This window comes from Pseudoalteromonas sp. SCQQ13 (assembly GCF_015864415.1).
Taxonomy (GTDB): Bacteria; Pseudomonadota; Gammaproteobacteria; order Enterobacterales; family Alteromonadaceae; genus Pseudoalteromonas; species Pseudoalteromonas nigrifaciens.
Genome location: NZ_JADYXG010000002.1, coordinates 57,672 through 115,342, shown reverse-complemented (window position 1 = coordinate 115,342; position 57,671 = coordinate 57,672). Strand labels below are relative to the sequence as shown.

Annotated in this window: 55 protein-coding genes and 1 other RNA gene (1 of these 56 only partly in view); 32 read left to right on the top strand and 24 right to left on the bottom strand. The window is 40.7% G+C overall.

Annotated elements, in window-relative coordinates; genetic code table 11:
- The 6 genes from rpsI to I6F41_RS02200 all read left to right on the top strand — a co-directional run.
- A protein-coding gene (rpsI, locus tag I6F41_RS02225) for a 30S ribosomal protein S9 (protein ID WP_086995409.1) crosses the window boundary here: on the top strand, positions 1-170 show its 3' portion. The gene continues 223 nt to the left of window position 1, outside the view; 170 of the gene's 393 nt are visible here — the last part of the coding sequence; its start codon lies off the left edge, out of view; it ends in the stop codon at positions 168-170.
- 525 nt (positions 171-695) lie between these two features.
- Positions 696-1,286, top strand: coding sequence for a ubiquinol-cytochrome c reductase iron-sulfur subunit (petA, locus tag I6F41_RS02220; protein WP_011329178.1), 591 nt, complete (start codon positions 696-698; stop codon positions 1,284-1,286).
- Complete coding sequence (locus I6F41_RS02215) at positions 1,286-2,551, top strand: cytochrome b (RefSeq protein WP_011329177.1); 1,266 nt, start codon at positions 1,286-1,288, stop codon at positions 2,549-2,551. Before petA ends, I6F41_RS02215 begins: the two co-directional genes overlap by 1 nt.
- On the top strand, positions 2,548-3,291 hold the full coding sequence (locus tag I6F41_RS02210) for a cytochrome c1 (protein ID WP_011329176.1): 744 nt from the start codon (positions 2,548-2,550) through the stop codon (positions 3,289-3,291). Before I6F41_RS02215 ends, I6F41_RS02210 begins: the two co-directional genes overlap by 4 nt.
- 79 nt (positions 3,292-3,370) lie before the next feature.
- Entirely contained in the window at positions 3,371-3,997 is a 627-nt protein-coding gene (sspA, locus tag I6F41_RS02205; RefSeq protein ID WP_011329175.1) for a stringent starvation protein SspA, read from the top strand.
- The gene (locus tag I6F41_RS02200; RefSeq protein ID WP_011329174.1) at positions 3,997-4,434 is read left to right on the top strand and encodes a ClpXP protease specificity-enhancing factor; all 438 of its coding nucleotides are present in this window, start codon (positions 3,997-3,999) and stop codon (positions 4,432-4,434) included. The genes sspA and I6F41_RS02200 overlap by 1 nt, the downstream gene beginning before the upstream one ends.
- A gap of 265 nt (positions 4,435-4,699) precedes the next feature.
- Here I6F41_RS02200 and dolP read toward each other — a convergent pair whose 3' ends face one another.
- The 4 genes from dolP to I6F41_RS02180 are packed head-to-tail and all read right to left on the bottom strand — an operon-like array spanning position 4,700 to position 8,149.
- Positions 4,700-5,266 (bottom strand): division/outer membrane stress-associated lipid-binding lipoprotein, encoded by a 567-nt coding sequence (gene dolP / locus I6F41_RS02195; RefSeq protein ID WP_011329173.1) that lies wholly within the window; start codon positions 5,264-5,266, stop codon positions 4,700-4,702.
- Entirely contained in the window at positions 5,259-5,852 is a 594-nt protein-coding gene (locus I6F41_RS02190) for an SIS domain-containing protein (protein ID WP_011329172.1), read from the bottom strand. Before I6F41_RS02190 ends, dolP begins: the two co-directional genes overlap by 8 nt.
- Positions 5,853-5,886: 34 nt before the next feature.
- Positions 5,887-6,258: a YraN family protein gene (locus I6F41_RS02185; protein WP_011329171.1), complete on the bottom strand. Its 372-nt coding sequence runs from the start codon at positions 6,256-6,258 to the stop codon at positions 5,887-5,889.
- Between the two features lie 13 nt (positions 6,259-6,271).
- Entirely contained in the window at positions 6,272-8,149 is a 1,878-nt protein-coding gene (locus I6F41_RS02180) for a penicillin-binding protein activator (RefSeq protein ID WP_182683927.1), read from the bottom strand.
- Between the two features lie 61 nt (positions 8,150-8,210).
- Here I6F41_RS02180 and rsmI point away from each other — a divergent pair, with 61 nt between their 5' ends.
- A complete protein-coding gene (gene rsmI, locus I6F41_RS02175) occupies positions 8,211-9,068 on the top strand; it encodes a 16S rRNA (cytidine(1402)-2'-O)-methyltransferase (RefSeq protein WP_086995415.1) in 858 nt (285 codons plus the stop codon).
- Positions 9,069-9,111: 43 nt separating this feature from the next.
- Positions 9,112-9,490, top strand: an RNA gene (gene rnpB, locus I6F41_RS02170) — RNase P RNA component class A.
- A 109-nt stretch (positions 9,491-9,599) separates the two neighbouring features.
- On the opposite strand, the gene I6F41_RS02165 is transcribed toward rnpB, so the two are convergent.
- Positions 9,600-10,679, bottom strand: a complete 1,080-nt coding sequence (locus tag I6F41_RS02165; protein WP_011329168.1) for a mechanosensitive ion channel family protein — start codon at positions 10,677-10,679, stop codon at positions 9,600-9,602.
- Between the two features lie 114 nt (positions 10,680-10,793).
- On the opposite strand from I6F41_RS02165, the gene I6F41_RS02160 reads away from it, so the two are divergent.
- Entirely contained in the window at positions 10,794-11,753 is a 960-nt protein-coding gene (locus I6F41_RS02160; protein ID WP_182683928.1) for a YihY/virulence factor BrkB family protein, read from the top strand.
- 60 nt (positions 11,754-11,813) lie between these two features.
- On the opposite strand, the gene I6F41_RS02155 is transcribed toward I6F41_RS02160, so the two are convergent.
- A complete protein-coding gene (locus tag I6F41_RS02155) occupies positions 11,814-14,837 on the bottom strand; it encodes a bifunctional diguanylate cyclase/phosphodiesterase (RefSeq protein WP_310736335.1) in 3,024 nt (1,007 codons plus the stop codon).
- A gap of 348 nt (positions 14,838-15,185) precedes the next feature.
- Between I6F41_RS02155 and I6F41_RS02150 the strand changes: the two genes are divergently transcribed.
- A complete protein-coding gene (locus I6F41_RS02150) occupies positions 15,186-16,028 on the top strand; it encodes a pirin family protein (RefSeq protein ID WP_086993251.1) in 843 nt (280 codons plus the stop codon).
- Between the two features lie 103 nt (positions 16,029-16,131).
- Here the strand turns inward: I6F41_RS02150 and I6F41_RS02145 are convergent, their stop codons facing one another.
- The 3 genes from I6F41_RS02145 to I6F41_RS02135 all read right to left on the bottom strand — a co-directional run bounded on the left by I6F41_RS02145 (position 16,132) and on the right by I6F41_RS02135 (position 17,363).
- On the bottom strand, positions 16,132-16,374 hold the full coding sequence (locus I6F41_RS02145) for a hypothetical protein (RefSeq protein ID WP_011329164.1): 243 nt from the start codon (positions 16,372-16,374) through the stop codon (positions 16,132-16,134).
- A gap of 200 nt (positions 16,375-16,574) precedes the next feature.
- Positions 16,575-17,030, bottom strand: a complete 456-nt coding sequence (locus I6F41_RS02140) for a hypothetical protein (RefSeq protein ID WP_011329163.1) — start codon at positions 17,028-17,030, stop codon at positions 16,575-16,577.
- 6 nt (positions 17,031-17,036) lie between these two features.
- On the bottom strand, positions 17,037-17,363 hold the full coding sequence (locus I6F41_RS02135) for a hypothetical protein (RefSeq protein WP_011329162.1): 327 nt from the start codon (positions 17,361-17,363) through the stop codon (positions 17,037-17,039).
- A gap of 493 nt (positions 17,364-17,856) precedes the next feature.
- Here I6F41_RS02135 and mraZ point away from each other — a divergent pair, with 493 nt between their 5' ends.
- The 16 genes from mraZ to lpxC all read left to right on the top strand — a co-directional run bounded on the left by mraZ (position 17,857) and on the right by lpxC (position 35,603).
- On the top strand, positions 17,857-18,315 hold the full coding sequence (gene mraZ, locus I6F41_RS02130; protein WP_011329161.1) for a division/cell wall cluster transcriptional repressor MraZ: 459 nt from the start codon (positions 17,857-17,859) through the stop codon (positions 18,313-18,315).
- A gap of 28 nt (positions 18,316-18,343) precedes the next feature.
- Positions 18,344-19,282, top strand: coding sequence for a 16S rRNA (cytosine(1402)-N(4))-methyltransferase RsmH (gene rsmH / locus I6F41_RS02125; protein WP_089368734.1), 939 nt, complete (start codon positions 18,344-18,346; stop codon positions 19,280-19,282).
- Positions 19,279-19,605, top strand: a complete 327-nt coding sequence (ftsL, locus tag I6F41_RS02120; protein WP_086993255.1) for a cell division protein FtsL — start codon at positions 19,279-19,281, stop codon at positions 19,603-19,605. The genes rsmH and ftsL overlap by 4 nt, the downstream gene beginning before the upstream one ends.
- On the top strand, positions 19,602-21,419 hold the full coding sequence (locus I6F41_RS02115) for a penicillin-binding transpeptidase domain-containing protein (protein WP_182676487.1): 1,818 nt from the start codon (positions 19,602-19,604) through the stop codon (positions 21,417-21,419). Before ftsL ends, I6F41_RS02115 begins: the two co-directional genes overlap by 4 nt.
- A complete protein-coding gene (gene murE, locus I6F41_RS02110; protein WP_182683929.1) occupies positions 21,412-22,890 on the top strand; it encodes a UDP-N-acetylmuramoyl-L-alanyl-D-glutamate--2,6-diaminopimelate ligase in 1,479 nt (492 codons plus the stop codon). The genes I6F41_RS02115 and murE overlap by 8 nt, the downstream gene beginning before the upstream one ends.
- The gene (locus I6F41_RS02105) at positions 22,887-24,269 is read left to right on the top strand and encodes a UDP-N-acetylmuramoyl-tripeptide--D-alanyl-D-alanine ligase (protein WP_011329156.1); all 1,383 of its coding nucleotides are present in this window, start codon (positions 22,887-22,889) and stop codon (positions 24,267-24,269) included. Before murE ends, I6F41_RS02105 begins: the two co-directional genes overlap by 4 nt.
- Positions 24,269-25,351, top strand: coding sequence for a phospho-N-acetylmuramoyl-pentapeptide-transferase (gene mraY, locus I6F41_RS02100; protein ID WP_011329155.1), 1,083 nt, complete (start codon positions 24,269-24,271; stop codon positions 25,349-25,351). The genes I6F41_RS02105 and mraY overlap by 1 nt, the downstream gene beginning before the upstream one ends.
- Entirely contained in the window at positions 25,352-26,692 is a 1,341-nt protein-coding gene (gene murD, locus I6F41_RS02095; protein WP_182683930.1) for a UDP-N-acetylmuramoyl-L-alanine--D-glutamate ligase, read from the top strand.
- Positions 26,689-27,864, top strand: coding sequence for a cell division protein FtsW (gene ftsW, locus I6F41_RS02090; protein WP_041454565.1), 1,176 nt, complete (start codon positions 26,689-26,691; stop codon positions 27,862-27,864). The genes murD and ftsW overlap by 4 nt, the downstream gene beginning before the upstream one ends.
- Positions 27,861-28,937 carry an undecaprenyldiphospho-muramoylpentapeptide beta-N-acetylglucosaminyltransferase gene (murG, locus tag I6F41_RS02085; protein ID WP_086993258.1) on the top strand — a complete coding sequence of 359 codons (1,077 nt, stop codon included), beginning with the start codon at positions 27,861-27,863 and terminating at the stop codon, positions 28,935-28,937. Before ftsW ends, murG begins: the two co-directional genes overlap by 4 nt.
- Before the next feature lie 42 nt (positions 28,938-28,979).
- Positions 28,980-30,389 (top strand): UDP-N-acetylmuramate--L-alanine ligase, encoded by a 1,410-nt coding sequence (gene murC / locus I6F41_RS02080; RefSeq protein ID WP_220488968.1) that lies wholly within the window; start codon positions 28,980-28,982, stop codon positions 30,387-30,389.
- Positions 30,386-31,306: a D-alanine--D-alanine ligase gene (locus I6F41_RS02075; protein ID WP_089368729.1), complete on the top strand. Its 921-nt coding sequence runs from the start codon at positions 30,386-30,388 to the stop codon at positions 31,304-31,306. Before murC ends, I6F41_RS02075 begins: the two co-directional genes overlap by 4 nt.
- 1 nt (position 31,307) lies before the next feature.
- Entirely contained in the window at positions 31,308-32,087 is a 780-nt protein-coding gene (locus I6F41_RS02070; RefSeq protein ID WP_089368728.1) for a cell division protein FtsQ/DivIB, read from the top strand.
- A complete protein-coding gene (ftsA, locus tag I6F41_RS02065) occupies positions 32,084-33,316 on the top strand; it encodes a cell division protein FtsA (RefSeq protein WP_011329148.1) in 1,233 nt (410 codons plus the stop codon). The genes I6F41_RS02070 and ftsA overlap by 4 nt, the downstream gene beginning before the upstream one ends.
- Positions 33,317-33,337: 21 nt before the next feature.
- Positions 33,338-34,588, top strand: a complete 1,251-nt coding sequence (ftsZ, locus tag I6F41_RS02060) for a cell division protein FtsZ (protein ID WP_011329147.1) — start codon at positions 33,338-33,340, stop codon at positions 34,586-34,588.
- A 103-nt stretch (positions 34,589-34,691) separates the two neighbouring features.
- Entirely contained in the window at positions 34,692-35,603 is a 912-nt protein-coding gene (gene lpxC / locus I6F41_RS02055) for a UDP-3-O-acyl-N-acetylglucosamine deacetylase (RefSeq protein ID WP_011329146.1), read from the top strand.
- A gap of 84 nt (positions 35,604-35,687) precedes the next feature.
- Here the strand turns inward: lpxC and yjjG are convergent, their stop codons facing one another.
- The 3 genes from yjjG to I6F41_RS02040 all read right to left on the bottom strand — a co-directional run bounded on the left by yjjG (position 35,688) and on the right by I6F41_RS02040 (position 37,904).
- Complete coding sequence (gene yjjG, locus I6F41_RS02050) at positions 35,688-36,362, bottom strand: pyrimidine 5'-nucleotidase (protein ID WP_011329145.1); 675 nt, start codon at positions 36,360-36,362, stop codon at positions 35,688-35,690.
- Positions 36,363-36,376: 14 nt separating this feature from the next.
- The gene (gene yjjX / locus I6F41_RS02045; RefSeq protein WP_089368725.1) at positions 36,377-36,922 is read right to left on the bottom strand and encodes an inosine/xanthosine triphosphatase; all 546 of its coding nucleotides are present in this window, start codon (positions 36,920-36,922) and stop codon (positions 36,377-36,379) included.
- A gap of 76 nt (positions 36,923-36,998) precedes the next feature.
- On the bottom strand, positions 36,999-37,904 hold the full coding sequence (locus I6F41_RS02040) for a phosphoribulokinase (RefSeq protein WP_011329143.1): 906 nt from the start codon (positions 37,902-37,904) through the stop codon (positions 36,999-37,001).
- Between the two features lie 116 nt (positions 37,905-38,020).
- Here I6F41_RS02040 and I6F41_RS02035 point away from each other — a divergent pair, with 116 nt between their 5' ends.
- Positions 38,021-38,899 carry a TolB family protein gene (locus I6F41_RS02035; protein ID WP_086993260.1) on the top strand — a complete coding sequence of 293 codons (879 nt, stop codon included), beginning with the start codon at positions 38,021-38,023 and terminating at the stop codon, positions 38,897-38,899.
- Positions 38,900-38,973: 74 nt separating this feature from the next.
- Positions 38,974-39,339, top strand: coding sequence for a hypothetical protein (locus I6F41_RS02030; RefSeq protein ID WP_011329141.1), 366 nt, complete (start codon positions 38,974-38,976; stop codon positions 39,337-39,339).
- 246 nt (positions 39,340-39,585) lie between these two features.
- Here the strand turns inward: I6F41_RS02030 and I6F41_RS02025 are convergent, their stop codons facing one another.
- From I6F41_RS02025 to I6F41_RS02000, 6 genes are all read right to left on the bottom strand, one after another.
- Positions 39,586-42,159: a M1 family metallopeptidase gene (locus I6F41_RS02025; protein WP_089368724.1), complete on the bottom strand. Its 2,574-nt coding sequence runs from the start codon at positions 42,157-42,159 to the stop codon at positions 39,586-39,588.
- A gap of 158 nt (positions 42,160-42,317) precedes the next feature.
- On the bottom strand, positions 42,318-42,998 hold the full coding sequence (locus tag I6F41_RS02020; protein ID WP_011329139.1) for a hypothetical protein: 681 nt from the start codon (positions 42,996-42,998) through the stop codon (positions 42,318-42,320).
- A 167-nt stretch (positions 42,999-43,165) separates the two neighbouring features.
- Positions 43,166-43,516 (bottom strand): DUF2750 domain-containing protein, encoded by a 351-nt coding sequence (locus tag I6F41_RS02015; RefSeq protein ID WP_011329138.1) that lies wholly within the window; start codon positions 43,514-43,516, stop codon positions 43,166-43,168.
- 17 nt (positions 43,517-43,533) lie between these two features.
- Positions 43,534-44,112 carry a glutathione S-transferase family protein gene (locus I6F41_RS02010; RefSeq protein WP_011329137.1) on the bottom strand — a complete coding sequence of 193 codons (579 nt, stop codon included), beginning with the start codon at positions 44,110-44,112 and terminating at the stop codon, positions 43,534-43,536.
- Between the two features lie 60 nt (positions 44,113-44,172).
- On the bottom strand, positions 44,173-44,454 hold the full coding sequence (locus I6F41_RS02005) for a peptidylprolyl isomerase (RefSeq protein ID WP_011329136.1): 282 nt from the start codon (positions 44,452-44,454) through the stop codon (positions 44,173-44,175).
- Positions 44,455-44,540: 86 nt separating this feature from the next.
- Positions 44,541-45,116, bottom strand: coding sequence for a glutathione peroxidase (locus tag I6F41_RS02000; protein WP_197107646.1), 576 nt, complete (start codon positions 45,114-45,116; stop codon positions 44,541-44,543).
- A gap of 91 nt (positions 45,117-45,207) precedes the next feature.
- On the opposite strand from I6F41_RS02000, the gene I6F41_RS01995 reads away from it, so the two are divergent.
- On the top strand, positions 45,208-45,693 hold the full coding sequence (locus I6F41_RS01995) for a GNAT family N-acetyltransferase (protein ID WP_193038436.1): 486 nt from the start codon (positions 45,208-45,210) through the stop codon (positions 45,691-45,693).
- A gap of 42 nt (positions 45,694-45,735) precedes the next feature.
- Here I6F41_RS01995 and queG read toward each other — a convergent pair whose 3' ends face one another.
- The 4 genes from queG to I6F41_RS01975 form a co-directional block, all read right to left on the bottom strand.
- Positions 45,736-46,875, bottom strand: a complete 1,140-nt coding sequence (gene queG / locus I6F41_RS01990) for a tRNA epoxyqueuosine(34) reductase QueG (RefSeq protein ID WP_231613355.1) — start codon at positions 46,873-46,875, stop codon at positions 45,736-45,738.
- 109 nt (positions 46,876-46,984) lie between these two features.
- A complete protein-coding gene (locus I6F41_RS01985; protein ID WP_041454561.1) occupies positions 46,985-48,205 on the bottom strand; it encodes a methyl-accepting chemotaxis protein in 1,221 nt (406 codons plus the stop codon).
- A gap of 24 nt (positions 48,206-48,229) precedes the next feature.
- Positions 48,230-48,922, bottom strand: coding sequence for a glycerophosphodiester phosphodiesterase (locus I6F41_RS01980; protein ID WP_182683933.1), 693 nt, complete (start codon positions 48,920-48,922; stop codon positions 48,230-48,232).
- A complete protein-coding gene (locus I6F41_RS01975; RefSeq protein ID WP_179806989.1) occupies positions 48,919-49,785 on the bottom strand; it encodes a DMT family transporter in 867 nt (288 codons plus the stop codon). Before I6F41_RS01975 ends, I6F41_RS01980 begins: the two co-directional genes overlap by 4 nt.
- A gap of 311 nt (positions 49,786-50,096) precedes the next feature.
- Between I6F41_RS01975 and I6F41_RS01970 the strand changes: the two genes are divergently transcribed.
- The 3 genes from I6F41_RS01970 (at position 50,097) to rlmB (ending at position 54,308) form a co-directional block, all read left to right on the top strand.
- Entirely contained in the window at positions 50,097-50,831 is a 735-nt protein-coding gene (locus tag I6F41_RS01970) for an enoyl-CoA hydratase/isomerase family protein (protein WP_086993265.1), read from the top strand.
- Positions 50,832-51,075: 244 nt separating this feature from the next.
- On the top strand, positions 51,076-53,568 hold the full coding sequence (rnr, locus tag I6F41_RS01965) for a ribonuclease R (protein WP_011329128.1): 2,493 nt from the start codon (positions 51,076-51,078) through the stop codon (positions 53,566-53,568).
- Positions 53,565-54,308, top strand: a complete 744-nt coding sequence (rlmB, locus tag I6F41_RS01960; RefSeq protein WP_011329127.1) for a 23S rRNA (guanosine(2251)-2'-O)-methyltransferase RlmB — start codon at positions 53,565-53,567, stop codon at positions 54,306-54,308. The genes rnr and rlmB overlap by 4 nt, the downstream gene beginning before the upstream one ends.
- Before the next feature lie 180 nt (positions 54,309-54,488).
- Here rlmB and I6F41_RS01955 read toward each other — a convergent pair whose 3' ends face one another.
- Both I6F41_RS01955 and I6F41_RS01950 read right to left on the bottom strand, forming a co-directional pair.
- The gene (locus I6F41_RS01955; RefSeq protein ID WP_086993267.1) at positions 54,489-56,645 is read right to left on the bottom strand and encodes a TonB-dependent receptor family protein; all 2,157 of its coding nucleotides are present in this window, start codon (positions 56,643-56,645) and stop codon (positions 54,489-54,491) included.
- A gap of 173 nt (positions 56,646-56,818) precedes the next feature.
- Complete coding sequence (locus tag I6F41_RS01950) at positions 56,819-57,664, bottom strand: LysR family transcriptional regulator (RefSeq protein ID WP_011329125.1); 846 nt, start codon at positions 57,662-57,664, stop codon at positions 56,819-56,821.
- Positions 57,665-57,671: the final 7 nt, after the last annotated feature.

Here is a 57,671-nt window from a genome sequence, read left to right as displayed (position 1 = left end):
AAGCTGGTGCAATCCGTCACGGTATTACTCGTGCACTTATGGAGTTTGACGAGTCACTACGTCCACAACTTCGTAAAGCAGGTTTCGTAACTCGTGATGCACGTAAAGTTGAACGTAAGAAAGTGGGTCTTAAGAAAGCGCGTAAGCGTCCACAGTTCTCAAAACGTTAATATTTACGTTATCAAGAATTCAAAAACCCAGCTTATGCTGGGTTTTTTGTTTTTCGCGACATAATAAATGGTAACTTTGACGATAGGTAATTGATAAACTCAGCGTGTTTAATGAGCAAAAGTAAAAAAACACTCAGTGAATACTAAAAAAGTTAAATAATTATCGTAATTAGTTTAAATCCATCAGTTAATTGGTGAATTTTTTTGCTACAATTGGCTGGCAAATAATGTGAGCAGGTTTAGCCCTAGCAAATGCAGTTGTTACTGCTTGTTTTGGTGAGGTTGACCTGAGTCAGTATATTATTTTTACAGAAGCGATATGATAGTCATTCGGCTTCATACTCGAGCTAACTTAATCTATTTTTTGAGCAAGTCAGGATTATTCGAGCATGGGGCTGTGAGTAACCTTGTTTTAAACAAGGATTTAAATATGATCGTTTCTATTTTATAATTCAAAAAAATTAACCTGCTGTAACTGATGTTCTCAATATAGCAAGTGTTGAGAATCATAGTGGAGATAAGTGGATGAGCAATGCGCCTGTAGACAATGGCCGACGTCGCTTTTTAACCATAGCTACCTCTGTTGTTGGTGGTGTTGGTGCGGCTGGGGCTGCTGTTCCTTTTATTGCGTCTTGGAATCCAAGTGAGCGAGCTAAATCTGCGGGTGCGCCTGTAGAAGTAGACATAAGCAAACTTGAGCCAGGACAATTAATACGTGTCGAGTGGCGTGGTAAACCTGTATGGGTTGTATCACGGACCCCAAAAATGCTTGAGCAAATGAAAGGACATGAAGATCAACTTCGTGACCCGCATTCGCAAGAGCCACAACAATTAGAATCATCAACAAATGATTACCGTTCATTGCGTCCAGAAATATTTTTGGCTGTAGGTATTTGTACTCATTTAGGATGTTCACCTAGCTTTTTACAAGGTGGCTTTGGTGAAAAAGTGGAAGGGACTGACGACGGTTTTTACTGTCCATGTCATGGTTCTAAGTTTGATATGGCTGGCCGTGTATTCCAATCGGTACCTGCACCATTAAACCTAGAAATACCACCATACACTTTTCTTGATGAAACCACTATATTAGTGGGCGAAGAACAAGGAGTGGCCTAATGTTTGGTAAGATTATTGGTTGGCTAGACGACCGTATACCATTGACACGTGTCTGGAACATGCATATTGCACAGTACCCAGCACCTAAAAACTTTAACTTTTGGTACTTCTTTGGCTCACTAGCTATGTTAGTACTAGTTAACCAAATTCTTACAGGAATTTGGTTAACTATGAACTATGTACCTTCTGCTGAGGGGGCGTTTGCATCAGTTGAATACATCATGCGTGATGTTGATTATGGCTGGTTATTACGTTATTTACACTCAACCGGTGCATCAGCGTTTTTCATCGTTGTATATTTACATATGTTCCGTGGCATGATCTACGGTTCTTATCAAAAACCACGGGAATTACTGTGGGTATTTGGTATGTTTATTTTCTTAGCGCTAATGGCCGAAGCATTCATGGGGTACTTATTACCATGGGGGCAAATGTCATTTTGGGGTGCACAGGTAATCATTTCACTATTTGGAGCAATTCCGGTTATAGGTGATGATTTAACACTTTGGATCCGTGGTGATTACGTAATATCGGGTGCAACGCTTAACCGCTTCTTTGCATTGCATGTTATTGCTTTACCATTAGTTATCGTGATTTTAGTATTTTTACACATAGTTGCACTACATGAAGTAGGGTCAAATAACCCTGAAGGCGTAGATAACAAGCGTAAAAAAGGTACGGTAGCTGAAGAAGATAAACCTAAGTTTAAGTTCCATGAATATTATACTGATAAAAAAGATATTCTTGATGCGATCCCGTTCCACCCTTATTACACAGTAAAAGATATTGTGGGTGTGGTTGGTTTCTTAATATTGTTCTGTTGGGTGGTGTTCTTTATGCCAGCCATGGGTGGTTTCTTTTTAGAAGCGCCAAACTTTGAAGCGGCTAACCCGCTGAAAACACCAGAGCATATTTTTCCAGTTTGGTACTTTACGCCATTTTATGCAATCTTACGTGCGATCCCTGATAAGTTAATGGGTGTTGCAGCAATGGGTGCATCTATTGTAGTGCTTGCGTTATTACCTTGGATAGATCGTGGTTCAGTTCGCTCAGTTCGTTACCGTTGTGGTTTCCACAAATGGAACATTGCAGGCTTTGTTGTTACTTTTGTTCTTTTAGGTTGGGTTGGTGCAACACCACAAACTGACATGAAAACAATTGTTTCGCAGATATGTACTGTGACTTACTTTATGTTCTTCGTACTGTTATTTGTATACAGTAAGAATGAAAAAACTAAGCCATTGCCTGAGAGGTTACTGAAATGATGAAAAAGCTACTTATTGGTTTATTTGCTTTATCAATTAATGTGTTGCCGGCAATGGCTGCAGGTCCTTCAGTGGCATTATTAGATGCTGGTAATGACCTAACAGATCAGCCTTCGTTGCAACGCGGTGCTAAATTGTTCATGAACTATTGTGTTGCTTGTCATCAAATGCAATACCAGCGTTATGAACGTACTTTTCGTGATATCGGTATTCCAACGGAAATTGGCGCAGAACAGTTAATTTTTGACGGTTCAAAAGTAGGTAGCCATATTACCAATGCGATGGCGAAAGAAGATGCTGAAAAGTGGTTTGGTGCTGCGCCACCAGATTTAACTAACGTTGCACGTGTTCGTGGTTCTGATTGGATATATACGTATTTAAAATCGTTCTACAAAGATGAGTCACGTCCATTTGGCGTAAACAATACATTGTTTCCATCTGTAGGTATGCCGCATGTTCTGCAAGAACTACAAGGCTTACCAACAGCTATTACAGAAGAAGTAGAAGTGAATGGTCATACTGTGACCAGAATTATTGCTACTGAAACTGATGGCTCAGGTGAATTAAGTGTAGATGAATACGACCAAGCTGCTCGCGATTTAACCAACTTCCTTGAGTACGTGGGTGAACCTTCACGTCTTGAGTCAGAAGCAATAGGTATTAAGGTAATTGGATTTTTATTCATCCTATTTATCTTGGCATTTATGCTTAAGAAAGAATACTGGAGAGATGTTCATTAAGTTTGAACATGTTTAAAGGTAATTTTGCAATAGGGGCTTAAGCCCCTATTGCTGTTTTAGTTATTTAATGGAGGTAGGCATGGCCGTAGCTGCCAATAAGCGCCCTGTAATGACCCTTTTTTCTGGTGCTAACTGTATGTATAGCCACCAAGTACGCATTGTACTTGCTGAAAAAGGTGTAAGTGTAGATATTCATTTGGCTGAAAAAGATAACCTGCCAGAGGCACTTCACGAAATTAACCCTTACGGTACAGTGCCAACACTGATTGACCGTGAGCTTGGTTTATATCAGGCAAATATCATCATGGAATACCTTGATGAACGTTTCCCTCATCCTCCACTAATGCCTGTTTACCCGGTAATGCGTGGCCGTAGCCGTTTAATGATGCACCGTATTGATACTGATTGGTACAGCCTAGCTGACAAAATCACTAACAACGCACCAGATGCTGCTCAAGCTCGTAAAGAGCTAACAGAAGCATTGCTTGCGGTTGCAGCAATCTTTAGCGAAGCACCTTACTTTATGAGTGAAGAGTTTAGCTTAGTAGATTGTTATCTTGCTCCACTATTATGGCGTTTACCTGAATTTGGTATTGAGCTTAACGGTGCAGGTTCTAAAGAGCTTAAAGAGTATATGATCCGCTTATTTGAGCGTGAATCATTCCAAGCTTCTTTAACTGAAACTGAGCGTGAGATCCGTTTATAATGACGCCTAATCGTCCTTATTTATTACGCGCTTTTTTTGATTGGATTGTTGATAACGAATGCACGCCACATTTAGTGGTTGACGCTGATTACCCTGCAGTACAAGTGCCAACACAGTTTGTGCAAGATGGACAAATTGTATTAAACATAAGTCCTTCAGCGGTAACCCAGTTTTCGTTAGATAATGAGCAACTTAGCTTTAGCGCGCGGTTTGGTGGTCAGCCAATGCAAGTGTATGTGCCTTTAAGGGCTGTACTTGCAATATACGCGCGTGAAAATGGCGAGGGTACGGTCTTTACAGCAGATGAGTTTTTAGAGGACGAAGACGATTTTGCTCCAGATTTTGAAAGTGTTGATTCATCAGCAAATTATGTTGACGAAACACCACCAGAAAAGCCTGAAAAGAAAAAAGGTTCGCATTTACGTGTTATAAAATAATACATTTTATAATTTGTTAATGGTAAAAGAAAAACCGCTAATAAGCGGTTTTTTTATGTCTGTATAAAAGTAAAAGGTTTTAGGTATTAGGTAAAGATTAAGCCAAGCACAAAGTTTCGCTTAAGGCTTTATGCCTTAAAGTTTGCGGGAGTGGGCTGCGAGAAGTGGGTTAAGGTTGATTGTTGTAACGGCGGGTTTTCCCACCGGTATAAAAAACCTTGCAGTGTTAACTACAAGGCTTTTATATTCATCGAACCAGCTATCTTTACAAATATTCAAATACTTTAATTACGCGCTCAACACCCGATACATTACGCGCAATATTTACTGCTTGCTCTGCTTCTGCGTCAGAAACTAAACCCATCAAAAATACTTCGGCATTTTCAGTCACTACTTTAATATTATTACTACTAATATTTTTAGCGGTTAATAGCTGTGCTTTTACTTTTGAGGTTAACCAAGAGTCATGAGTTTGGGTAGTCACCCCAATATTTGAACCAATACGAATTTGGTTATGTATTTTTCGAATGCCAGCAACACTCTCAATGGCTCTATTAGCTTCGTTTTTCATTTCTTCATTGGCAACTTGGCCAACTAATAAAACAATGCCATTAACGCTTACAGCGCTAATATGAGCAAATTTATGCAAGCGATCTACTTCACTAATTGCAATGCTAGCTTTTATTTCAATATTGCTGTCATCGATCTGAGAGCCAATTGTGCGACGATCGTTTGCAGCTGTTATTGCACTAGCAGTACCAGCAACCACTGCGGCTGCACACCCTTGCAGTAATACAACCGTGCCTAAAATAATAAGGGAGCGTTTAAACATAATTTTCATCCTGCGGGAAAAGCGTTAAATCAACCAGTTCACTTAAACAATGTAAGTTAACTAAATGCGACTCAATAATACGGCTTGGGCGTTTAGAAGGCGTTCTAATCTCAACATCATTAGGGCCAAGTAAACCAACTAGCTCACCGCCGTCATCACCAACCATAACTATGACCTTCATATCCTTAGTTAGTGCCGCCTCTACCGCTGAAATAATTTGTTTTTCATTACCATTAATAGCCAGTGCCAGCAGTAAGTCACCTTGTTGAGCAAAGGCACGTACTTGACGAGCAAACGTGTCGTAATCGTCAACCTGAGTACTTTGCCCTAAGTTAATACTCTCTTGCGATAACGCAATAGCTGGCAGGCAAGGGCGCTCGGTTTCATAATGATTAACTAAAACACCTGCCATGTGTTGAGCAAGCATATGGCAGTTAGCTGTACCGCAACAAATAAGCTTATTGCCGTTGATCAGGCTTTGAGCAATGGTAAAAGCGGCTGACTCTAATGCACTGGGTAATACCTCACCCGCTGCTATTTGTACCTGAATGCTTTCTGTAAAAATTTCTTTAATTGTGTCTTGCATAGAATACCAACAATTTATACCTAGTTCTTTGTTTTTAAAATACGTTTTTGAGCCAGTTAATATGCATAGACGGCTCTCCAGTGATTGCTACATAATCGATTCTTAACGGCTGATTTGTTAGGTTTTTAGCGGCTAAGTAATGATAAATACTGCGTTTTAAGCGTGCTTGTTTTTGTATACTTAATGCGTAATTAGCGCCGCCGCGAGCGTGGTTTTTACGAAACTTAACTTCCACAAAAACCAAAGTGTTACCGTCTTTCATAATTACATCAAGTTCGCCAAAGGGGCAGTAATAGTTACGCTCAATTGCTGTTAACCCTTGAGAAACTAAATACTTTTGTGCCTGGAGCTCATAATACTGGCCTTTTTCACGACTGTTTTGCCACAGCTGTTTAAACCAAGACATGTCGCCCCCTTAGTTATTCGGTAATGTATAAGTCACTGGCTGATTGCATAAATAATGGCACTGGGCGTTGTGTTTTTAGTTGCACAGCCTTAATCCGACGATTGGTATATTGTGCCCAGTCTAATGTGCGTTCAATATGCCCGCTGGTATTAACCGAGAGCTTACCACTTAAACCGCTAAACTGATTCCCAGGGGAAAGACTTAGTTGTTTAATGTCATGCAATATAGTTACTGCATCGTAGGCCATAGCAAATAAACGCTGGCTTATATCGGCGTGCTCTGGCCACAATGTTTCGTATTGCTGGCGAAGATTATGCTGTTTAATTTGCGACTTTAACATCCAAGGAAGTTCGGTAAAGTATAAGCCATCTAAGTCGCCTTTATCGGTACGATCAATTTGGCTACTATGGCTTTTAGAACTAGCATAAAGCGGGATCCTATCAGCAAATGTACTTACATTAACGTCTAAATACGGCTTTATTAAACGGGTTTCTATTGCATCGCCTAAAATATAAATAGCGTCTATATCGCTGCGCGAGCGTGTTTCGTTTTCGACTTCTTGCTTAAATAAAGTTTTAACGGTTTTGATCCGCTCTTTACTTTTATCAACTTCAAGTAAGCTGGTAATCGTATCAGGCATGTCTTGATTACTGTTATAAAAGCCAATTTGTGGTTTGGTTTCGCTATAGCGTTGCCACTGCAGGTTAAAGTAATCAACCAAACGCTGCCCGTTTGCATTATTAGGCGCAAGTAACATAGGCTTTTGGTAGCCCTGAGCTAAAAAGTGCTCTAATGCTTGTTGTACTTCATGCTCGGGATTAAGGGCAAAAAAGTAGTGCTGTAACGAAAGCCGCTCACCATCAAAGGTATTTAAATGCATAGTAGGTATGTCTATAAGCACTTGCGCATTAGCAAGTTTATCTATATTCGCTTTTAACAGTGGACCAACAACAAAGTCGGGTTTTATTTGCGCTATTTTAGCCGTAATTTCATCAACATCACTGTTTTCATCAATAAAAATGGTTTCATTAATGCTTTGCTGATCAAGTGCTGCGAGCACGCCGGCTTTAAGTGCATCACCTAAGCGTTCATTAGCACCAGATTGCGGCAGTAGTACAACTAAACGCTCTATTATTACAGGCGTTAAGTCATTCACTAACTCATCTTGTTTAGATAAAACTACTTTAGCAGGGTGCCCGGGGTAGCGTCTCAACCAATTATTAATAGCTTGGTCAAGTTCAACGGCACTGCCAGCATAAACTTGATGGTACAAAGCAAGGTTAACCCAACCTTGTTGAATAACCGACCCTCTGTTAAAGCGTTCAAGTGTATAAGAGGAAAGCTTTTTTAAGTTATCCCATAAGTTTTGGTTTAGCTGTGCAATATCAATATTGTTTTTAGTAGCAGACTCAGACGCTGCAAAAAAGTAAGGGGCTGCGCGTTTCGCAAAGTCTTGCGATGCATACACACTGGCGGTTAAAAATTGATGCCAGGCAAAATGTTCAGGCTGTTTAAGTTGACCATCTAAAGACTGCAAAATAACTAACGCTTGAGCGTTTTTATTTTGCTGCTTTTGCGCAAACGCAATATAAAGACGATTTTGAATCTGATCAACACTTGGGGTTAATTCTAACTCACCGCATACCTTTTCTAATAACGACCAACTTTGCTCATTCACTGCAGCATCGCGGGCACTATAAAGTAGCTGTATTTTATCGGCACCTTGGCGGTTTTGCGCCAATTGGTAGATAGATAACGCACTATTAGCTTGGTTTTTTAGTGCATTGGCACTGTTACTGAAGTTATCACTGTTTTTAGTTGGTTTTTCGGTTGTGCTACACGCCGATAACCCTGACAATATAATTAATAGACTAACTAGTTTAAGTCGCACAATGATTTCCCAATACGTTAACGCGATTTGCTTATATTACTGACTGACGCAGGAGACCTCAATGTTAAATGAGGAGAATTCACAGAAAATTGGCACTCTTTACATTGTAGCCACCCCAATTGGCAATTATGACGACTTAAGTCAGCGTGCAATCGCGACATTATCGCAAGTTGACTTAATCGCTGCTGAAGACACACGCCATACTGGCAAGCTACTTAGCCACTTTGGTATCAAGGCTAAAACCTTTGCTTTACACGATCATAACGAAAAGCAAAAAGCACAACAAATTATCGACCAACTCAATCAAGGCTTAAATATAGCCTTAGTATCAGACGCAGGCACACCTTTGATCAGCGATCCTGGCTATGCGGTGGTTAATTTATGCCGCGAGCAAGGCGCACATGTTACACCCATTCCTGGAGCATGCGCTGCAATAACCGCTGTATGCTGTTCTGGCTTACCAACTGATCGCTTTCAATTTGTTGGTTTTACACCAGCAAAAAGTAAAGCACGCCAAGAATTTTTTATTGATGCAGTTAATTCTGGCATTACTAGCATAATGTATGAAAGTACCCATCGTATTATGGCAAGCCTTGATGACTTAGCCGAGGCACTTGGCGATGATCAGCAAGTGGTGTTTGCTAAAGAGCTGACTAAAACCTTTGAAACATTTTTTAATGGCAGTGTGAGTGAGTTAAAAGCATTTTTAACTAACGATCCTACCAAGCAGCGCGGCGAAATAGTACTCATGTTGCCGGGTAAACCTAAGCTAATAGACGACGTACCGCCTGAAGCGCGTAAAATGCTAGCGCTGCTTGAAAGCGAAATGCCAATGAAAAAAGCCTGCGGTATTGTAGCCGATTACTTTGGTATGAAAAAAAATGCGCTGTATAAAACAATAATTGACGAAAAAGGGTAAATCTTTACTGCGCTTGGCATTATCCTCAGGTATAATCCGCGCCGAGTTAGCCAAGATAATCGCTGCCTGTGACGAAAATGATCAGGGGGAGGAAAGTCCGGGCTCCATAGGGCAGAGTGCCAGTTAACGGCTGGGGGGCGCGAGCCCACGACAAGTGCAGCAGAGAGAAGACCGCCAATCTTCGGATTGGTAAGGGTGAAAGGGTGCGGTAAGAGCGCACCGGGCCGCTAGTAATAGTCGGTTGCAAGGTAAACTCCACTCGGAGCAAGACCAAATAGGGTTCTATCATTTTAAATAATGAACGCGTGGCCCACGTCAGAACCGGGTAGGTTGCTTGAGCCATAGAGCGATTTATGGCCTAGACGAATGATTATCACTTTCTTCGGAAAGGACAGAACCCGGCTTATACGGCTAACTCACTCATTCAATAAAAAGCCCGCAGTGCAAACTGCGGGCTTTTTTGTGTCTAAAATAAAAGTAGGCTCGATATAACCTGATACGACCTTATAAAACTAGCTCCCTGATTTTTAACTAGATAATATTTTTACCTTGCTCGGGATCGCGGGATTGATCTGCTTGCTCGCGTATTTCATCGGTGTCGCTACTTACGTCATCTAAGTTTTTGGCTTGAGCTTGTGTTTCTGATACTTTTTTAGTTGGCGCTATAGGCTCACTTTTTTCTGGGGTTACAGCTTCAAGGTTAGGATCGCTAAGTATAATGCGTTCTCTGGCATCGTCTGGCATGCTGATGTTATGACTAGTAAATTCGTTTACTAATTCTCGCATTAGCTGTGAGGCCACTTTAGCGGTACTGAACTGCTCGCTATTAACCCAAAAAAATAACGTAAAGTTAATTGTTGATGAGCCTAGGTTTTTAATTAATACCTGCGCAGGTGGATCGGTTAATACTGCGTTTTGTTGGTTTGCAATTGTGAGGGCTAGGGTTTGTGCGCTGCGTATATCGTTATCATACCCTATGCCTATTTCTACTTTGCCGCGCATTTTAGGGTTGGCAGTGAGGTTTTTAATAATATTTTTGTACACAGTGGCATTAGGTATTTGAATATGGTTACCGTCGTAGTCAACTAAAGTGGTTGCGCGAGCGGTTACTTTTTTAACTATGCCGAGGCGGCCTTCTACCTCAATTACATCATCTATTTTAAAAGGGCGTTGTATGCTTAATAATAAACTAGCTATAAAATTTTCGGCAATATCTCTAAATGCAAAACCGAGAATAAGCCCTATCAAACCTGTGCCACTCATTATAGCTACGGCAAACTGTGTCAGCCCAGCTAAACGTAAAAACAAGTAAATACCCAATAGTAGGATTAAAATACTTATACTTCGCCTTATAACCAGATGAATAAGTGCACTATCGGTTAAATATTCAATAGGTTTAATTAATAGGCGTGATAACGGCCTGGCAAGGATGTAACTTATTACAACTATAATAATCCCTAAAAATAGGGTGGGTAAGGTTTGCACTACTACATGTAGGAATTGCATGCTTTGCTCTTGCAAAAACGCCCACGACAATACATCGGCTTTAATGCTTGGAGTAGCAGGGGCTGCATTAACTGCAGTTATAATGTTATTTAAAGCACTGAGCATGGGGGTTATCCGTGTTAAATCATCTTTATAAACAATAATAGCAAGTTTAATACCAAGCGCATTGGTGTTGGCAAACATTTTGCTCTCTTACTGCTATATAACAAAGGAGTTAAAATGAGCGATGTAAAACGTGGTCAAGATGCACAGCAACCAGTAAATATTCCGTTGCTTGGTTGGTGGGATATTACTAAGCGTATTTTTACTCAAATGAGTCGTGATAATTTATCGTTAGTGGCCGCTGGCGTGGCATTTTATGCGTTACTGGCTATTTTTCCAGCGCTTGCTGCACTTGTATCTATTTATGCCTATTTTGCATCACCTACAGATATAGGGGCGCATTTAAGTCAGGTAATTGAGCTGCTACCAGAGAGTACCGGAGAGTTAATTTTGTCGCAAATAGCCAGTATCGCCCAAAGCTCAAGTACTAGCTTGAGTTTGAGCGCAATTGGCACATTAATATTAACTATTTGGAGTAGTTCAAAGGGCAGCCAAGCATTAATTACAGCCTGTAATATAAGTTATCAGGAATATGAAAAACGCTCATTTTTTAAAGCACAACTTGTACGCTTTCTGTTTTCGATTGGCGCTATTGTAGTGGCTATTTTTGCGCTGTTAATTATTGGTATTTTACCGGTAGTACTTAATTTAGTGGGATTAAAAGAAAATATAGATTTACTCATCACGTTTATTTCATGGCCATTATTAGCATTTACTTTTAACTTTGCCTTAGTGCTTTTATACCGTTACGCGCCGCATCGTAAACCTGCTAAATGGCGTTGGATCACCTTAGGATCTGTTATTGCGACAATTTTATGGATAGTCGCTTCAATTGGTTTTTCATTTTATGTATCGAAATTTGCCAGTTATAACGAAACTTATGGCTCGTTAGGTGGGGTGGTTATTATGCTGATGTGGCTATATATTAGTGCTTATATTGTAATTTTAGGGGCGACAATTAATGCTGCCTCAGAGCAACAAACTGCAATAGATAGTACAATAGGCCCAGATAAAAAAAGAGGTGAGCGCGGAGCCTATGTTGCCGATCATCTTGATGTGAAAGAGCCTAATAGGTAAGTAACTTTACAAGTACTCATAATAGAGTACTTGGGTAATGTTTGGTGCCTAACGCTGTGGTTATTTTAGTGCAATGATTTGGCTTGTGGTTAGTAAGCTCATAAACTGCTCTTTAGGTAAGGGTTTTGAAAATAAATAGCCCTGCCCATAGTCGCAACCAGCTTCAAGTAACAGTTGCATTTGCTGTTTGGTTTCTATTCCTTCAGCAATTACTTTTAACCCTAACTGATGCGCCATAACGATAATGGTTTCGCACAATACCAGCTCCTGGCTACCTTTATTAATGTTATCAACAAAGCGTTTATCTATTTTAAGGTAGTCGGTATCCATTTCTTGTAAGTAAGCGAGAGAAGAGTAACCGGTGCCAAAATCATCAAGGGCTAATTGCATTCCCGACTGAACCAGTGCCTTTAAACGGCTTTGTGTTAAAGCCTCAGGGTTGACCATTAAGCCTTCTGTTATTTCAGCAACAATTGATGATGCAGGCAGGTTTGCTGCATTAAGCATAGCTCCCCACTCATCTATCCCGCTATCTGGGGTAGATAGCTGTATTGGCGATACATTAACGCTCAGCTGAAAATCATTGGTTATGTGTGCTTTTATATCATTGAGTGTTTGTAATGCTTGGGAGAAAACAAATTGCCCAAGTATATTTATTTGTCGGGTTTCCTCAGCTAACGGAATAAAGTCAGCAGGGCTTATTAAGCCTTTTTCAGGGTGACGCCAACGAATTAATCCTTCAGCTTTGTGTACGTGCAAGTCTTTTAGGCAGACGATAGGTTGATAAAACAATTCAAACTGCTCAAGCTCTATTGCTGTTCGTAATTCTTTAAGTAGCAGCATGCGCATTTGCGCTTTTTCGCGCATGTCATGGGAGAAAAATTCAAAACCATTACGGCCATTAACTTTTGCTTTATACATTGCTTGATCGGCTGCTTTGAGTATCTGCTCAGTATTTTCGCCATCATTAGGGGCTGAGGCAATACCTATACTGGCACTAATAAACAACTCTTCGTTTTCAATATAAATAGCCGATGACAAGCTAAGTAAAATATTTTCAGCTATTTGCTTTAGATGCTGTTCTTTAATTTTACTAAATACGATTACAAATTCGTCGCCGCCAATGCGGGCAACAAACTCGGCATTTTTTGCTGACTCTAAAATACGCTGCGACACAAATTTAAGTAAAGCATCACCATAATGGTGCCCTAAAGTGTCGTTAACGTCTTTAAAGTGATCTATGTCGAGCAACATAATAACCAGTTGCTCGGCATTATTTTCTACACGCGTAAAACATTCATTTAAACGTTTTTTTAACTCTAATCGATTCGGTAAGTCAGTAAGGTGATCAAAGTGAGCTTGTTTCCAAATAAGCGCATCGGCTTGTTTTTTTTCTGTTAAGTCTGTAAATATGGCTATACGACGAACCGGCATGTTATTGTCATCATACACAGTATCTATAGTTAACCATTCCACGTAAAGCTCACCATTTTTACGGCGATTAATAATTTCTCCCTGCCAACGCCCCGTGCTTGTTAGTTCTGCCCACAGAGCCTGATAAAATGTCTTATCGTGCTTGCCAGAGGACAAAACACTGATCGTTTTATTAATTACTTCTTCTTTAGAAAAAAGCGTGGTTTTACTAAAAGCAGGGTTAACATCGAATATAATGCCATTTTCATCGGTTATAGCCATTCCTTCACTACTGTTACCGTACACAAGCGCCGCTAAGTGTAGGGCTTCTTCATTTTGTTTGCGCTGGGTTATATCGCGTAGCACTACTACAAACTCATGGTTAGTTTGCATTGGGTTTATTCTGGCTTCAAAGTTTTTAATATCAGTTTGGCTTTGCAAGGTAAACTCTAAGTTACTTGAGTTATTTGAAGTTGAAGTAGGGAGGTTATTGAGAATTAGCTGTGCATTACGCTCAGTAACAAAACTAGCTAAAGTTAAGTTGTTTACCGATTGCGTAACATCAGGAATATTAAATGAGCCCCCAATATTAGAAACATCACCTTTGTTATTAATCTTTAAGTAACTATCTGGCAGTGCACTTAATAAACTGGTTAACTCATCGTGTTTATTTTTAAGGTTAGCCTCAGTAGCTAAGCGAGTTTCAGCCATTATTTTAAAGCGTTGATATAAAACCTTGAGTTCGGGGCTGTTAGGAGTGTCATTTTGCTCAGATGGCATAACGCCATTTGCTAAGCTGTCGGTTGCTTTAGTTAGATTATTAATAGGTGTAAAAATACTTACTTTTAGTAGTTTGTAGGCAATAAATGTTAGCAGTAATAAAAAGGTTATAAATACAGTTAAAGAGATTATAAAGTTATGATTTATTTGTGCTAAAACATCGGTGACGGGTAAACCAATATAAATATCTAAGTTGTTATTATGTGGATCGTTATAAAGAGTTGAGCGAGAAAAAATACGGGTAACACCTTGCTCATCTGTAATAAAATGAGAATCAGCCTGCATCGACTCCACATAATTTTGGGCAATACTATTACCTATTAAAGCAGTGTTTTTGGGGTAGTGAGCTAAAATATTAGTGTTAGAGTCAACAATGGCAACTAACGATCCATCAGGTAAGTTAATTTCATTTATTGCTGCATTCCACCAATCTAAGGCAATTACTATGACAATAACGCCTTTGGTAACCCCAGCGGTATTTTTTAACGACAGCGCAAAATTCACCGTTGTTGTTTGTAAACTTCGATCTAGCTGAAAATAGCCTACAGATAACATGTCGCTATTTAATGCATTTTTAAAATAATCTCTATCTGCAATATTTATATTTGTTACTTGCCCCGATGTGACGCAACTAACATTCCCCTGCAAGTCAATCATGCCAATATTAGCAACATTATTGTAGAGTGACTTAAATAGCTCAAAATAGTTAGGACAGGTGGTTAGCAGCTCATCATGCTTGCTTTCTTGTTGTGCGATATAGCGCGCTAAACGCTCAATATCATCAAGCATATTTTTTTGTTGTAATGAAAAACGGTTGGCAATATTGGTTGCTTGTAGCTCACTTTGCTTAATTGAATAGTTACGTTCTAGTAATAACGTAAAAATGATCACAGCGACCCCAGGAATGCTAAATAAAATAAGCAAACGGTACAGCTGATTTTTAAGTGAAGTGGTAAAAATAATAATGCCTTAATAGAGATTTACGCCAAAAATAATTGTAGCTAACTTTTTGTTTAATAACCATATAAATAATAAGGATTAAAGTGTTACTTATTAAACAAAAATCAGCTGTAATAACTACTTTAACAGCAAGTCATTTAATAATGGTTATAGCAAACTGTAATGTTTTAGAATAAAAACTAAAATTCGTTTAAAAAGAATAAATGGTACGAATTAAACATATATACGTAAATTTTCAGTGTGATTAAATAGTGTTATCTACTTTATTGGAGCAATAAAATGAAAGTAATTAAACAACTAAGTGCGCACGCAACCCAAGATGGTGATGGCGTTAATATTAGTAGAATTCCCGGTTTTGATGGCAAGCACCTAGATCCCTTTTTAATGATTGACGAACTAAAGTCAGATAATAAAAACGATTACATTGGCGGTTTTCCTGCGCATCCTCATCGTGGTATGGAAACCTTTACCTATATTATTAAAGGTGGCTTTGAACACCGTGACCAAATGGGTAATAAAAAGGCCATAAAAGCAGGCGATGTACAATGGATGAGTACAGGTAAAGGGGTAATGCATAGTGAAATGCCATTGGCAGATGCCAATGAAGGGTTACATGGTTTTCAGATATGGATCAATATGCCCAGTGCAGAAAAAATGCGCGCACCAATTTACCAAGATACAACAGCGCACCCTGCGCCAGTTGCCACCAATGATAATGGAGTAACACTTAAAGCATTGGCAGGCACATGGCAGTTTGCCGATCAGGCTTTAACATCAAGCCTACAAACGCTCGCTGCAAATGCCGCTTTAGCTGATGTAACTTTACCTGCAGGACAGCGTTTTGAGTTGCCACCACTGAGCCAGCAAAAAGTGATGCTATATATTCATACCGGTTCGTTAACTACGCAAGCAGGTAACGTTATTGCAGCAAAACAGCTGTTAATACTAGAACCAGGTAGTGACATTGACTTATATACAGAGCAAGGAGCAGGTGTGCTTATTTTAGCTGGTGATGAGCTTCAACAACCAATTGCTCACATGGGGCCATTTGTGATGACCACTGAAGCTGAAATTCAGCAAGCTATTCGTGATTATCAAAACGGTGAGTTTGGTAATATTTAGAATCGCCGATTTATGATCAATGATCAATTAAGCCGCTTAACAAAGGCTAAAGCTATCAATTAGTGTTGCGCTATTATTTATTGCGCGGCACTGGTTTTATCCATTAAGCTAATAATCTTGCTAGCCAAGCATATTTTTTGATTAAACCAGATTTAGTACTACTAGCCTGCACAACAGCACCGGCTAAAAATGCGCTTGAAATACCAACTTTGGTAACCGCAAAGCGTTTTAATCTGTACTTAAACGCCATGTGATGTTGGCGTTTTAATTCACTTTGTAAATCCATTTGTTTACTAAGATTATTCACCGCTTTGTTTGGCGACTGAATTAAATAGTTAACCAGCATTGTTATCTCCTTGAAGGTTAAATAACCTGAATTTTGGATAATAAATCTATCTCAAACAGCTACTTTAAGCGCTAACTGCGTTGAATTTACTTGCAATAGGCCAGCTATTGACGCGTCAATTCGTCTTGTTTTCACTGAAAGTTTCTGGCTAGAGAAAATAAATATAAACATAGCTATGATTCAATACGTTAGTAAATCTTTTAACCAGAGTTCAGGTTAAATAACTGTTTTAAGCTACGTAATGTTTTACTAAAGCCAATTTTGTTACTTAAATAAATAGCACTTTTCCAAAGCCAAATTAAGCCTATAACTTGTAGTAAAGTTGCGGTTGCTATACTTAGCCATACAGAGGCAAATAACTCATAAACTCCAAAGCCAATTGCGCCCAATAAAACAATCCACAACAAAATCAAACCGCTGGCAAAACAACCCAAAAGTATAGTAATGAGTGCAAGTGATCTGAGCGACAAATGCCACTCAGCTTTTGCTAATTGTTTGGTAAGTTTGCCTTGCGTTTTGTAGTCATCCTTAATTTGCTCAGAATAGGCTAAAAGCTTAGCAATATGATCTTGCCAATCTTCCTTTTGGCTCGCGTCTTGGGCCGTTTGATTTTGAGCGTCACCATCCTTGGTCGCTGTTGTTTGTGGATTATTCATCATTGTTTACTTACGACGAAACAATGCAGTTACTAGCATACCTGCGGCAAATGCAATTCCAGCTGTTGCTAATGGGTTCTCTGCTGCAAGGGTGCGTGTTTTAGATGTATATTCACCTAGTTTTTCACGGGCAATGAGTTGCTTTTCACTCAGTGTTTCAGCAGAGCTAGTTGCCCCTTTTCTTACGCTGCTCTCTGCTACGGCTGCTTTACTAGAAAGTGCATCTACTGCGTCGTGTGCAGCCGATGTTGCTTTTTCTGTAAAGGGTGCTTCGTTAACTTCAGGTTTAGTCGCTGTAGTTGTTGATGTTTTAGTATTTGTTGCAGTAGCCATAATCAATCCTTAATAAAAATAAAGTTAAAAAAATTTATTGGTAAGTATACAGCTGCAATGATCAAACCAACTTTAAAATAACTTTAACTACATGATTTATATTAATATATGTGTTTTACGGTTGGCCAGCTTTAACTTGAGTCGTAACAATTGCCATATAATTGAGTAAATTTTACAAATGGCTAAATCATGCCTTAAAATTTGTAATTGTTCACTGGTTATTCAGTAAGCAAAAAGTGTAAACGAAAGGTTACTTAAAATGATAAGGAAAAATCTCACCACGAATTCCATTTTTTCCCACTTAATTCAATCGCTTTACGCTAAGCCTTATTTTTTCTAGCTTTGAGACGCGTTAAAGGAAGCCTGATTACTTGACAAAAAGCCTTGTCAAGCCCTAAACTGGAGCACTGTGGTAAAAAGTGGTTTATAGTGGATCAAAATGGATCGGGTTAATCAAAAGTGTTGATTAAAACAATTTTAAAGTAGGCTTTTTATGTTTCGTGGCGCAAGTTCGCTGAGTTTGGATGATAAAGGACGTTTTGCGGTACCCACTAAGTACCGAGACGATCTATTGTCTGAAGATCAGGGAACGGTTATTTGTACCGTCGCATTAAATGAGCCGTGTTTATGGTTATATCCATTGGCACAATGGCAAGAAATAGAAAGCCGCCTAGCAAAAATATCTAATATGAACCCACGAGCCCGTCGTATGCAGCGCATGTTGCTGGGTAATGCTACTGAATATCAACTTGATAAAAATGGCCGGATTTTGCTAGCGCCTTCGTTGCGCGCCCATGCAGATCTTGGCAAAAAAATCATGCTAGTTGGTTTAATGAATAAATTTGAAATATGGGATGAAGCGCGTTGGCATCAGCAAATGCGCCAAGATACAGAGCTTGAAAGGCTTGGTGATTTTGAACCACACCCAGATTTAGATAATTTCACACTCTAACGGCACAATAAAAGGCAAACAATAGCTAATGACAGCACAATTTGAACACGTATCCGTGCTTATGGACGAAACCATAGATGCACTTGCAATTAAGCCAGACGGTATATACATGGATGGCACTTTTGGACGTGGCGGTCATTCAGGTCAAATATTAGCGCGCCTTGGTAGTGAAGGTCGCCTACAGGCCATAGATCAAGATCCACAAGCAATTAAATCGGCTGAAAAATTTGCAGATGATCCACGCTTTGCAATTGCTCATACACGCTTTTCAAACCTATACGATGTGGCTGAGCAGAACGATCTGATTGGCAAAGTTGATGGCATTTTACTTGATATTGGCGTGTCGTCGCCACAGCTTGACGATGCACTGCGTGGCTTTAGCTTTATGAAAGATGGCCCGCTGGATATGCGCATGGATCCAACCACAGGGCGCAGTGCTGCACAGTGGCTGGCCGAAGCTGAACTTGACGATATTACCCATGTTATTAAAAAACTAGGTGAAGAAAAGTTTGGTAAGCGCATTGCGCACAAAGTGCTGGAAGTTCGCGAACATACGCCAATTACCACCACTAAGCAGCTTGCCGACTTGGTAGATGAAGCGGTACCGGTTAAAGATAAATTTAAACACCCAGCTACACGAACTTTTCAGGCTATTCGCATTTATATAAATAGTGAATTAGAAGAAATTCAAACAGCATTACAATCTGCGATTAAAGTTCTTAAGCCAGGTGGTCGCTTAGTTGTTATTTCGTTCCACTCTTTAGAGGATCGTATTGTAAAACAATTTATTAGAAAGCAAAGCCGTGGCGAGACGCTACCTCGAGGTTTACCTTTAACTGACGCACAAATAAATCAAAATTTGACATTAAAAGCTGTGGGTAAAGCCATTAAGCCAAGCGCTGCAGAAGTAGAGCGTAACCCACGTTCACGTAGCTCTGTACTTAGGATTGCGCAGAGGCTGGGATGAGGAAAAAAGCGAGCTATCGTCAACCTAATTTATTTTTTGAAATAATTAAAGGCCTAGGTGCTAATAAGCTTACCTCGGCCTTATTGGTTGTGATACTCGCTTCTAGTTTAACTTTGGTGCAAATAACGCACCTTGCGCGAGGGCAACTTATCGAGCAAGACTCGTTACTGCAACAACGCGACGAATTAGATTTAGAGTGGCGTTACTTATTAGTAGAAGAAGAGTTTTACTCTCAGCATGCACGCATTGAAGAAGTTGCTATATCGCAGTTAAAAATGAAACGGCCAACCAGCCAAGATGAGCAGGTGATAATACTACAATGAGAACTCGCGGCAAAAAACCGGTTAATAATTTAATCACATGGCGCTTTACTTTAGTTTGCGCAGTGGTGTTTTTAGTGTTTGTAACACTGGTAGCCCGTGCTGCTTATTTGCAAATATTAGAACCAGATAAAGCCCGCTCAGAAAGCGATAAGCGTACGGTGCGAGTTGAAAAACTGCATGTACAACGAGGCATGATATTTGACCGCAATGGTAAAGAATTAGCGGTAAGTGTACCTGTAGTGAGTGTGTATGCAGACCCCAAAGCACTGCACAAATCATTGGTATCTAAAGTACTAAGGCAAGCACGTAAAAATGGTGAAGATCACCAAGCATTAGCAGAAAATGCTGCTGAGCTAGATAAGCGTACTGCACTTTATTATAAAAACGATTTGCGCTGGCGTGAGCTTGCCGATGTTTTACGTTTAGAACCTAAAAAAATAAACTCACGCTTGCTAAACGATCCAACGCGCCGCTTTGTATATTTAAAGCGTCAAGTAACCCCCGCAGTGGCAAATTACATTGGTGATTTACGCCTACCAGGCATTCATTTACTCGACGAGTCAAAACGCTATTATCCCGCAGGCGAAGTAACTGCGCATATTATTGGCTTCACAAATATTGATGGTAAGGGTATTGAAGGCATAGAAAAGCTTTACGAAAATGCCCTTACAGGTGAAGAAGGCCGTCGTACAATTCGTAAAGACGCCCAAGGCCGTGAAGTTGCAGTACTTGACGAGCGAGAGCGTGTAGAGCCCGAAAGCATTCACTTAAGTATTGATCAGCGCATTCAAGGTATTGCTTACAAAGCGCTAAAATCGGCAGTGCTTACTTATAAAGCCACATCTGGCTCTGCCATGGTGGTAGATGTTAAAACCGGCGAAGTATTGGCTATGGTAAATAGCCCATCGTTTAATCCTAATAATTTAAATGACGCTGCCCCGCATAAGCGCCGTAACCGTGCTATTACAGATTTGTTTGAACCAGGTTCAACCGTTAAGCCTCTAGCCATTTTAGCTGGGCTAGACTACGGCGCAATTAAGGCCGATGACACCATTGACACCTACCCAGGTTGGATGCGATTAGGCGGCAGCTTAGTACAAGATACCCGTAACCACGGTGAGATGACGCTGCGCGAAATTTTAAAATATTCCTCAAATATGGGCGTTGCTAAAGTAACTCAGTTGGTACCCAAAGATTATTTAGTGGGATTATTTCAAAAGGTAGGATTTGGATCGGATTCTGGCACCGGTATGGTGGGTGAAAGCAGTGGGTTGTTTTATCCAAATCGCCGTTGGTCTGACTTCGAAATTGCTACATTATCATTTGGTTATGCTATTGCGGTAAGTACCGCGCAAATGGCACGTTTTTACACCATGTTAGGCGCAGGCGGAATTAATCGGCCATTAACCATTTTAAAGCAAGATGACATCCCTGAGGGGGAGCGTGTTTTTAAACAAAAAGACGTAGAAGCGGTTGTACACATGATGGAAAGTGTATTTGAAAAAGACGGTACAGCGCGCAGAATTAACGTAGATGGTTATCGCGCTGCTGGTAAAACAGGTACTTCTAAAAAAGCAGCTGTTGGTGGCTACGGTGACGAATATGTAGGCTACTTTGCCGGTATTGCACCTGCAAGTAATCCTAGATTAGCAGTGGTAGTGATGATTAACGAACCCGGCGGCGATGTGTACTATGGAGGTGCCACTGCTGGCCCTGCATTTGCAGAAATCGTCTCTAACGCATTAAGAATATTAAACGTAGCGCCCGATAAGGAAGAGGTAGCGTACGTAAAAGGTAAAGAGAACGATGCGTGATTTAAAAGCAATTTTAAAATATATAGAGATAGATGCCCCCTCGCAGCAGGTAGGGCACCTACGCCTTGATAGCCGGGAAGTAACGCCCTGTGATGTATTTGTGGCAATTAAAGGTCATCAATTAGATGGCGGACAATTTATTGCGAAGGCAATTGAAAATGGCGCGGTTGCAATTATTGCCGACAGATTATGCGAATTTGAAACTAGTTTTGAGCCACTTTACTTAGTGTCAGAGCTGACTAAAAAGCTCCCTGAGCTGGCGAGTCGCTTTTACCAGCAGCCAAGCCACATGCTTGATTTAATTGGTGTGACAGGTACAAACGGTAAATCGACCACCACGGCTATGATCGCTCATTTAGCGCAGTTTTGTAACAGCCAGTCGGCCATTATTGGCACCTTAGGCTATGGTCATCCAGATAATCTAACACCACTAATAAATACCACGCCATCGTCGGTTGATTTACAACGAATTTTAAATGATTTAAAGCAGCAAAATACCAAGCTAGTGGCGATGGAAGTGTCATCCCACGGATTAGTACAGCAGCGGGTTGCACAGTGTCAATTTAAAGCGGCGGTATTTACTAATTTATCGCGCGATCACCTCGACTACCATGGTGACATGGCGCGTTATGGTGATGCTAAGCTAATGTTGTTTAAAGACTTTGAGCCTGAACTTGTGGTTCTTAATCAAGATGATGGACAAACAGAACAGTGGCTCGAAAAATACAGCTTTAACAGTTTAGTGTGTTACGGGCGAAAAAACTTACCACCTAAAAATGCACAGTTTGTGTACTTTTCAGACGTTACTTATTCAGCGCAAGGCATAGCAGCACAATTAACTACAAGCTGGGGCGATATTGCTATAAAGTCGCCGTTATTTGGCGAATTTAATTTATATAATTTAACTGCGGCACTTGCAACTTTATTGGGGCTAGGTTATCCGCTAGCACAATTAATTGCAGGCTGTGCGCAATTGCAACCGGTAGCCGGACGCATGCAAGCATTTAGCGCCAAAGGCAAGCCAACCTGTATTGTTGATTACGCTCACACACCCGAGGCGCTTGCGCTTGCGCTGCAAGCATTACAGCAGCATGTACCTGGTGGAGTAAGTTGTGTATTTGGTTGTGGTGGCGACCGCGATAAAGGCAAGCGGGCATTAATGGCACAAGCGGCAGAGCAAAATGCGGATAAGGTTATTATTACCAGTGATAATCCACGTTCAGAAAATCCTGACGCCATTATTGCCGATGTAGCACAAGGTTTAGCGCAGCCAACAAAAGCTTATTTAGAGGCCGATAGAGCAACAGCTATTAGTTACGCTATAAGCAATGCCAAAGCAGACGAGGTTATTCTTATTGCTGGTAAAGGCCATGAAGACTATCAAATAATAGGTGATCAGCGCATCGATTTTTGCGATCGCCGTTACGTACAACAACAACTAAAAAAAGCAGTAAGAGGGACTCAAGCATGATCCCGATGGATTTTGATTGGCTAGCTAACGTGCTGGCAACCGATTATCAAGGTGATAATCAACCAGTGCTAAATATAAATACAGATACTCGCAGCATTTGCAGTGGTGAAGTGTTTTTAGCACTAAAAGGGCCAAATTTTGATGGTCATAAATTTATTGCCCAAGCAAAACAAAATGGCGCGATTGGCGTTATTGTGCAGCACAAAGTTGATGTTGATATTCCACAGTTTATAGTTGCCGATACCCGTTTAGCATTGGGAATTATAGGCGGCGCAGTAATGGCGCAAGTAGCCCCTAAAACTATTGCCATTACTGGCAGCGTTGGCAAAACCACTGTAAAAGAAATGTGCGCTGCAATTTTATCTGTGCATGGTGATGTACTAGCCACTAAAGGTAATTTTAATAACGATATTGGCGTACCGCTAACCTTGTTACGCTTAGAGCCGCAACACCGTTTTGCCGTTATAGAGTTGGGTGCAAATCATTTAGGTGAAATTGCTTATACCACCGCTATGACCAAACCCGATGTTGCTGTGGTATGTAATGTAGCCGCCGCTCACTTAGAAGGTTTTGGCAGCTTAATGGGTGTGGCTAAAGCCAAAGGCGAAATTTTTGATGGGCTTAAAGATGATGGCGTTGCCATTGTTAATTGCGACAGTGAGTTTAGCCAATATTGGCTAGATAAACTCGATGGCCGTAAAGTAACGCGTTTTTCGAGCAGTGAAAAACTCGATATTTGGGCTGAAAATATTAGCCTAGATGAAAATGCTCGCGCTAGCTTTACCCTATGCACTAAAAACGCACAAATACCGGTTAAGCTTGCGCTACCAGGTAAGCATAATATTAGTAATGCACTTATTGCAGCAGCACTAACCAGTGAGTTTGATGTCACCCTTGAGGATATAGCCAATGCGCTGGCAACCATGGGAGATGTAAAAGGCCGCGTTAATTTAATTAATGTTTCAGACTTATTAACTGTGGTTGATGATACCTATAACGCCAATGTTAAATCGGTTAAAGCCGCCATTGATTTACTAAGTGACATGCAAGGGCATCGTATTTTAGCACTGGGCGACATGGGTGAACTTGGCGAAGAAGCACGTCAATATCATCAAGAAGTAGGCGAATATGCATTAGAGCAAGGCATCAATGAGCTGTTTACTTTAGGTGTATTAAGTCGCTATGCCAGTGATGTGTATGGCCTGCCAAATAGGCACTTTTCAAACCGTGAGCAAATGCTGCAACAAATTCAAACAAGTATTAAAAAAGTAGATAAAAAAACCACCATAGTCGTGAAGGGATCACGCAGTTCTCGCATGGAGCTTTTAGTAACCGATTTAGTTAATGGCCAGCAACAAGCCATCAATGGAGTATTTTAATGTTAGTTTGGCTGGCAGAGTATTTAACCCAATATTACACGGGCTTTAATGTTTTTTCGTACTTAACCCTACGTGCGATTTTAGGGATTTTAACCGCATTAATGATGTCGCTTTATTTAGGGCCTAAGTTAATTCGCGCTTTGCAACGTATGCAAATAGGGCAAACAGTGCGCGATGACGGTCCACAATCGCATTTATCAAAATCGGGAACACCTACTATGGGTGGCTTACTGATTTTAGCGGCTATTTTTACCAGTACCTTATTATGGGCCGATTTATCAAATAAATATGTTTGGGCAACGTTATTTGTTATTGGCTCGTTAGGAGTGGTTGGCTTTGTGGATGACTACCGAAAAGTTATTCGTAAAGACCCTAAAGGTTTAATTGCTAAGTGGAAGTATTTTTGGCAATCAGTTATAGCCTTAGTTGTTGCTTGTGCATTATTTTTTACCAGCACTCAAGCCAATGAAACTTCGTTAGTTGTACCATTTTTTAAAGATGTATTACCGCAACTAGGCTTGTTTTACATTGTTATTACCTACTTTGCGTTAGTAGGAACATCAAACGCGGTAAACCTTACCGATGGACTTGATGGCCTTGCCATAGTACCCACTATTTTAGTGGCAGCAGCACTGGCAATTATTGCTTACTTAACTGGTAATGTGAATTTTTCGAATTACTTACATATTCCATATTTACCGCTGGCCAGTGAGCTTGTTGTGGTATGTACCGCAATAGTAGGCGCAGGGCTGGGCTTTTTATGGTTTAACACTTACCCAGCGCAAGTATTTATGGGCGATGTAGGCTCATTAGCATTAGGCGGTGCATTGGGTATTATTGCCGTATTAGTTCGCCAAGAGTTACTGCTTATTATTATGGGGGGGGTATTTGTAATGGAAGCCTTGTCGGTTATTTTACAAGTAGGCTCGTATAAATTACGCGGGCAACGAATTTTTAGAATGGCGCCTATCCATCATCATTACGAATTAAAAGGTTGGCCAGAGCCGCGGGTTATTGTGCGCTTTTGGATTATTTCAATCGTGCTAGTGTTAGCTGGCCTTGCGACGTTAAAGATTCGATAAATGCGATACTTAAGTGAGATAAAAAACAAACAAATAACAGTGCTCGGACTCGGTGTAACCGGTCTGGGCATTGTGCGTTTTTTAGTGTCTCAGGGTTTAACACCAACCGTGGTTGATAGCCGAATAAACCCACCGGGAATTGATTGGCTAAAACAAAATACGCCAACCTTAACTACCCGTTTTGGTGATTTGGACAGTGCCGATCTTTGCGCCAGCGATATGATCATTATTAGCCCAGGCCTTAGCTTAACAATTCCAGCAATTGCTAAAGCTATAAACGCAGGCGTTGAAGTGATTGGTGATGTTGAGTTGTTTGCCCGCATCAATACTAAACCTGTGGTTGCTGTTACGGGATCTAATGGTAAATCCACAGTAGTCACACTGGCGCAGCAGGTATTACTTGCTGCTGGCTATAAAGCAGCATTAGGTGGCAACATTGGCACCGCAGTGCTTGATTTACTACAAAGTGATTTAAGTAACAACGACGTTGATGTGTACGTATTGGAGTTGTCTAGTTTTCAGCTAGATACCACAACAAGTTTACAGCCAATTAGCGCCACCGTGCTGAATGTTTCAGAGGATCACCTCGATCGTTACGCCAGTTATCAAGCTTATATAGATTCCAAGCTGAGTATTTATAATAACGCAGCTTTAGTGATAACCAATGCAGACGACGAAGCCACGCATAGTAAAGCAAAATCCCAATTAAGTTTTGGTGCTAACCAGGGCGATTACAGCCTAGGCGAATATCAGCAACAAACATATTTTATGCAGGCTAACAAAGCCTTTTTACCAGTAACTAGCTTGGCAGTAGTAGGCAAGCACAATTTTTTAAATGCTCTTGCGGTAATGGCGCTACTTAGCCCGTTTAATATTAGTAAAACACAATACAGTACAGCATTTAGCCAATTCAATGGCCTTGCACACCGCTGTCAGTTTGTTGCTGAACGTGCTGGAGTTAAATACTTTAATGACTCTAAAGCCACTAATGTGGGGGCTACTATTGCTGCAATAGATAGCCTTGCAACTAATGGTCAACAATTAATAGTTATTGCTGGTGGGGATGCAAAAGGGGCCGATTTAAACGCCCTTACACCTTACTTACAGCAGCATGTTAAAGCGCTAATTTGCTTTGGAAAAGATGCCAAAGATTTAATGGCATTAACCAATAAAAGCCATTTAACCAATAATATGAGCGAAGCGGTAACACTGGCTAAGCAATTAAGCGAGCCCGGTAATATTGTGTTACTTGCCCCAGCTTGTGCCAGTATTGATATGTACAATAACTACATGCAACGCGGCGATGACTTTATACAATGTGTTATGGCGGAACAGCCATGATGGCCTTTGCCGATATTAAAGAAGCACTAACGCCCAAGCCTTCGGCGCAGCTCTACGATGTACCATTATTGTATTGCATGCTGATGTTAATGGGGGTGGGTTTTGTCATGGTTACCAGTGCATCTATGCCTACAGCAGACAGATTATTTGGTAATATTTATCATTTTACTATTCGGCACGGTATATTTTTAGCTTTGTCGTTTTGTTTATTTTGGATCACCACTTCAGTGCCTATGAGCTGGTGGAAAAAAGCGAATCCGTACTTGTTGTTAGTGGGTTTAGGCTTATTACTTATAGTGCTTATTGTTGGCCGAGAAGTAAACGGTTCAACTCGTTGGATACCCATAGGGCCGTTTAACATTCAGGCATCTGAGCTGGCTAAGCTATTCTTTTTTAGTTATATATCAGGTTATTTGGTGCGTAAACGTAGCGAAGTCCAAGAAAACATAAAAGGTTTTATTAAGCCAATACTAGTATTTGCGGCTTATGCAGGATTAATTTTAATGCAGCCTGACTTAGGTACTGTGGTCGTTATGTTTGTAACTACCGTGGGTTTATTGTTTTTAGCTGGAGCCAAACTTTGGCAGTTTTTTGTATTAATTCTAACCGGTGTTGCCTTGGTTATCGGGCTAATAGTGCTAGAACCATACCGTATGGCGCGGGTTATTGGCTTTTTAGAACCGTGGGACGATCCATTTGGCAAAGGGTATCAGTTAGTGCAATCGTTAATGGCTTACAGTCAAGGTGATTGGTTTGGCCAAGGCCTAGGTAACAGCGTACAAAAGCTACAATACTTACCCGAGGCGCATACCGATTTTATTTTTGCGGTAATAGCCGAAGAGCTTGGTTTTGTTGGTGTATCGAGCATATTAATAGTATTAGGCACCTTAGTGTTTAGAGCCTTACTAATTGGCCAAAATGCGCTTAAAAATGGTAAAGAATACGAAGGCTATTTAGCGTTGGCAATAGGTATTTGGTTTGCTTTTCAAACCATGGTGAACGTAGGCGCAAGTGCGGGTATTTTACCTACTAAAGGGTTAACACTGCCGTTTATTTCTTACGGTGGGTCGAGTTTACTCATGATGACAATTGCTGCTGGTATTTTATTACGTGTTGATTTTGAAACTAAAATGGCGACCAAACAAGCCACGTCAGGTGGAGCTAAGCGATGAGTAAAAAGTGTGTTGTAGTTGCCGGTGGTACTGGCGGACATATATTTCCGGGTATTGCTGTGGCCGACTACTTAAAGCAGCAAGGCTGGCAAGTAAGTTGGATAGGCACTCCCGATAGAATGGAAGCAACGGTTGTTCCTAAGCATAATATTGATATCAATTTTATTAATGTAAAAGGCGTACGTGGTAACGGAATAAAGCGTCTTATTAAAGCCCCATTCATGGTGCTTAATGCAATATTACAAGCGCGTAAAGTATTGAAAAGCGAAAAGCCCGATGTGGTACTCGCTATGGGCGGTTATGTAACTGGCCCAACAGGTATTGCAGCTAAAAGTTTAGGTATTCCGCTGGTGATCCATGAGCAAAATGCCATTGCCGGTATGAGCAATAAGTGGCTTGCTAAGTTTGCTAATCGGGTATTGGCGGCTTTTCCAAGTGCATTTGCTACAGGGCAAGCCGAGTTAGTTGGTAATCCAGTGCGAGAAAGCGTGGCAAATATTGCAGTGCGAGAAGTATCAAGCCCAATTAATATTTTAGTGGTAGGCGGCTCATTAGGAGCGCAAGTACTTAATACAACTTTGCCTGCTGCGTTTGCAGAGCTGGGTAATACCAATGCTATAAGTGTTTGGCACCAAACGGGTAAAGGGCACTTAGGCAGTGTTGAAGCTGCTTATAAGTCGCATAAATTTAGCACTGAAAATACAAAAGTAGCTGAATTTATAGATGATATAGACACAGCTTACGGCTGGGCTGATATTGTTATTTGCCGCTCGGGCGCGCTCACTGTGAGTGAAATTGCCGCTGCTGGTAAAATGGCAGTGTTTGTTCCTTTTCCGCATGCGGTGGACGACCATCAAACAGCTAACGCACAGTATTTAGTTGTGGCAAATGGTGCATTACTAATGCCACAAGGGCAGTTTAATCAACAATCAATTGTTGCGCTTTTAAGCCCATATTTAGCTAAACCTTCATTAATTAAAGAAATGGCGGCAAATGCAAAACAGCAAGCCATTTTAGATGCCACAGCAAGCGTAGCTATGCACTGTGAGCAAGTAACCAATAAGAGAGCATAAGTGAAACAAACGTCAATAAGAGAGCAATATACACGACCAGCAATGCGTCGCATTGAAACCATCCACTTTGTTGGTATTGGCGGCGCAGGCATGGGCGGCATTGCCGAAGTACTCGCGTTTGAAGGTTATAGGATTACCGGTTCAGACATTGCGCACAGCGCTATGACAGACAGGTTAATTAAAGCCGGTGCAGAGGTGTTTATTGGGCATCACGAAAATAACGTAAAAGATGCCAATGTAGTGGTTGTTTCCAGTGCTATTGATGAAACAAATCCAGAAATTATAGCCGCAAAGGTCGCAAGAGTACCTGTGGTACGCCGCGCCGAAATGCTCGCTGAGCTAATGCGCTTTCGCCACGGTATAGCTATTGCGGGTACACACGGTAAAACTACAACAACCAGTTTAATTGCCAGTATTTATGCACAAGCTGGCCTTGATCCAACATTTATAATTGGTGGCTTGTTAAATAGTGCCGGCAGCAATGCAAAAGTAGGTAAAAGCGACTTTTTAATCGCCGAAGCGGATGAAAGCGATGCCTCATTTTTACACTTACAGCCAATGGTATCGGTGATCACTAATATTGAAGAAGATCACATGGAAACCTATGGCGGCAGCCTAGAAAAAATGAAAGACACTTATGTGGACTTTATTCATAACCTGCCGTTTTATGGCTTAGCTGTAGTGTGTATTGACTCTGAAGTCGCGAGCGAGCTTATACCGCGTTTTGGTCGCCCAGTGATTACTTATGGCGAGTCGAGCGATGCGGATTATCGCATGAGCGACTTTAGCCAGTCGGCAAACACGTGCAAGTTTACGGTAACCAATAAACAAGGCGAGAGCTTAACCGCAACGCTAAATATGCCAGGCAAGCATAATGCACTTAATGCCACTGCAGCTATAGCGGTAGCAAAAGATCAAAATATTGCTAATTTCGCTATTTTAGAAGCATTGCAAAAATTTGAAGGTATTGGCCGACGTTTTCAGCACTACGGTGAATTTGAAAACGAACGTGGCAGCGTAATGTTAGTTGACGATTATGGGCATCATCCGTCAGAAGTGGCCGCCACTATTACCGCTGCTCGTGAAGGCTGGCCAGATAAGCGTTTAGTTATGGTGTATCAACCTCATCGCTTTACTCGTACTCGCGACTTGTACGAGGATTTTGTAAAGGTATTAGCCGAGGTTGATCAGTTGTTACTACTCGATGTATACAGTGCTGGCGAAGAGCCAATTGTAGGCGCAGATAGTAAAAGCTTATGCCGTAGTTTACGCCAGCGCGGTAAAGAGCCCCGCCACGTAGCTAATAGCGCAGAGTTGGCAAGCGTATTAGCTGATTGCTTACAAAATAACGATTTAGTATTAACCCAAGGGGCTGGCAACATAGGGCAATTAGTAAAAACCTTAGCCGCTACGGGTATGTCGATAGAAAAACTTAAACAAGGTGAAGTATGACACAGTTAAATACGCAGTTTGGTAAAGTAGCGGTGCTGTTAGGGGGTAACTCAGCAGAGCGTGAAGTGTCATTAAGATCAGGACAAGCGGTATTAAATGCATTGCAAAATCATGGCATAAACGCCATTGCCTTTGACCCAAAAGAGCGCCCGTTATGGGAGCTAAATGAGTTAGCAATTGATAGAGTGTTCATTGCACTGCATGGTCGTGGTGGCGAAGACGGTACAGTGCAAGGTGCGCTTGAATTTATGAACCTGCCGTATACTGGCAGTAACGTACTAGGCTCAGCGCTGGCTATGGATAAAGTGCGTTGTAAGCATTTATTTAAATCGGCAGGGTTAAGTACCGCTCCTTATACCGTGGTTGATGCCAAAAAAGGCTTTGATGCAGCGGCAATAATGCAGCAATTTAAAAAAGTGATGGTAAAGCCGTCACACGAAGGCTCAAGTATTGGTATGGCACAAGCAAGCACGCCACAAGAGCTTGAAGATGCACTGAGTAATGCGTTTAAGTTTGATAGCCAAGTGCTAGTTGAACAGTGGATCAGTGGCCGCGAATTTACCATAACGGTATTAGGCGATGAAGTGTTGCCAGTAATCGAAATGACAACCCCCAATGGTTTTTATGATTACCAAGCTAAATATCAGGCAACCACCACGCAGTATCATTGCCCGGCAGATTTATCGCCTGCAGATACCGAGCATTTACAAGCAATGGCACTCGATGCATTTGATTTAGTAGGTGCTAGCGGCTGGGGACGCGTAGATGCAATGCAAGATCAGCAAGGTGATTTTTACTTATTAGAAGTAAATACAGTACCCGGTATGACCGAAAAGTCGCTTGTACCTATGGCGGCAAAAGCACATGGTGCAAGTTTTGAGCAATTAGTTGTTCGCATTTTGGAGCAAACACTTTAATATGCATCCCCTTTTAGAAAAAACGCTACAAATCAAACAGCAACTTAACTGGTCGCTAATTTTTGGGGTGAGTTTTTTTCTAGCTGTGGTAATCGGCTTAGTGCAAATTACTACAGGTGTATCGGATTGGTTGGTAGAAAATAAAGATGCCCAAATTAAACACTTAATGGTGCAGGGTAATCCTAAATATACCGACGAAATCGCTATTATTAGGGCGATTAAAAAAGCAGATTTAACTAGCTTTTTTGACCTTAATGTAAAGCATGTACAGCAATTGGTACAAGATTTACCTTGGGTGGCAAGTGTATCGGTGCGTAAACAATGGCCCGACACACTGCAAGTTTATGTAGTTGAGCACCGCGCTGTTGCGCATTGGAATAGTGACTTGTTACTTAATCAAAACGGCGATGCATTTGAAGCTAAAAGTAATAAGTTAAGTAAAAACTTACCTCAACTATATGGCCCAGAGGGCAGTGAGCAAGAAGCATGGATTGCGTTTCAGCAATTTGACGAAATGCTAAAAGTAAACGCATTAACGTTAAAAAGTTTAGCGTTATCGGAGCGTTTCTCATGGCAGTTGTGGCTAGATAATGGAGTGCGCTTAAATTTAGGGCGCAAAGACAAAGCTAAGCGTGTACAGCGTTTTATAGACGTTTATCCACGCATGGAAAAGCGTGCAGATGCTCAAATAGATGCAATCGATTTACGCTACGATACTGGCCTTGCAGTCAGCTTTAAGCCATTGCAAGAAGAACAATTACAAAATAAGAGTAAGGCATGACTAAGTCAGCAGAAAGAAACCTAGTGATTGGATTAGACGTTGGCACCTCAAAAGTGATTGCAACGGTAGGTGAAATCACCGCAGACAACAAACTCAGTATTGTTGGTGTAGGCACGCAAATATCCCGAGGTATGGATAAAGGCGGCGTAAACGATTTAAACTTAGTATCTGAGTCTATTCGCCGAGCCATAGACGAAGCCGAATTGATGGCTGATTGTCGTATTAGCTCAGTGTACCTTGGTATCTCTGGCAAGCATATACAATGCCAAAACGAAAGCGGTGTAGTAGCAATTAACAACACCGAAGTAACCGATGAAGACATTGAAAATGTGATTCATATTGCCCGCTCAGTGCCTATTTCAGCAGAGCGTAAAATGCTACATGCGTTACCACAAGAATACAGTATCGACATGCAAGAGGGGATTAAAAATCCACTCGGTATGAGCGGCGTACGTATGGAAGCACGTGCTCACATTATTACGTGCTCAAACGATATGGCAAAAAATATCGAAAAATGTGTACAGCGTTGTGGGCTTGAAGTTGACCAGCTTATTTTTACTGCACTTGCCTCATGTTACTCGGTACTGACCGATGATGAAAAAGAGCTGGGAGTAGCAGTACTTGATATTGGTGGTGGCACTATGGATATCACTATATACATTAATGGTGCACTGCGTCACTCAGCGGTTATTCCGGTGGCGGGTAACCAAGTAACTGGCGATATAGCAAAAATATTTCGCACACCTATATCACATGCAGAGGCACTCAAAGTACAATACGCCTGTGCTAGTAGCCAAATGGCCAGTAATGAAGACACCATAGAAGTACCGAGTGTAGGCGGACGCCCAGCTAGATTAATGTCGCGTCATACATTATCGGAAGTGGTAGAGCCAAGATTTAGAGAATTATTTGAATTAGCGATGGAAGAAATTCGTCGCTCAGGGTTAGAAGACCAAATTGCAGCAGGTCTCGTTATCACAGGCGGAACTGCTAAAATGGCCGGCGCAATGGAAGTAGCAGAAGATATTTTCCAAATGCCGGTAAGAATAGGCAAACCAATTGGGATAGTTGGTTTGACAGACTATGTGGACGATCCTTCGTACGCAACCGCTGTTGGTTTGTTACAATACGGGCGTACCATGCAATCAATGAATGCACAAAAGTTGAAAGCAGAAGGGAATAATAATTTATGGAGCCGCATTACTAAGTGGTTCCAAGGCGAGTTTTAGTACTCAAGTCGGAGAGTAAACATGTTTGATATGATGGAACAACATAGCGAAGAAGCTGTAATAAAAGTAATTGGCGTGGGCGGCGGCGGCGGTAACGCTGTTGAGCACATGGTAAAACAGCAAATTGAAGGCGTATGCTTTATTGCTGCTAATACAGACGCACAAGCATTACGTAACTCAGCAGCGCACGTTACTGTACAATTAGGCACGCAAATAACCTCAGGGTTAGGAGCCGGTGCAAACCCTGAAATAGGTCGTCAATCAGCTGAAGAAGATGCTGATACAATTCGTGCCAGCCTTGAAGGTGCCGACATGGTATTTATTGCAGCAGGTATGGGCGGCGGTACTGGTACTGGTGCAGCGCCTGTAGTGGCAAAAATTGCAAAAGAGCTTGGTATTTTAACCGTAGCAGTAGTTACACGTCCTTTTGACTTTGAAGGTAAAAAGCGAGCTGCAGCTGCTGAACAAGGCATTAATGAATTGTCAGAAATTGTAGATTCACTTATTACAATTCCAAACAATAAACTGCTTAAAGTTTTAGGAAAAGGGACTACACTTTTAGATGCCTTCGCTAAAGCTAACGACGTATTATTTGGTGCGGTTCAGGGTATTGCAGAGTTAATTACTCGCTCTGGTCTGATCAACGTGGATTTCGCCGACGTACGTACAGTAATGTCAGCAATGGGTCCTGCAATGATGGGTACAGCGTCTGCATCAGGTCCTGATCGTGCACAAGAAGCAGCAGAAGCGGCTATCTCAAGCCCATTACTTGAAGACGTAGATTTAACTGGTGCTAAAGGTATCTTGGTTAATATTACTGCGGGTATGGACATTGCGATTGAAGAATTTGAGATCGTTGGTAACCACGTAAAAGCATTGGCATCAGAAAACGCTACTGTGGTTGTAGGTGCAGTAATTGACCCTGAAATGACCGATGAATTACGTGTAACTGTAGTTGCAACTGGCTTAGGTGGCGATCGTCGTCCGCAGTTTGGCATTGTTGATAATGGCTTTAAAAAAGCATCAGGTTCTGATGTAGCCAGCACTTCAAACCAAAGTAGCAGCATGTACGTACCAAGCTTTGCAAGCCAAGGCACAAGCGCTGAAGAAAACACAGCAAAGACGCAAGTTGAAAGTGACGAAAAAACAACTTCATCTAGTGCTAACAAAAGCACAACGAGTGCTGCAGCGCCAAGTAACAAAAAATCAGATAAGTCAGAAGGCGGAGATTATTTTGATATTCCTGCTTTTTTACGTAAACAAGCTGATTAATATAAACAGTATTTCGTTTGAAATGTGAACGAATATTGCAATTGCGGCGTATTTATGTTAGTATCCGCCGTCTAACTGTAACTGAATTTAAGTGAGCGAACCTATGATTAAACAGCGAACGATTGCACAAGTAGTCAAAGCCATAGGAATTGGACTTCATAAAGGTGAGAAGGTCACAATAACTCTCCGACCTGCGAGCGCAAATACTGGGATTGTATTTCGTCGTGTCGACCTTGATCCGGTTGTTGATTTTGAAACAACACCTGAAGCCGTTGGTGATACGCAATTATGTACCTGTTTAATTAACAAAGATGGTGTTCGCTTATCAACTACTGAGCATCTTATTGCCGCTGTTGCTGCAATGGGTATTGATAATCTAATTGTAGAATTAGATAGCTCAGAAGTGCCAATAATGGATGGTAGTGCATTACCATTCATTTATTTGTTACAAAAAGGCGGTATTGAAGAGCAAAATGCAGCAAAACGCTTTATTCGTATTAAAGAAAAAGTACGTATTGAAGAAGGCGATAAATGGGCCGAGTTAGAACCGTATGACGGTTTTCATATCGACTTTGAAATTGCCTTTGATCACCCAGCTATCAATGAAAGTCGCCAACGTATTGGTTTAGATATTACGACGAAAAGCTTTATTGAAGAAATTAGCCGTGCACGTACTTTTGGTTTTATGAAAGACATTGAATATATGCATGCTAACAACCTAGCATTAGGTGGCAGCATGGATAGCGCAGTAGTACTTGATGAGTTTAAAGTGTTAAATCCAAACGGTTTACGCTACAGCGATGAGTTTGTTAAGCATAAGATATTAGACTGTGTTGGTGACATGTTTATGACAGGTCATAACATTTTAGGTAAAGTAACTGCATTTAAATCGGGTCACGATTTAAATAATAAATTACTACGTAAATTAATGGCTACTGAGTCAGCATGGGAGTGGGCAACCTTTGAAACGCCTGTAACGATGCCTGCACCCGGCCTTGAATTAGCGCCAGCCTAATTTATTGCTCACACAGTTATAAAAAATGACGCTAATTAGCGTCATTTTTTTTGCCTATTGAAAATACTTTAAGTGCGTAGCTACCTACAGCTCTAAAATACTTTGTAACTGCTTCAAATGAGTAACGGTATAGGTAGGCTTTATACCCTCGGGCAACTGCTCGTTTGGGTGTTGTAACCAGCAGGTATCAATCCCCGCATTATTACCGCCTAAAATATCGCTTGTGGCAGTATCGCCAACCATTAATATTTGGCTTTTATCTGGGTTACCCATTAATTCAAAGGTATGGTCAAAAATAGCTTTATTAGGCTTAGCTATGCCCACTAATTCAGAAATGACTAACCATTCAAACATATCTTTTAAACCAGTATGCTCAAGGCGCACGGTTTGTAAACGTGCAAAACCATTAGTAATAATACCTAACTTAGCGTGGGGCTTAAGTTTATTTAACAGCTCTATGGCACCGGGTAGCGGCTCGCATATTTCTGCCATAGCATCTAAAAATGCATCATTAAGCTCTTTTGCTGGCACATTTAGTTTAGTAGCCCATTCGCTAAAGCGAGTAACCTGCAAGTAGTCGGCACTAATGTCGCCATTTTGGTAATCAACCCATAGTTGCTTATTGGTTTTTTGATAATGAAGATAGTCGGCTTGGCTAAAATCTACGTTATATGTTTTAAACATGCGAGTCATGCCCGCTAAAATATCAAATCTAAACAAGGTTTCGTCTGCATCAAACAGCACGTAACTGTATTTCATTAAACTTCCTAAAATTAATTTGTTTGGCAATAAAGCGCTGAATGTAAAAAAGGTGCCATGGCCAAAGTAAGTGCCTGAGTATAGGTACTTTCGCGGGTGGCGTGGTTATTAGTGAGTAAACCAATAGCGCCGCCTTGCTGCTTTATATTGGTGGTATTAAAAGTCTTATCCATAACATCGCCAAGCTCTGCACCATTAAGTAATGCGTTATACAGTATTTGCGGCAAAGGTAGGTTGCTACTGCGTCCTACAACTTGATTTACCGCGTTATCGATAACTACATAGGCAAAGGTTGCGGCACCGTAACTAAATTGCTCTGCACCGCCTTCCATGGCCACATAATAGTGGGCTTGGTAGTGCTCTTTGCAGTAATTCACTCGGTTTTGTGCGCCAATGCGAGTTTGCTCTTCACCAATAGGTTGATCAGGCACACCCGAGGGAGCATTTACACCTTGGCAGTCAATGTCACGCTCTGGAAAATATATGCTAAAAATGCACTTAGCAGCATTTATTTTTACTGGGTTTTTAGAGCCCACAATAACTTTTAATGGTTGCGACATGCTGATCTCACTTTAAGCAAAATCAGCAGTGTACGTGAGTTGGCTTTAACAAAAAAGGGCTGTGGGTTATCCAATATCAAATAGGTAAATCCAGTGGTGCTAGGTTTTCTAATGCTCGTTTTTTTAAAATAATATCTTTAATGAGTGGGGTAAGTACCAACTCCATTGCCAAGCCCATTTTACCGCCAGGCACTACCAAGGTATTAATACGCGACATAAAGCTACCTTGGATCATCTGTAAATAGTACGGAAAATCGACATCTTCAATGCCCCTAAAGCGGATCACCACAAAGCTTTCATCGAGTGATGGAATGTCTTTTGCGCTGAACGGGTTAGAGGTATCTACGGTAGGGACTCGTTGAAAGTTAATATGGGTGCGTGAAAATTGTGGAGTAATATGGTTAATATAATCGTCCATACTGCGCACTATAGATCCCATTACCGCTTCGCGTGAGTGACCACGATCAGAGGTGTCGCGGATCAGCTTTTGGATCCACTCAAGGTTGATAATGGGCACCATACCAATAAGTAAATCTACATGTTTTGCTACATCCACATTGTGCTCTTGATCTACAACAGCGCCATGCAATCCTTCGTAAAATAATAAATCGGTATTTTGCTCTAGGTTTTGCCACGGAGTAAATGTGCCGGGCAATTGGTTGTAAGGCACCGCTTCGTCAAAGGTATGTAAATAACGACGCAGTTTACCTTGGCCGGTTTCACCGTAGCTATCAAATAGGGTTTCTAGTAAACCAAAGTCGTTGGCTTCGCGGCCAAAGTAGCTAATATGTTTGCCTTCTTGTTGCGCGTCACGTACTTTTTTTTCCATTTCAGGGCGAGTGTAACGATGAAAGCTATCCCCTTCGATAAAAGCCGCACTAATGTTAAGGCTACGAAAAATATGTTTAATTGCATTCGTGGTGGTAGTTGTCCCCGCACCTGAAGAGCCGGTTATTGCAATAATAGGATGTTTAGCTGACATATTAATTCTCTTTTATAAGACCCGGTTAGTTATAAAGATGTTGCTGGTCTAGGTCAAGTGACGTAATCAGCAAATAACGTTATCATGGGGTGCTTAAAAATAAAACGAGATAGAGCATGAAATTTTTAAAACCACTACTAGGGTTGTTTTCAATAAGCGCTTTAACGCTCTCAGTAGCACAGGCAAGTATGCCCAAAAGCCAAGTATTATTAGCCGATTTAAATACTCCTTATGGCCTGCAAGTTACTATTGTGAGCGACAGTGATAGTTATAATAATCAGCCTCATATACACAATAATGGTGTTTACTTTACCCATGAAGTATTAAGTATTGAGCAAAGCCAAACCGATATTGCTTACTACGACTTTGCAACAAAACAAATTATTAATATAACCAATACGCCAGTAAGCGAATACTCACCAACCGTAATGCCAAATAAACAAAGCTTATCGGCAATTGTGGTAGAGGCCAATGGCAAGCAAAAGCTATGGCAATATCCGCTTGATAGCGAAGTTGCAGCAAGTCGTATTTTTGACTGGATAGAGCCAGTGGGATATCACGCATGGGGTATAAATAACGATTTAGTAATGTTTATTTTAGGTGAGCCACATACATTACAATATAGCTTGGTTGCAGCGGCAAAAGGGCAAGTTGTGGCAAAAAACATTGGTCGTACGCTTATTTACAATCATACAATGGCGCAGTTTATATTTAGTTACACCCAAAATGAGCAACATATTGTAGCGCGTTTTAATCCACAAACTAAGCAGGTAGAAAACTTACTTAGATTGCCGCTACAAGTACAAGACTTTATCTTAAAAGACGACAGTACGCTGGCTTATGCGCTTAACAACCGTGTTTACCAACGTAACCTTAGTGGCAATAACACTGTATCGCAATGGCTGGATTTAACACCCTATTGCCATACCAATATTACCCGTATGAGTTATAACAACGACAAACTTGCTTTTGTTTGTGATGTAGCTGAGGACTAATTTAAATAAATTTCAGACTTTATAATGCGTATGCGTTAAGGTTATGCGCAAATTTAACTAATAGGGATTACAACGTGGCTTATAGTGCAGACGAGCTTACTGAGCAGCTAATTAAATTAGAGTGTAGAAGTAATTTTAAAATAAAGAATATTGCCGAATACATGTTAGTTAATTCAAAAGAAGCGTTTTACACGCACAGTGAAGGCGGCAAAGGTAAAATTATAATTCGCCCAGCATTTGAAGTGTTTAGTGATGATTTTACCGATATTGATGGGGTAGTGCGTACTCAGGGTTATTTTCATAGTAGCGAAATGACGCGTTTTCCTACGCGCATTTATAAAAGTGCACAGCCGATTCATTATGGTGTCGCGTTTAAAATAAACTCTGAGCAAGCAGCAAAAGATTTTATTGCTAAACTAACGATGATTTTAGGTGGGTAATAGTAAAGGTTTATAAATCAGCTTTCAGGCTTCAGATTTAACAAAATATCGGCCAAGCTGGGTTTAGGTTATAAGTAGGCAAGGCAGTATACCGCGCTTTTTTAAAGCCTGGTAAATTTAACACCACAGCGCAAAATGCTAGGTATTAGTAAAAAACAAACCAAGCTCGCAGTAAATTATTAGCTACGAAGCTTGGTTTTGTTATCAGCTCTAGGCTCTAAAATAAAACCTAGAACCCTAATATAGCTACTTACCTTTTAAGAAGTTATTAACCGATTCAAGCTCACGATTTTTCAGTGCAATACAATCATTAGTGCTTTCTTCTAGTTTACTTAAAGTACGAGCGTAACCTGGTATTTCAGCTAACTTAGTATTAAAGAAGCTTTGTGTTGTGGCAAAGCTATTTGCATCACAATTTGCAGTTGTAAAATACGGTAGGTTAGGGATAAAAAACGGCGGTAAGCTTGCTGTTACTTTATCGTAATTACTGTAAACCCAGTCAATAAACAGCGCTTGGCGCTCATCAGTATAGCTTTGTCCTGCTAAAATAGTGCGCATGTCGGATGCGGTTACTTCATCTGTTAAGCTGTAAGCCAATACTGCTTTTTGCAGTGCAGGTTTTGCAAAGTAGCCCATAGCCGAGAGCATATTAGTACGTACTTGTGGATCTTTGGTGGTTTTAAAGGTTGCCATAAATTGATCAAGCAACGCTTTATCGCCGTTAAAAGCAGCTAAAGTTAAATAAGTACCTGCTAAGTACGGGTCTACTTTTTGTGGATCGTTTAAATAAACCTGAGTTTGCTGTTTTGCTTTATTGATCACATTTTGATCTTCGCCATCAAAACCTAAACGCGATACAACCGCAGCTCGAAGTTGTGAAATAGCGCCATCTTCACCTACTTTTGCCTCTAAGCCATATTTTTTAGCCGCAGGGGTTACTGCACCACGAATAAATTTAGGCCATAAGTCTTTATTGCTATCGTCTTTAAAGGTGCGTTGTTGCGATACTAAATAGCCCAGCGCGGTATTAGCAACGCGAGGGTGGCTGTCGCTTATAAATACTTCAAGCGTTTGCATTAACTTAGCGGCCGATATAACACCAGCATCAAGTAGTGCATCGGTAGCAGATAATAACGCTAAACGTTCGCGGTCATCTAGCTTGTCAGCAGCATTGTCGATAAGCGCACTAAACTGTGCATCGTCCATCACCCAGCGGTAATAACCCAATGCGCCTTGATCGGGATAAATCCACTCGGGTGCAAAATCTAAATCTAGCGTTTGGCTTTGTTTATTAAGTAATACGTTCGCTGTTTTTACTTTATCGCCCGCGCCATATTTAATTGCAACAGGCACATTCCATAATTGCTCAGGCGCATCAACACCGGCATTTACAAAGCGACTTTGCGATATAGTTATTTTACTACCTTGCTGAGCTACTTTAATCAGTGGGTAGGAAGATTGCTCAATAAACGATTTTAAAACACTCGCTACATCTTTATTAGAAGCTTTGCCAAGTGCTTGCCATAAATCGGCAGCTTCGGCATTTTTATAGGAAAATTCTTTTAAGTAATTTTGAATACCTTTTTGAAAGGCCTCTTCACCTATCCAGTTTTCAACCATAGCAAGTACCGAGCTACCCTTGCTATAAGCAAGGCCTAAACCATCCATAATATCGGCTTCGGTTTTAATTGGTTTACGAATTGGTTTAGTACTCAAACGCGCATCAAGTGGCATAACGTTATTTTGTGGTAAATCTAGGTGCGATTCAAATTCAGGGTTTAGTTGCTTGGTAATTTTTGCCGCCATCCAACTAGCAAACGCTTCGTTTAACCATAAATCGTTCCACCACTTCATAGTGACTAAGTTACCGTACCATTGGTGTGCAAGTTCGTGAGCAATAATAGACACATTGCGTTGTTTTTTACTGCGCGTAGCGGCAGCTAAATCAACCAATAAAATATCTTCTCGGTAGGTTACAAGTCCTGAGTTTTCCATGGCACCAAACGGAAATTCAGGTACAGCCACCGAATCTAGTTTTTGATACACATAAGGAATACCAAAATACGCCTCAAGTGCGCCTAGTACTTTTGGCATGTTTTCTTTTGCGTACTGGGCTAAATGAATTTTACCTTGTGGGGTAATTACGCGCCCTGGCACCGACATACCTTCAACATTAAGCTCTTCAAAAGGGCCCACAGCCATTGCTACTAAATAAGAAGGAATAGGCGGTGTTTTATCAAAAAAGTGGGTGGTCATGTCGCCATTTACTGTAGTTTTAAGCTCAGGTGTATTGGCATATACTTTTTGTGAGGTAGGCGCGGTAATAGTGAGCTGAAATGGAATTTTGTAGCTTGGCTCGTCAAACACCGGAAATGCACGGCGCGCATCACTCATTTCAAACTGAGTAAATAAGTAAGGTGTACCTTGATCTAAGGTTTTATATAGCCCAACACTTTGGCGATTATATGGCGCTGAAAAATCAATTTTTAAGGTGTATTTACCCGGCTGAATTTGCTCATCACAGCTAAATTTTACTTTACCGGTTTTGAGCATTTCGCTGTTTAAGTCACAATTTTGCTCGCCAAGTAATTGTGCCATTTTAGTTGCGTAAGCCACGCCGTTTAGTTCTATGTAGTTAGTTGGCTTGAGTACTTCTAAAATAATTTCAGTCATTCCAGTAAAGGTATCTTGGCTTGGATCGAGTGTTAACGACACTGATTGACTGCTTGGTTTTGCGAGTTTTTCAATTACGAATTCGTTAGCATTTGCTGCGTTCATCGCGAATGCAACACTTACGGTTAAGAGGCTTTTAAGAAACATAGTATCCCTAGTTTATTATTGTTATAAATGACTAAAGCAGACAGCGTTACCACGCTACCTCAATAGAAACGGTATTATATGCGGATATCCTAGCAGCTTTCTTTTATGGAGTAATCGAATAACCCCGGATTTGGACGAGTAAAGAGTAACAAAGTTTGTCAGTGACTATCGCGATTGATAAAGCGCTGCCAATGCAGTTGTGAGTTAATAACGCGAATTTGCCCAATTATGCTATTTAACACTGCTACATTGCTATAATTTGGGTGTGGGTATTCGTTAAAGCCCATTAAATAATTAAACGCGTCTTTAGAGTTGGCTTGCAGTGCATAAATACGTACTTGCTGCTCAAAGTTAAGCCGCAGGCTACTTATAGCGGTTTTCATTCCGAGTTGGTCAATGTTTGGAATTGCACATTTTTGTAAGTAACCAGCGCGCTCGCCTTCGCCGCTAAACCAAATGCGAACTTTTTCGCTGTAGCGACCGGTTTTAGCTGGCAAGTCGAACATTAATCGCTGTTGGTTTTGGCTTTTTATAAATGCTAAATAGTCGTTAAAGCCAGCATTAATTAGCGCTTGATGTACAGGAATAAGTCGCGGTTTTATTTTTCCGTGGGTATGAAAACTAAAACATAAAATATTTTGCTCAACAGTTAAGTCATCAAGTGTTAAACAGCCTATTTCGTCACTATAAGCGCCCGTATAGTAAGCAATTAATGGCAACCAAAAATGCCAATGTTTTGCTTGTTCACGCACCACGCGCATATCGCCATAAATATAGCCAGTGTAAAGTGTGTGCAGCTCCATAGCTGAAAAAGGACGGCGACCAAGATGGGTTTTCAACGGTGTACCTTGAAAATAATGACAAAATACATTTTATACCCAAAACATAGCAAGATGCGAGTATGTTTTGGGTATAAATACTTATACCTAATTAATTAAAACAAAAAAGCCAACTAGCACGAATGCAGTTGGCTTTTTTTATGCTTTATTAATTAAGCTATAGTGAATTATTCACTTAATGCGCGTGCTAAACCTACTGGTTCAATTTCTACGCATACTTGGTCGTCATTCCAGTTAAGGCCAACTAAAGCATTGTCTTCGTTTAGGTCTTCAACCCATTCATCTAAAAATTCATCAAGGCCAATTTCTACTGGGCTGTACTCTTTCCACTCGTCTTTACACTGAGCTTTAGCAGCCGCTTCGCTTTCCCAAAGTAGTAATACGTCAGTCTCGTCAAATTGATTTGAATCACACACTACAAAGCCATTATCTTCTGCACCTAGTGCCCAAATTACTTCGCTCATACGTACTTTTTCAACAAAGTTGACTAGTTCTGATTCAATCTCGATATCGCTCATGTGTTTACCTTTTTAAATTAATGACTAGGACTGGTATTTATTGCTGCTTGGCGTTGGCCATATTGCTCATAAAAAGCAACAAGCGCTGAATGCTGACTAATGTCGGTTAGTTCACGAAAGCAAATCCAATCAAGCAGGCAGTATAAACTGATGTTGAGGTATTCACAGCCTTTAAATTCATCATCAGTTAAATGATCATTTAAAAAGTGTAATGTTTCAACAATACGTTCGTTTTGCAAATTAAAAAATAACGCATCACTTTGCGTATCAAAACCAGAGCGCTGGCATAAAAGCATTTCCACTAAAGAGTCATTACAGGCATTAATAGTGGTAAGTAAGTGCTCTTGCGGCCAAGTTAATTTTGGCTGTGCTGTTTTTTCAAGTAAATAACGCAGTATTGAGTTTGAATCACTAAGGGTTAAATTGCCATCTACGAGAATAGGGATTTTGCGTGCTGGGTTTTTGCTCACCATAGTTGGGCGATCTTGCGCTGAAAAAATATCCAGATTAATAAACTCTAAATCACAGTTATTTTCCAGCGCCCATATTCTAATACGGCGTACATAAGGCGAGGTAACAGAACCAAATAGTTGCATAATTACTCCATAAAAAAGCCGCATAAGCGGCTTTTTTCAAAATTTACAGTACAGAATAAGTTACTCTGAACGGCTGGTTACTTCAAGTAAATGGTAACCAAACTGTGTTTGTACTGGGCCTTGTACTTGATTAATTGGCGCAGAGAACACCACTTTATCAAACTCTGGCACCATCATACCTGGGCCAAACTCACCAAGAGCACCGCCATCTTGACCTGAAGGACAGTTAGAGTGTGCTTTTGCTAACACAGCAAAGTCTTCACCTTGTTCAATTTTTTCTTTTAAATCTAAACACTGTGCTTCACTATCTACTAATATATGTCTTGCGCTTGCCACTGTCATAAAATCTCCTAATAATTAATCTGGTTGTTTTTTAATCATACTAACGTGTATTTTAGTTAGTTTAAACTAATTGTAACGGTTTTAACCTAGTTAATAGCTAATGTCGCTTCAATTGCTGCAGTTAGTTTTTCTGATTCGGGGGCTACTTTACTGTTAAAGCGCGTAATTGTTTTACGATCAGCAGACACTAAATACTTATAAAAATTCCAATTAGGTGAGCTGGTTTGGCTATTTAAGTGTTTAAAAATAGGGTTTGCATCGCTGCCGCGCACTGCGCTGGTGGCAAACATAGTGAAAGTAACCCCGTAATTAACAAAGCAGACTTTGGCGGTGTCTTGTTCGTTGTTTTCTTCTTGAAAAAAATCATCAGAAGGAAATCCCAATACCACTAAGCCTTGATCTTTATATTTATTATAAACCGCTTCAAGCCCTGCAAATTGCGGCGTAAAGCCACAGTTACTCGCTGTATTAACAATTAGCAGCGGTTGGTTTTCAAATTGGCATAAGTTAACAAACTCTTTTGAGCGTAGTTTACGCAAAGTAACGTTAGTAAAGTCTTGGCAGTTATTTTGTTTTTTAATGGGGGGCTCAGCCGTGCTTTGCGCTTGAGCTAATGCGGGTACAAGTAACGCCATTAATGCTAATAATATTATTTTTATCATTTTTAATGCCTAAAGTTAAAAGGTTACATATTGTTTATAGCCTCAATGATACGCTAATATAAATGCAACTGATCAACCTTATTTAGACCTTATGACAATCCGTTTAGCACGCCCAGAAGATTTAAAAACTATAGTCGCAATTTATAACGAAACCATTGCCAGCAGAATGGTTACCGCTGATACTGAAGAGGTCAGCGTTACCGACAAACAAGCTTGGTTTGATAGCCACACTCCTCAGCGGCCAATTTATGTATATTCTGAAAATGACCAAGTGTTAGCATGGCTTAGTTATAAACCGTTTTATGGGCGCGTAGCTTACGAAGGGACGGTAGAAATAAGTATTTATATTACCGCTAAAGCACAAGGCAAAGGTTTAGGTAAAACACTGATGGAGTTTGCCCAAACGCAAGCTAAGCAACTTAATATTAAAGTGCTGCTAGGGTTCATTTTTAGTCATAATTTACCCAGTACTAAACTATTTAAACACTTTAATTTTAGTGTGTGGGGCGAGTTACCACAGGTGGCTATTATGGATAATAACCCTTACAGCTTAACTATTTTTGGTAAGCACTTATAACCGTAGCGATTAATTAAAAGTGCTTACTCCACACCTAAACATTTAAGCGTCGCGGGGTAGGCCTTTTTCAACAATTCTGATAAGCCTTGCGGTTTTACGCAGTATAGTACCTTGCTTATTGCGTTGCTGTTGCAGCGCCCAATTTATATGCTCTAAAACCAGTTCACTGCAAGCTAAGCTTTTATCTTCTAGGGCATGAATAATGCTAGGGCTAAATTCAGCATTACCTAAGCCTACAGCCAAATTACGCAACCAACGCTCGTGGCCAATTCGACGAATAGGGCTGCCTTCGGTGTTTTTTAAAAAAGTGGCTTCATCCCAAGCAAACAGCTCGAGTAGGTCTTTATCTTTTAATTGGGTGCGCGGATGAAAATCATTTTCGTCGGTAAGTTGGCCATAACGATTCCACGGGCAAACTAATTGGCAGTCGTCACAACCATAAACGCGGTTACCTAATAATGTTCGGTATTGCTCTGGAATAGGGCCTTGTAGCTCAATGGTTAAGTACGATATACACTTACGTGCATCTACCACGTAGGGCTCAACAATAGCGCCAGTTGGGCATAGTGTTATGCAGGCTACGCATTTACCACAGCCTTCAAAGGTGTTTTCTGCATCTATGGGCAGCGGTAAATCAACAAATAACTCACCTAAAAAAAACCAAGAACCGGCTTCTTTATTAATAAGTAATGAGTGTTTACCGCGCCAGCCCAAGCCTGCTTTTTCAGCAAGTTGTCGCTCAAGTACCGGGGCTGAGTCGACAAAAGGCCTAAAACCGTATTCGCCAATTTCGAGCTCTATTTTTTGGCCTAATTTTTTTAAGCGATTACGCATTAATTTATGGTAGTCGCGGCCAAGAGCATAGCGACTTATATACGCTTTTTCTGAGTTTTTAAGGGTTTTGGCAAAACCTGCATCGGGGGGCAGGTAATTCATTTTTACCGAAATAACACGCTGCGTTCCGGGCACTAACTCAGCAGGGCGAGCGCGTTTCATACCATGAGCGGCCATGTAATCCATATTGCCATGGTAGCCGGCGTCGAGCCAGCGTTGCAGCTGCGTTTCATGCTTGCTTAAGTCTATATCAGTAATACCTACTTCGCTAAAGCCAAGCTCTTGTCCCCACGCTTTAATTTGTTGGGCAAGGTTTTTATAATCAGGAACTGCGTCGCTCACATGCATCACACGGTTAAATAAATAGCTGGGTAATTTAACATATTTAGCTTATGGGTAAAACGCTTGTTATACCCATAAGCTTGTTAGCAAATACCTATTTTTAATAAAATAGGTATTACTGCACAAAGCGTTTCAGTTGTTGTTGTGTTTGTTGGCTGAGGGTTTGTGATTGTTGGCAATCATTAAGTGCTGTATCTATGGTTTGTTTGGCTTGCTCGCCAAGCGCTACAATATGCTCTACCGATTGGTGGGTTTGATTTTGTGTTTGCTCAAGTAAGTGCACAGCCTCGGCAATTTGTTGTAACTGTTGCTGGTTATGCTCAAATTCAGTAAGCATATTAGTAAAACCATTAGAAGTACTATTAATTGATTTTTGCGCATTGTGTGAGTGAGTAATTAATTGCTCTGACTCTTTATTTGTTTCGTTTACTAGCTCGTTCATTTGGTTTATAAAATCACTAATTTGCCGCGTTGCACCACTTACCTTAATTGAAAGAGTACGCACTTCATCGGCAACTACCGCAAAACCACGTCCCGCATCACCGGCTCTTGCTGCTTCAATGGCGGCATTTAGGGCTAGTAGATTGGTTTGATCAGAAAACTCTTCCACCATTTTTAAAATGCTACGAATGTTTTCACTGTTTTCTTTTAAGCCTGAAATAGTTGCCGAAAAGCCGGTTAGCATATCGGTTATTAATTTTACTTGTTGCACTAAGGCCGACAACTCTGTTGCCGAAAGCTTAACAAAATTTAAATGCTCATTATTTACTTTATGCACGCTGTCGGTATTACTTACTATATTTTGTAAGCTCTGCGCTATTTGGTTGCTGGCATTTATAATTGTATGGCTTAAATGTATTTGTTGTCCGCTTAATTGCTCAGTCTGTTGCATAGACTGAGTTACTTGCTCGGTACTTTGCACACCAGCTTGGGCGCTATTGTAGGTTGTGTTTAGTAGCTGATTTAAATGAGTAGTAAAAAGATTGTATTGCTCGCTTAGTTCACGGAACTCATCATAAGTAAAATGGGGTAACTTTGCCGATAAGTCTGCATCTTGCTGGTTTATATTTATTAGCGTGTCGCGCATTGCCTTTACTGGGCGCACCATTAAAAATCGCATATAAAATAGGGTGAAAATAAAGCCAGCCACAATCACTAAAGCTAATGCCCAAAATAACCCAGTACTTTGTTGGTTTAGGGTTAAGCTTTCATACAGCCAAAATAAAGTAATAGCCTGAAATAAAAATACAAAACTTAAATTACCCACAATTTTGCGCGTTAAGGTAAAAAAAAGTGTTTTTTCTAAAAAATTATAAATTCGCATATAGCTACTCATTATGTACAGACCATTTGGTTATTATTAATCACCTAAGTAAGCTTTAGTTTGTGCCGGATAATTTGTAAAAATACCATCCACACCTAAATCTAGCATCAGCTTTATATCTTGTTGTTTGTCTACAGTGTACGCATAAATTATTAAACCACGTTGTTTTGCATCATCTACAAAGGCTTTATTTATAAAGTTTTTATCTACATGAACACTGTACGCGCCTAAGTCTTCAGCAAACTTTGCATAATTAATTGGTATAGATGACGTTAGTGCACCCATTTTTAGCCAAGGTAAGCGTTTTTTTAACCAGGCTAGTTGATGATGATCGAACGACGACACTAAAATGTTATCTGCTGATATGCGTTTTTCTGTAATGTTTTTTTCAACTTGAGCTGCAAACTGTTCAAGATTAAAAGTATGTTTTAGCTCTAAATTTAAGAGTGTTTGATTATTATTCCAATCAAAAAGTTGCTGTAAAGTTGGTACTTTTTCGCCATTACCAGCATTGAGTTGCATAATGTGAGCAGCAGTAAAGTTACACACTTTACCTACGCCGTTAGTGGTTCTATCAAGCCAAGTGTCGTGAATGATCATGTAATCATCAAGTGCGCTTTGTACATCTACTTCAATGCCGTCAACGCCTATTTGTAAGGCCGCAATAATGGCGCTTTGGGTGTTCTCTGGAAAGTGCCCACTGGCACCGCGATGGGCAAATACTTTCATTGGCGTGATTTCCGTGCAATAGACCAAGTTTCAAAACAAGCAGCGCTAACAATTAATGCACCACCAATAAAAGTGGCGATAGAGGGGCGCTCATGCAAAATAATAATAGCTAATAATGTGCCGTAAAGTGGCTGAAGGCAAGCAATTAGCCCCGCGGTTGCCGCCGATAAATGCTTTAAACTGGCAGCAAATAATGAGTGTGGAGCTGCGGTAAATATAACTCCCGCAACTAAAATAAGCACCAAATCGTGATTAGTGGTCGCATAAATAGGCACTTCAATAAACGCGCAAAGCATTAGGCTGGCAACCAAGGTTTGATAAAACATGGTTTGCGGGCCACCGTATTGATTAAAATAGCGCTTATGAATGATATTACGAATGGCAAAAAAGAACGCCGAAATAACCCCAGTGATCACCCCAAGTGTTACATCATTCCCTAAATTTGCATTAGGTATTAATAAATAAATGCCGATTAACACTACCGCCGCACTAATAATATCTTTTGCTTTGGGCTTACTTTTATGAAAAAACGGTTCTAAAAACACGGTTATTACCGGGTAGCTAAAAAAAGCCAACATACCAATGGTGATCCCAGCAAGTTGCATTCCCGCAAAATAAGTTACCCAATGTATGCCTACTGCCACACCGAGTAACAGGGCAATTAAGTAATCTTTACCTTGGTTTAGCTTAATCGGCTTTTTTTGCATGCTGAGCAAAATAAAAATAGCGATGCCGGCTATGGCTGCACGATACACGGTAATGTCGAGTGCATTTAAACCAATTAACTTTGCAAATAGCGCAGTGCCGCCAAAGAGTAATACGGCAATGTGTAGGTAAATTAAACTTTGCTGTTGCGACTGCATGTTATTTCCTTATGTTGGCTCATCTAAATATTGCAGACAATGGTTAAGATGAGTTTTTGAGTTTTCGTGACAAATGTAAGCAAAGTTAGTTGTATTTAAGGTAATGTAACTAAAATCGAATTTACTTTTAATATTCGTTTAGCTTACACTCGTTAGTAGGTTACTGCGTTTAAAATTGATAAATACAGGAATTAAACGTTTATTTGTAAAGTTGTGCGTAAAAACACTAAACCAAGCTTGAGTGTATTAATAACAAAAACGCGCTGCTGAAACAGCATTAATAATTAAAATAATGAAAAATGAGGGAATAAATGACACGTTTTATAGCAATAAAAACCGAAGAAAGCACGGCCGTTTTAACCATGAATACCCCCGAAAACCGCCATAATCCAGAGTTTTTGGCTGAGTTTAATCAGCATCTTGATCAAATAGAAGCCGATAAAAATATTAAGTCGGTGGTGCTTACATCTAACAGTGAAAAAAATTGGTCATTGGGAATCGATTTAGAGTGGATGGCTAATACGAGTAATACCCCAGAAACAATTGCCGGCTTTATGAGCGATGTAACCGCGTTATTAAAACGCATTGTTACGTTTCCTATGCCGATTATTGCCGCGTTAAACGGCCATACTTTTGGTAATGGTGCAGTATTGGCCTGCGCTTGTGATTTTAGGCTAATGAAATCTGATAAAGGATTTTTTTGTTTTCCTGAAGTCGATGTGATGGTGCCATTTTTACCCTCAATGTTTCCTATTATTAATAAAGCTATTCCACAAGCCTTTTTTAACCGTTTAGCTATGTCGGGTATGCGAGTAGGAGCACAAGAGTTATTAGATAACAAAGTAGTAGAAGCTATTTTTGCCGATGAAGCTCAATTACAAGCAGGTGCGCTGGGCTTTGCACAACAGTTTAATAAAAACCGTTGGATTTACGCTCAAAATAAAACCCAAATGAATAAACAAATAGTGTTAACCATGGAAACAGAAGATCCGATCTTTATCGATAATATCAGTAAATTGTTATGGAAAAATTTACAGCAAAAATAATTCTAACTTAGCGTCAAACAGGCCTTAATGAGTTTGTTTGAGCTACTAATTTTAGTTACTAATTTTAACTTATAGCAGAATAAACCCGCCACAAAATTAAGGGCGGGTTAAGCCCGGTTAGGCTAAGTTTTTAAATACAAAAAGTAAGGTAAAAGTGCTTTATTAAAAGTTTAATAGCTTTTACCTGTCTCATTTTAGCTATATGGGTTAAAATACCTACATAACCAAACTAACAAGATAGTGAATGTCAAACCAAGATCCAAATCTCAGTCGAGAACAAGAAAAGTACGAAAACCCAGTCCCTAGCCGTGAGTTTATACTTACTCACCTTCAAGAGCGTTCAAAACCTGCTAACTATGCACAGTTATGTGAAGAACTAGCGGTAAACGATGAAGAACGGCAAATCGCATTTAAACGCCGCCTTCGTGCTATGGAACGTGACGGTCAGCTGTATTTTAATAAGCATAAATGTTACGCCCTAATTGACGAAGCCGGTTTAACTAAAGGCAAAGTAGTAGGCCACAGAGACGGTTTTGGCTTTTTAGAAGTTGAAGGCGAGAATAAAGATTGGTTTATTGCTAAGCACCAAATGAACATGGTGTTACATGGCGACATTGTACTTGCTAAAGGCACTAAACGTGGCTCTGGCTCAAAATGCGATGCACGTATTATAAAAGTACTTACCAACGAGCGCGCGCCTATTGTTGGCCGCTATTTTGTTGAGCATGGTATTGCCGTAGTGGTTGCCGAAGATCCGCGTATTACCCAAGACATAATGATTTTACCGGGAAGCGAAAACGGCGCGCGCCATAACCAAATGGTGCAAGTTAAAATAACGCAAAACCCCACCCGAAATATGAACGCGGTAGGTAAAGTAATTGACGTACTTGGCGAGCATTTAGCCCCAGGTATGGAAATAGAAGTTGCCCTGCGTAACCACGATATTCCGCACGTTTGGCCTGAAGAAGTTGAAGCGCAAGTAGCCCACCTTGGCGAATTTGTTGACGAGGCTGACAAGCAAAACCGCGTAGATTTACGCGACCTACCTTTAGTAACCATAGATGGCGAAGACGCACGCGACTTTGATGATGCCGTTTATTGTGAGCCTAAAAAGTCAGGTGGTTGGCGTTTATGGGTTGCTATTGCCGATGTGTCGCATTACGTAGGTATGAACACCCCGCTAAACAAAGAAGCCATAGAGCGCGGTAACTCAGTGTATTTTCCTGAGCAAGTAATTCCTATGCTGCCTAAAGTATTGTCTAACGGCTTATGTTCGCTTAACCCTGAAGTTGATCGCTTATGTATGGTTGCCGAAATGACAGTGTCAGATTCGGGCAAGCTTTCGGGTTATAAGTTTTACGAAGCGATAATGAATTCGCATGCACGTTTAACTTACACCAAAGTAAATGCCATTTTACAAAACGATGAAAAACTACGTAAAGAATATGCGCATGTAGTGCCACATTTAACCGATTTACAGCAAATGTATTTAGCGCTTAAATCGGCTCGCCAAGAGCGTGGTGCAATTGAGTTTGAAACTCTCGAAACTCGTTTTGTATTTAACGCACAGCGTAAAATAGAATCGATAGTGCCGGTTATTCGTAACGATGCGCACAAACTTATTGAAGAATGTATGATTTTAGCCAACGTATCGGCGGCTAAATTACTTGAAAAACACGAAGCCAGCGCGCTATTTCGTGTCCATGACGAGCCAGATAGCGAAAAACTAGGTAACTTTACTAAGTTTTTAGGCGAACTTGGTATTGAGAGCACGTTAAGCGACGAGCCAACACCTAAAGAAATTACTCAAGTGCTAGCTCGTTTAGGCGATCGCCCAGAAGCAGAGCTTATTCAAACCATGCTGCTGCGCTCAATGAAGCAAGCTGTGTATCAACCAGATAACATAGGCCACTTTGGTTTAGCCTTATCTGCTTATGCGCACTTTACTTCACCAATTCGTCGTTACCCCGACTTAGTAGTGCATCGAGCTATAAAAGCGGTACTAAAAGCACAAGGCCAACATACTTCAGGCGAATACGCATACACAGATGACGAAGTAGATAAGTTAGGTGAGCAGTGTTCTACCACAGAGCGCCGCGCCGACGATGCTACTCGCGAAGTAGCCGATTGGTTAAAATGTGAGTTTATGCAAGATCACGTTGGCACTGAGTTTGATGGTGTTATTTCATCGGTAACCAATTTTGGTTTATTCATTCGTTTAGATGATTTGCAAATTGATGGCCTTATTCATGTTGCCAACTTAGGCAATGAGTTTTTTGCCCATGATGCCGCAAAACATTGTTTAATAGGCGAGCAAACGCACAAAGTATATCGCCTTGGCGATAAAGTAACGGTAAGTGTTGCATCGGTTAGCTTAGAAGACAGACGCATAAACTTAACCCTTAAAGGCGATAAAGCGCAAGACCGATACACGCGCCGCCGTGGGCCAAAAGGCACTGATAAATCTGAGCATGCACCTGCGAGTGTACGTTCACAGTTAAAAGCAGGCAAAGTACCGGGTAAAAAATCGCATGGCGATGAAAAACCTAAAGGTAAAAAAAGGCCAGCAAGCAAAGATAAAGGTAAACCTGCAAATAAGTCGGCAACTAAACCAGCTGACAAAAAAGCAGTAGATGCCACAGCAAATAAAAAACCGAAAAAAAAGGCCGTTAAAAAGCCTAAAAGAGTAGGCAAAAATGCCCGCAAACGTAATACCCCAGGAGCAGAAAATACGTGAGTAATGAATTAATTTTTGGTTTTCATTCTGTTGAAGCGATTTTAGCAAGCGAACCAGAGCGTTTTGTAGAAATTTACGCGCTTAAAGGGCGTGACGATAAACGCTCAACCCCGATTATTGATGAAGCACTTAAATTTGGTATTTCAGTACAGTACATGCAACGCAAAGCCCTTGATAGCAAATCAAAAGGCGAGCAGCATCAAGGTATTATTGCCAACGTAAAAGCAGCACCAACGTTTAACGAAAAAGATCTTGATGCGATTATTGCACGTGAAGATACTCCATTTTTGTTAGTGCTTGATGGCATTACTGATCCGCATAACTTAGGTGCATGTTTACGTAGTGCCGACGCCGCTGGCGTACATGCTGTAATTGTACCTAAAGATCGCTCAGCTAAGCTTAACGGCACAGCGCGTAAAGTTGCCTGTGGCGCAGCCGAAACAGTACCGCTTATTCAGGTTACTAACCTTGCACGTACATTGCGCGAAATTAAAGACGCTGGTGTTTGGGTTGTAGGCACTGCAGGCGAAACAGATAACCACGTATTTGATGCCAGCTTAACAGGGCCAATGGCTATTGTTATGGGTGCCGAAGGCGAAGGCATGCGCCGTTTAACCCGCGAGCATTGCGACTTGTTAGTTAAAATACCTATGGCGGGAACGGTTTCAAGCTTAAACGTATCGGTAGCCACAGGTATTTGTTTATTTGAAGTATTACGCCAACGTAGCGTTAATAACTAAGTTATTAACTGGCTCGTTGAAGCAATAAAAAAACCGAGGTTGAAAATTCAACCTCGGTTTTTTTGTGTTCGTAATTTAATGCGGTTGTTATAAACGGTTCAATAACAAGGCAATAATTTAGATGTGTAGTGTTTCCTGCATAAAAAATTATTACCGCTGTTAGTGAGCCGTTTAACCAGCTTAAAAGCTGTAAGTGTAGCCCAACTGTAGGGTACGAGGCTTACCTGGTTGGATACCGCCATTAGCACGATTAGCAATGTAGGTTTTATCAAACAAGTTATCAACGCTTAAGTATACTTTTTGATTGTCGTCGATGCGGTATTTAGCGGCTAAATCCCATACCACACGGCTATTAATAGCATTTAAGCCAGAGTCGGTTAAATCTGCATGTGAGTCAGATACATAGCGCAGTTGGCTGTGTACAACAAATGCTGATAATTCAGCACCCATAGAGAGTGCTACTTGGTTTTTTGGCACGTAAGGCATAGCGTCGCCTTTTTCTACTGTGCCCCAAATTTCTGAATCAAAAGTGTTTTTAAATTCAGAATCGGTGTAGGTGTAAGTTAGCTTAACCGGGAACATAACAGTATCGGTGTTAAAAGTATGGCCTGCACTAAATTCAACGCCAGAAACAGCTACTTCACCATAGTTATATTGATCGCCAATGTTCTCATCGCTACACCCTACAGCGGCAGTACAATTACCGTGCATGTTGTCGTAATCAGAATAAAACGCAATAATTTCACCATTAATACCGCTTACGTTATAGCGTGAACCAAATTCAATATTTACACTTTTTTCTTCTTCTTGGTCGGCATTACCCGGCGCGGCTGGCGCATAACCTTGTTGAATACCAGCAAGTAGAGTGATGTTGTCGTTTACTGTGTAAGTTGCACCGAGTGACGGCACTAAAATATCAGTGTCGTTCGACACATTTTTAGTTAAACCATTGCTGCGTGTAGGATCCGACTTTGCCCACTCTTCACGGGTAATCGTAATGTCTTCGAAGCGCAGGCCTGCACTGATCACTAATGCATCTAGCGTCCATTCGTCTTGAATAAATAAAGTACGTGCAGTGGCACTATCTACGCGGTTACTGTCAGAACCCGGAACTCCGCGCTCTGTCAGTGTCATGCTTAAGTCTTGATTAAGCGTGTACTCGTCTTGCCACTGAAAGCGATCCATTTCGTCTTCATGGTAACGCATGCCCACAGTTATATAGTGATTGCCAGCAGGGATATGCAGCTCAGACTGAATACCTTTAGCTTGGTAGTCGCGGTTATTTGCTTTTATAGCAATGCCTTCAATACCTTGTGCGGTAGGGTTGGCTTCAAATTCGCTGTATTGCTCAAGGTAGCTTTCGCTTACTTTACTGGCTTTATACCAGTTACGATGAAAGTCGTTTAAATATGCCGTAGCAAGTAGTTCGTAACCTGCACCAAAGCGATATGCATAGTTAAGTTGATAAGCATTGTGACGGGTATTCATTTCATCATTTTGCGATGCCGCATAACGACGGTATGGCGTTGCTTGGTAATCGGCATCGGTTAAGCCCATGTAAGTTTCGTCTGATGTTTCGTCTGAATACTTAATTTTTAGCTCAAGGTTATGCGCGTCATTTTTACCAAATGTATGGCCTAACTTTAATAGTAAGTCAGTTTTTTCAAAGCCGGTGTTGTCATCGCCAACTGGCAGGTCTTTAAAACCATCTGCGCCGTAGGTAAATACTTCAATTAAACCCGCGGTATTGTTTTTTTCTTTGGCAAAATAAGCATGGCCTTTATAGTAGCCATCGCTACCTAAGGCAGCATCAAGCATACCTGTTGAGCTATTAGGCTCGGTTGGTAAGCTGCGCGATAATAAGTTTAAAACGCCGCCTGTAGTACGTGGACCATATTTAACCGATGCAGCACCTTTTAATACTTCAATAGACTCCATGCGGCCCATAGTAGGGAAGTAATAAGCCGAAGGAGCCGAGTAAGGCGCAGGTGCTACAAGTACACCATCTTCCATTACTGATATTTTGTCGTTACGACCAGTGCCAGTTCCGCGCATACCTATATTAGGGCGCAGGCCGTAGCCGTCTTCTTCTTGTACGTAAACACCAGGTACAGAGGCTAAAACACGAGAAATGTCGGTAAATTCAAATTTTTGCAGCTCAGCATCCGAAATAAACGTTGCAGAGCCCGGAATATCGTTAATAGCTTGTTGTGAGCCTATAACTGTAATTTGTTCAAAGTTACGCTCTACCTTACCCATATCTTTTGCCATTGCAGTTGCACTAATAGACAAGGCAACCGCAGTTGCAAGGGTAGATACTAAAAACTTATGTGCCATTGAGACTATCCTAAATTGGGTCAATTAACTAAATAGGCGCAATTTAAACACGTTAACGAATGAGAATCAATGTTATTCAGCGTTTACGTATGTAAGTTTTTATAACTAAAAATCTTCATATATATAACTTTTAATATATGAAGATTTGTTGGCTAGTATGTGTATAAAGCAGGTTAGCCTAAGCGAAGTTTTATAAATTCGGCCAGTTTAAAAACGGCATTTTCTGGCTCACTGGCCGTTTTTACTAAGCTAATACCAATATCACCCAAGGATGGTAAAAATTTGGTTTTAAGTTGATAGTTTAGCTCGTTTGGTACAGTACTTTTAGCCAGCACTGTAATGCCTAAGCCTTCTTTTAGCGCAGCAATAAGCCCAGTTAAATCGGCGTTGCTATACACAATACGATACTTTATTCCCGACCTTTCTAGCGCCTCTATAGCTCGGCGTCTGTAAATACACCCCTCGGGAGCGGTAACCAAAGTAACAGTGTCGTTTTGTGCCAGCGACAAGTCGCCCACCCATACCAGCTGATCTTGCTTAAAAATAGGAAATTGCTCCGAGTCGAGCTGCTCGTTGAGTGCCAGTACTAAATCAAACTGATCTTGGCGTTCTTGCGATAATAAATGCTTACTTAAACGCGATTTAACTTCCAGTGATACTTCAGGGTATAAAGCTACAAAGTCGCCAATAATAGAGGGTAAAATACGCGCTGCAAATTCGCTTGGAATACCCAAACGTACTCGGCCGGTAATACTTTCTGAGGTAAATAGCTGCAAAATGGCATCGTTGTGTTGCATCATTTGTTTAGCCATTGGCAATAATAGCTCGCCATATTGATTAAGCACTTGGCGTTGGCCTTGTTTTTTAAATAATTTATAACCGAGCAAATCTTCTAAGCGCTTTATTTGCAGGCTAACCGCAGGTTGCGATAAGCCAAGTAAATCGCCGGCTTTAGCAAAGCCGCTAGCCTCTACTACCATTACAAAAGTGCGTAAACTATCTGTTGAAATGTTTTTCATATTTAAA

Coding starts and splice junctions, on each gene's coding strand:
- petA (WP_011329178.1), top strand. CDS start 696: ATGAGCAATGCGCCTGTAGACAATGGCCGACGTCGCTTTTTAACCATA.
- I6F41_RS02215 (WP_011329177.1), top strand. CDS start 1,286: ATGTTTGGTAAGATTATTGGTTGGCTAGACGACCGTATACCATTGACA.
- I6F41_RS02210 (WP_011329176.1), top strand. CDS start 2,548: ATGATGAAAAAGCTACTTATTGGTTTATTTGCTTTATCAATTAATGTG.
- sspA (WP_011329175.1), top strand. CDS start 3,371: ATGGCCGTAGCTGCCAATAAGCGCCCTGTAATGACCCTTTTTTCTGGT.
- I6F41_RS02200 (WP_011329174.1), top strand. CDS start 3,997: ATGACGCCTAATCGTCCTTATTTATTACGCGCTTTTTTTGATTGGATT.
- dolP (WP_011329173.1), bottom strand. CDS start 5,266: ATGTTTAAACGCTCCCTTATTATTTTAGGCACGGTTGTATTACTGCAA.
- I6F41_RS02190 (WP_011329172.1), bottom strand. CDS start 5,852: ATGCAAGACACAATTAAAGAAATTTTTACAGAAAGCATTCAGGTACAA.
- I6F41_RS02185 (WP_011329171.1), bottom strand. CDS start 6,258: ATGTCTTGGTTTAAACAGCTGTGGCAAAACAGTCGTGAAAAAGGCCAG.
- rsmI (WP_086995415.1), top strand. CDS start 8,211: ATGTTAAATGAGGAGAATTCACAGAAAATTGGCACTCTTTACATTGTA.
- I6F41_RS02165 (WP_011329168.1), bottom strand. CDS start 10,679: ATGCTCAGTGCTTTAAATAACATTATAACTGCAGTTAATGCAGCCCCT.
- I6F41_RS02160 (WP_182683928.1), top strand. CDS start 10,794: ATGAGCGATGTAAAACGTGGTCAAGATGCACAGCAACCAGTAAATATT.
- I6F41_RS02150 (WP_086993251.1), top strand. CDS start 15,186: ATGAAAGTAATTAAACAACTAAGTGCGCACGCAACCCAAGATGGTGAT.
- I6F41_RS02145 (WP_011329164.1), bottom strand. CDS start 16,374: ATGCTGGTTAACTATTTAATTCAGTCGCCAAACAAAGCGGTGAATAAT.
- I6F41_RS02140 (WP_011329163.1), bottom strand. CDS start 17,030: ATGAATAATCCACAAACAACAGCGACCAAGGATGGTGACGCTCAAAAT.
- I6F41_RS02135 (WP_011329162.1), bottom strand. CDS start 17,363: ATGGCTACTGCAACAAATACTAAAACATCAACAACTACAGCGACTAAA.
- mraZ (WP_011329161.1), top strand. CDS start 17,857: ATGTTTCGTGGCGCAAGTTCGCTGAGTTTGGATGATAAAGGACGTTTT.
- rsmH (WP_089368734.1), top strand. CDS start 18,344: ATGACAGCACAATTTGAACACGTATCCGTGCTTATGGACGAAACCATA.
- ftsL (WP_086993255.1), top strand. CDS start 19,279: ATGAGGAAAAAAGCGAGCTATCGTCAACCTAATTTATTTTTTGAAATA.
- I6F41_RS02115 (WP_182676487.1), top strand. CDS start 19,602: ATGAGAACTCGCGGCAAAAAACCGGTTAATAATTTAATCACATGGCGC.
- murE (WP_182683929.1), top strand. CDS start 21,412: ATGCGTGATTTAAAAGCAATTTTAAAATATATAGAGATAGATGCCCCC.
- I6F41_RS02105 (WP_011329156.1), top strand. CDS start 22,887: ATGATCCCGATGGATTTTGATTGGCTAGCTAACGTGCTGGCAACCGAT.
- mraY (WP_011329155.1), top strand. CDS start 24,269: ATGTTAGTTTGGCTGGCAGAGTATTTAACCCAATATTACACGGGCTTT.
- murD (WP_182683930.1), top strand. CDS start 25,352: ATGCGATACTTAAGTGAGATAAAAAACAAACAAATAACAGTGCTCGGA.
- ftsW (WP_041454565.1), top strand. CDS start 26,689: ATGATGGCCTTTGCCGATATTAAAGAAGCACTAACGCCCAAGCCTTCG.
- murG (WP_086993258.1), top strand. CDS start 27,861: ATGAGTAAAAAGTGTGTTGTAGTTGCCGGTGGTACTGGCGGACATATA.
- murC (WP_220488968.1), top strand. CDS start 28,980: ATGCGTCGCATTGAAACCATCCACTTTGTTGGTATTGGCGGCGCAGGC.
- I6F41_RS02075 (WP_089368729.1), top strand. CDS start 30,386: ATGACACAGTTAAATACGCAGTTTGGTAAAGTAGCGGTGCTGTTAGGG.
- I6F41_RS02070 (WP_089368728.1), top strand. CDS start 31,308: ATGCATCCCCTTTTAGAAAAAACGCTACAAATCAAACAGCAACTTAAC.
- ftsA (WP_011329148.1), top strand. CDS start 32,084: ATGACTAAGTCAGCAGAAAGAAACCTAGTGATTGGATTAGACGTTGGC.
- ftsZ (WP_011329147.1), top strand. CDS start 33,338: ATGTTTGATATGATGGAACAACATAGCGAAGAAGCTGTAATAAAAGTA.
- lpxC (WP_011329146.1), top strand. CDS start 34,692: ATGATTAAACAGCGAACGATTGCACAAGTAGTCAAAGCCATAGGAATT.
- yjjG (WP_011329145.1), bottom strand. CDS start 36,362: ATGAAATACAGTTACGTGCTGTTTGATGCAGACGAAACCTTGTTTAGA.
- yjjX (WP_089368725.1), bottom strand. CDS start 36,922: ATGTCGCAACCATTAAAAGTTATTGTGGGCTCTAAAAACCCAGTAAAA.
- I6F41_RS02040 (WP_011329143.1), bottom strand. CDS start 37,904: ATGTCAGCTAAACATCCTATTATTGCAATAACCGGCTCTTCAGGTGCG.
- I6F41_RS02035 (WP_086993260.1), top strand. CDS start 38,021: ATGAAATTTTTAAAACCACTACTAGGGTTGTTTTCAATAAGCGCTTTA.
- I6F41_RS02025 (WP_089368724.1), bottom strand. CDS start 42,159: ATGTTTCTTAAAAGCCTCTTAACCGTAAGTGTTGCATTCGCGATGAAC.
- I6F41_RS02015 (WP_011329138.1), bottom strand. CDS start 43,516: ATGAGCGATATCGAGATTGAATCAGAACTAGTCAACTTTGTTGAAAAA.
- I6F41_RS02010 (WP_011329137.1), bottom strand. CDS start 44,112: ATGCAACTATTTGGTTCTGTTACCTCGCCTTATGTACGCCGTATTAGA.
- I6F41_RS02005 (WP_011329136.1), bottom strand. CDS start 44,454: ATGACAGTGGCAAGCGCAAGACATATATTAGTAGATAGTGAAGCACAG.
- I6F41_RS02000 (WP_197107646.1), bottom strand. CDS start 45,116: ATGATAAAAATAATATTATTAGCATTAATGGCGTTACTTGTACCCGCA.
- I6F41_RS01995 (WP_193038436.1), top strand. CDS start 45,208: ATGACAATCCGTTTAGCACGCCCAGAAGATTTAAAAACTATAGTCGCA.
- queG (WP_231613355.1), bottom strand. CDS start 46,875: ATGCATGTGAGCGACGCAGTTCCTGATTATAAAAACCTTGCCCAACAA.
- I6F41_RS01985 (WP_041454561.1), bottom strand. CDS start 48,205: ATGAGTAGCTATATGCGAATTTATAATTTTTTAGAAAAAACACTTTTT.
- I6F41_RS01980 (WP_182683933.1), bottom strand. CDS start 48,922: ATGAAAGTATTTGCCCATCGCGGTGCCAGTGGGCACTTTCCAGAGAAC.
- I6F41_RS01975 (WP_179806989.1), bottom strand. CDS start 49,785: ATGCAGTCGCAACAGCAAAGTTTAATTTACCTACACATTGCCGTATTA.
- I6F41_RS01970 (WP_086993265.1), top strand. CDS start 50,097: ATGACACGTTTTATAGCAATAAAAACCGAAGAAAGCACGGCCGTTTTA.
- rnr (WP_011329128.1), top strand. CDS start 51,076: ATGTCAAACCAAGATCCAAATCTCAGTCGAGAACAAGAAAAGTACGAA.
- I6F41_RS01955 (WP_086993267.1), bottom strand. CDS start 56,645: ATGGCACATAAGTTTTTAGTATCTACCCTTGCAACTGCGGTTGCCTTG.
- I6F41_RS01950 (WP_011329125.1), bottom strand. CDS start 57,664: ATGAAAAACATTTCAACAGATAGTTTACGCACTTTTGTAATGGTAGTA.